Origin of the sequence: Cryobacterium glucosi, from assembly GCF_004402235.1 — a bacterium.
Taxonomy (GTDB): Bacteria; Actinomycetota; Actinomycetes; order Actinomycetales; family Microbacteriaceae; genus Cryobacterium; species Cryobacterium glucosi.
Map to the genome: position 1 here is coordinate 1 of NZ_SOFS01000039.1, position 55649 is coordinate 55649.

At 68.8% G+C, this 55649-nt stretch carries 57 protein-coding genes and 1 tRNA gene (1 of these 58 running past the window's edge); 32 read left to right on the forward strand and 26 right to left on the reverse strand.

The genetic code is table 11. The features are described from left to right. From E3O46_RS15630 to E3O46_RS15640, 3 genes are all read left to right on the forward strand, one after another. A partial coding sequence (locus E3O46_RS15630; RefSeq protein WP_134562031.1) for a response regulator occupies window positions 1-1389 on the forward strand: 1389 nt, incomplete at its 5' end. A 158-nt stretch (window positions 1390-1547) separates the two neighbouring features. Further along, on the forward strand, window positions 1548-3080 hold the full coding sequence (locus E3O46_RS15635) for an alkaline phosphatase (protein ID WP_134562032.1): 1533 nt from the start codon (window positions 1548-1550) through the stop codon (window positions 3078-3080). An 11-nt stretch (window positions 3081-3091) separates the two neighbouring features. Next, window positions 3092-3625 carry a hypothetical protein gene (locus tag E3O46_RS15640; protein WP_134562033.1) on the forward strand — a complete coding sequence of 178 codons (534 nt, stop codon included), beginning with the start codon at window positions 3092-3094 and terminating at the stop codon, window positions 3623-3625. A gap of 98 nt (window positions 3626-3723) precedes the next feature. Here E3O46_RS15640 and E3O46_RS15645 read toward each other — a convergent pair whose 3' ends face one another. The 5 genes from E3O46_RS15645 to E3O46_RS15670 all read right to left on the reverse strand — a co-directional run bounded on the left by E3O46_RS15645 (window position 3724) and on the right by E3O46_RS15670 (window position 9874). Next, window positions 3724-4149, reverse strand: coding sequence for an HNH endonuclease signature motif containing protein (locus E3O46_RS15645; RefSeq protein ID WP_134562034.1), 426 nt, complete (start codon window positions 4147-4149; stop codon window positions 3724-3726). A 229-nt stretch (window positions 4150-4378) separates the two neighbouring features. Continuing rightward, on the reverse strand, window positions 4379-5341 hold the full coding sequence (locus tag E3O46_RS19075; protein WP_134562036.1) for a DUF222 domain-containing protein: 963 nt from the start codon (window positions 5339-5341) through the stop codon (window positions 4379-4381). Window positions 5342-5451: 110 nt separating this feature from the next. Further along, entirely contained in the window at window positions 5452-7236 is a 1785-nt protein-coding gene (locus tag E3O46_RS15660) for an APC family permease (RefSeq protein ID WP_134562037.1), read from the reverse strand. A 174-nt stretch (window positions 7237-7410) separates the two neighbouring features. Then, window positions 7411-9030 carry a carboxylesterase/lipase family protein gene (locus E3O46_RS15665; RefSeq protein WP_134562038.1) on the reverse strand — a complete coding sequence of 540 codons (1620 nt, stop codon included), beginning with the start codon at window positions 9028-9030 and terminating at the stop codon, window positions 7411-7413. A 109-nt stretch (window positions 9031-9139) separates the two neighbouring features. Continuing rightward, complete coding sequence (locus E3O46_RS15670; RefSeq protein ID WP_134562039.1) at window positions 9140-9874, reverse strand: flavodoxin family protein; 735 nt, start codon at window positions 9872-9874, stop codon at window positions 9140-9142. Between the two features lie 84 nt (window positions 9875-9958). Here E3O46_RS15670 and E3O46_RS15675 point away from each other — a divergent pair, with 84 nt between their 5' ends. Both E3O46_RS15675 and E3O46_RS15680 read left to right on the forward strand, forming a co-directional pair. Continuing rightward, entirely contained in the window at window positions 9959-11344 is a 1386-nt protein-coding gene (locus tag E3O46_RS15675; RefSeq protein ID WP_134558641.1) for an MFS transporter, read from the forward strand. A gap of 101 nt (window positions 11345-11445) precedes the next feature. Then, window positions 11446-11518 (forward strand) — tRNA-Arg (locus E3O46_RS15680). Between the two features lie 85 nt (window positions 11519-11603). Here E3O46_RS15680 and E3O46_RS15685 read toward each other — a convergent pair. Then, window positions 11604-12209, reverse strand: a complete 606-nt coding sequence (locus tag E3O46_RS15685) for a helix-turn-helix domain-containing protein (protein ID WP_241985103.1) — start codon at window positions 12207-12209, stop codon at window positions 11604-11606. 78 nt (window positions 12210-12287) lie between these two features. Here E3O46_RS15685 and E3O46_RS15690 point away from each other — a divergent pair, with 78 nt between their 5' ends. Next, entirely contained in the window at window positions 12288-12947 is a 660-nt protein-coding gene (locus E3O46_RS15690) for a class I SAM-dependent methyltransferase (RefSeq protein ID WP_134562040.1), read from the forward strand. On the opposite strand, the gene E3O46_RS15695 is transcribed toward E3O46_RS15690, so the two are convergent. The 3 genes from E3O46_RS15695 to E3O46_RS15705 form a co-directional block, all read right to left on the reverse strand. Continuing rightward, window positions 12925-14031 (reverse strand): DNA alkylation repair protein, encoded by a 1107-nt coding sequence (locus E3O46_RS15695; RefSeq protein ID WP_134448768.1) that lies wholly within the window; start codon window positions 14029-14031, stop codon window positions 12925-12927. The genes E3O46_RS15690 and E3O46_RS15695 overlap by 23 nt on opposite strands. A gap of 160 nt (window positions 14032-14191) precedes the next feature. Continuing rightward, on the reverse strand, window positions 14192-16984 hold the full coding sequence (locus E3O46_RS15700; protein WP_134562041.1) for a cation-translocating P-type ATPase: 2793 nt from the start codon (window positions 16982-16984) through the stop codon (window positions 14192-14194). A 64-nt stretch (window positions 16985-17048) separates the two neighbouring features. Beyond that, window positions 17049-17447 carry a DUF7882 family protein gene (locus E3O46_RS15705; protein WP_241975293.1) on the reverse strand — a complete coding sequence of 133 codons (399 nt, stop codon included), beginning with the start codon at window positions 17445-17447 and terminating at the stop codon, window positions 17049-17051. A gap of 228 nt (window positions 17448-17675) precedes the next feature. Here E3O46_RS15705 and E3O46_RS15710 point away from each other — a divergent pair, with 228 nt between their 5' ends. After that, window positions 17676-18092, forward strand: a complete 417-nt coding sequence (locus E3O46_RS15710) for a PLD nuclease N-terminal domain-containing protein (RefSeq protein WP_134562042.1) — start codon at window positions 17676-17678, stop codon at window positions 18090-18092. Here E3O46_RS15710 and E3O46_RS15715 read toward each other — a convergent pair. The 6 genes from E3O46_RS15715 to upp all read right to left on the reverse strand — a co-directional run bounded on the left by E3O46_RS15715 (window position 18036) and on the right by upp (window position 22353). Then, window positions 18036-18986 carry a DNA-3-methyladenine glycosylase family protein gene (locus E3O46_RS15715; protein WP_134562043.1) on the reverse strand — a complete coding sequence of 317 codons (951 nt, stop codon included), beginning with the start codon at window positions 18984-18986 and terminating at the stop codon, window positions 18036-18038. The genes E3O46_RS15710 and E3O46_RS15715 overlap by 57 nt on opposite strands. 109 nt (window positions 18987-19095) lie before the next feature. Beyond that, window positions 19096-19266 (reverse strand): hypothetical protein, encoded by a 171-nt coding sequence (locus tag E3O46_RS18380; protein ID WP_166791094.1) that lies wholly within the window; start codon window positions 19264-19266, stop codon window positions 19096-19098. Between the two features lie 173 nt (window positions 19267-19439). After that, window positions 19440-19631 carry a DUF1918 domain-containing protein gene (locus tag E3O46_RS15720; RefSeq protein WP_134448813.1) on the reverse strand — a complete coding sequence of 64 codons (192 nt, stop codon included), beginning with the start codon at window positions 19629-19631 and terminating at the stop codon, window positions 19440-19442. 45 nt (window positions 19632-19676) lie between these two features. Then, the gene (locus E3O46_RS15725; RefSeq protein WP_241975294.1) at window positions 19677-20144 is read right to left on the reverse strand and encodes a MarR family winged helix-turn-helix transcriptional regulator; all 468 of its coding nucleotides are present in this window, start codon (window positions 20142-20144) and stop codon (window positions 19677-19679) included. Window positions 20145-20451: 307 nt separating this feature from the next. Beyond that, window positions 20452-21153, reverse strand: a complete 702-nt coding sequence (locus E3O46_RS15730; protein WP_134448772.1) for a winged helix-turn-helix domain-containing protein — start codon at window positions 21151-21153, stop codon at window positions 20452-20454. Window positions 21154-21720: 567 nt separating this feature from the next. Then, window positions 21721-22353 carry a uracil phosphoribosyltransferase gene (gene upp, locus E3O46_RS15735; protein ID WP_134448773.1) on the reverse strand — a complete coding sequence of 211 codons (633 nt, stop codon included), beginning with the start codon at window positions 22351-22353 and terminating at the stop codon, window positions 21721-21723. 33 nt (window positions 22354-22386) lie between these two features. Between upp and tadA the strand changes: the two genes are divergently transcribed. Continuing rightward, complete coding sequence (tadA, locus tag E3O46_RS15740) at window positions 22387-22866, forward strand: tRNA adenosine(34) deaminase TadA (RefSeq protein ID WP_206750881.1); 480 nt, start codon at window positions 22387-22389, stop codon at window positions 22864-22866. Here the strand turns inward: tadA and E3O46_RS15745 are convergent. After that, window positions 22835-23584 (reverse strand): glutamine amidotransferase, encoded by a 750-nt coding sequence (locus E3O46_RS15745; RefSeq protein ID WP_134562044.1) that lies wholly within the window; start codon window positions 23582-23584, stop codon window positions 22835-22837. The two genes, tadA and E3O46_RS15745, sit on opposite strands and share 32 nt — an antisense overlap. Then, entirely contained in the window at window positions 23581-24543 is a 963-nt protein-coding gene (locus tag E3O46_RS15750) for a cation diffusion facilitator family transporter (protein ID WP_134562045.1), read from the reverse strand. The genes E3O46_RS15745 and E3O46_RS15750 overlap by 4 nt, the downstream gene beginning before the upstream one ends. A 58-nt stretch (window positions 24544-24601) precedes the next feature. Between E3O46_RS15750 and proC the strand changes: the two genes are divergently transcribed. The 3 genes from proC (at window position 24602) to E3O46_RS15765 (ending at window position 26208) form a co-directional block, all read left to right on the forward strand. After that, window positions 24602-25471, forward strand: a complete 870-nt coding sequence (gene proC / locus E3O46_RS15755) for a pyrroline-5-carboxylate reductase (protein WP_134558650.1) — start codon at window positions 24602-24604, stop codon at window positions 25469-25471. Between the two features lie 68 nt (window positions 25472-25539). Beyond that, a complete protein-coding gene (locus E3O46_RS15760; protein WP_134448777.1) occupies window positions 25540-25986 on the forward strand; it encodes an ArsR/SmtB family transcription factor in 447 nt (148 codons plus the stop codon). 123 nt (window positions 25987-26109) lie between these two features. Then, on the forward strand, window positions 26110-26208 hold the full coding sequence (locus tag E3O46_RS15765) for a 30S ribosomal protein bS22 (protein WP_003792170.1): 99 nt from the start codon (window positions 26110-26112) through the stop codon (window positions 26206-26208). A gap of 46 nt (window positions 26209-26254) precedes the next feature. Here E3O46_RS15765 and E3O46_RS15770 read toward each other — a convergent pair whose 3' ends face one another. Continuing rightward, window positions 26255-26992: an HAD family hydrolase gene (locus E3O46_RS15770; protein ID WP_134448778.1), complete on the reverse strand. Its 738-nt coding sequence runs from the start codon at window positions 26990-26992 to the stop codon at window positions 26255-26257. Between the two features lie 53 nt (window positions 26993-27045). Between E3O46_RS15770 and E3O46_RS15775 the strand changes: the two genes are divergently transcribed. Together E3O46_RS15775 and E3O46_RS15780 are read left to right on the forward strand one after the other, a co-directional pair. Then, window positions 27046-27315: a glutaredoxin family protein gene (locus tag E3O46_RS15775; RefSeq protein ID WP_134448779.1), complete on the forward strand. Its 270-nt coding sequence runs from the start codon at window positions 27046-27048 to the stop codon at window positions 27313-27315. A gap of 8 nt (window positions 27316-27323) precedes the next feature. Then, on the forward strand, window positions 27324-27608 hold the full coding sequence (locus tag E3O46_RS15780; protein WP_241985104.1) for a Dabb family protein: 285 nt from the start codon (window positions 27324-27326) through the stop codon (window positions 27606-27608). Window positions 27609-27729: 121 nt separating this feature from the next. Here the strand turns inward: E3O46_RS15780 and aspS are convergent, their stop codons facing one another. Continuing rightward, entirely contained in the window at window positions 27730-29058 is a 1329-nt protein-coding gene (aspS, locus tag E3O46_RS15785) for an aspartate--tRNA(Asn) ligase (RefSeq protein WP_198413453.1), read from the reverse strand. Window positions 29059-29122: 64 nt separating this feature from the next. On the opposite strand from aspS, the gene E3O46_RS15790 reads away from it, so the two are divergent. The 5 genes from E3O46_RS15790 to ccsB are packed head-to-tail and all read left to right on the forward strand — an operon-like array spanning window position 29123 to window position 33921. Further along, entirely contained in the window at window positions 29123-29767 is a 645-nt protein-coding gene (locus tag E3O46_RS15790) for a histidine phosphatase family protein (RefSeq protein WP_134448781.1), read from the forward strand. Next, window positions 29764-30405, forward strand: a complete 642-nt coding sequence (locus E3O46_RS15795) for a TlpA family protein disulfide reductase (protein ID WP_241987443.1) — start codon at window positions 29764-29766, stop codon at window positions 30403-30405. Before E3O46_RS15790 ends, E3O46_RS15795 begins: the two co-directional genes overlap by 4 nt. Next, window positions 30402-31163, forward strand: coding sequence for a cytochrome c biogenesis CcdA family protein (locus E3O46_RS15800; protein ID WP_134448782.1), 762 nt, complete (start codon window positions 30402-30404; stop codon window positions 31161-31163). Before E3O46_RS15795 ends, E3O46_RS15800 begins: the two co-directional genes overlap by 4 nt. Continuing rightward, entirely contained in the window at window positions 31147-32838 is a 1692-nt protein-coding gene (gene resB / locus E3O46_RS15805) for a cytochrome c biogenesis protein ResB (RefSeq protein WP_134562046.1), read from the forward strand. Before E3O46_RS15800 ends, resB begins: the two co-directional genes overlap by 17 nt. Before the next feature lie 51 nt (window positions 32839-32889). After that, window positions 32890-33921: a c-type cytochrome biogenesis protein CcsB gene (gene ccsB, locus E3O46_RS15810; protein WP_134558675.1), complete on the forward strand. Its 1032-nt coding sequence runs from the start codon at window positions 32890-32892 to the stop codon at window positions 33919-33921. Between the two features lie 21 nt (window positions 33922-33942). Here ccsB and E3O46_RS15815 read toward each other — a convergent pair whose 3' ends face one another. From E3O46_RS15815 to E3O46_RS15830, 4 genes are all read right to left on the reverse strand, one after another. Further along, window positions 33943-34956: an o-succinylbenzoate synthase gene (locus E3O46_RS15815; RefSeq protein ID WP_134562047.1), complete on the reverse strand. Its 1014-nt coding sequence runs from the start codon at window positions 34954-34956 to the stop codon at window positions 33943-33945. 147 nt (window positions 34957-35103) lie between these two features. Next, entirely contained in the window at window positions 35104-35367 is a 264-nt protein-coding gene (locus E3O46_RS15820) for a hypothetical protein (protein ID WP_134448785.1), read from the reverse strand. Beyond that, window positions 35364-35696 carry a DUF7882 family protein gene (locus tag E3O46_RS15825; RefSeq protein ID WP_134448786.1) on the reverse strand — a complete coding sequence of 111 codons (333 nt, stop codon included), beginning with the start codon at window positions 35694-35696 and terminating at the stop codon, window positions 35364-35366. The genes E3O46_RS15820 and E3O46_RS15825 overlap by 4 nt, the downstream gene beginning before the upstream one ends. A 194-nt stretch (window positions 35697-35890) precedes the next feature. Beyond that, complete coding sequence (locus tag E3O46_RS15830) at window positions 35891-36928, reverse strand: sigma-70 family RNA polymerase sigma factor (RefSeq protein WP_241975296.1); 1038 nt, start codon at window positions 36926-36928, stop codon at window positions 35891-35893. 379 nt (window positions 36929-37307) lie between these two features. Here E3O46_RS15830 and E3O46_RS15835 point away from each other — a divergent pair, with 379 nt between their 5' ends. From E3O46_RS15835 to E3O46_RS15845, 3 genes are all read left to right on the forward strand, one after another. Next, the gene (locus E3O46_RS15835) at window positions 37308-38219 is read left to right on the forward strand and encodes a 1,4-dihydroxy-2-naphthoyl-CoA synthase (protein ID WP_134562048.1); all 912 of its coding nucleotides are present in this window, start codon (window positions 37308-37310) and stop codon (window positions 38217-38219) included. A gap of 16 nt (window positions 38220-38235) precedes the next feature. Continuing rightward, window positions 38236-39621, forward strand: a complete 1386-nt coding sequence (locus E3O46_RS15840; RefSeq protein WP_134562066.1) for an AMP-binding protein — start codon at window positions 38236-38238, stop codon at window positions 39619-39621. A 158-nt stretch (window positions 39622-39779) separates the two neighbouring features. After that, complete coding sequence (locus E3O46_RS15845; RefSeq protein WP_134562067.1) at window positions 39780-40829, forward strand: 1,4-dihydroxy-2-naphthoate polyprenyltransferase; 1050 nt, start codon at window positions 39780-39782, stop codon at window positions 40827-40829. On the opposite strand, the gene E3O46_RS15850 is transcribed toward E3O46_RS15845, so the two are convergent. Next, on the reverse strand, window positions 40803-41207 hold the full coding sequence (locus tag E3O46_RS15850; RefSeq protein WP_134562049.1) for a DUF4229 domain-containing protein: 405 nt from the start codon (window positions 41205-41207) through the stop codon (window positions 40803-40805). The genes E3O46_RS15845 and E3O46_RS15850 overlap by 27 nt on opposite strands. A 90-nt stretch (window positions 41208-41297) precedes the next feature. Here E3O46_RS15850 and E3O46_RS18505 point away from each other — a divergent pair, with 90 nt between their 5' ends. From E3O46_RS18505 to E3O46_RS15865, 3 genes are all read left to right on the forward strand, one after another. Continuing rightward, on the forward strand, window positions 41298-41816 hold the full coding sequence (locus E3O46_RS18505; protein ID WP_134448789.1) for a PLDc N-terminal domain-containing protein: 519 nt from the start codon (window positions 41298-41300) through the stop codon (window positions 41814-41816). Further along, a complete protein-coding gene (locus tag E3O46_RS15860; protein WP_134562050.1) occupies window positions 41809-43704 on the forward strand; it encodes a thiamine pyrophosphate-binding protein in 1896 nt (631 codons plus the stop codon). Before E3O46_RS18505 ends, E3O46_RS15860 begins: the two co-directional genes overlap by 8 nt. Before the next feature lie 77 nt (window positions 43705-43781). Then, window positions 43782-44657 carry a polyphosphate kinase 2 family protein gene (locus tag E3O46_RS15865; RefSeq protein WP_134448791.1) on the forward strand — a complete coding sequence of 292 codons (876 nt, stop codon included), beginning with the start codon at window positions 43782-43784 and terminating at the stop codon, window positions 44655-44657. Between the two features lie 138 nt (window positions 44658-44795). Here the strand turns inward: E3O46_RS15865 and E3O46_RS15870 are convergent, their stop codons facing one another. Then, on the reverse strand, window positions 44796-46022 hold the full coding sequence (locus E3O46_RS15870; protein WP_420897751.1) for an isochorismate synthase: 1227 nt from the start codon (window positions 46020-46022) through the stop codon (window positions 44796-44798). A 113-nt stretch (window positions 46023-46135) separates the two neighbouring features. Between E3O46_RS15870 and ubiE the strand changes: the two genes are divergently transcribed. From ubiE to E3O46_RS15885, 3 genes are read left to right on the forward strand one after another with little or no spacing between them, the layout of a single operon-like run. Further along, complete coding sequence (ubiE, locus tag E3O46_RS15875; protein WP_166787350.1) at window positions 46136-46861, forward strand: bifunctional demethylmenaquinone methyltransferase/2-methoxy-6-polyprenyl-1,4-benzoquinol methylase UbiE; 726 nt, start codon at window positions 46136-46138, stop codon at window positions 46859-46861. Window positions 46862-46891: 30 nt separating this feature from the next. Beyond that, entirely contained in the window at window positions 46892-47962 is a 1071-nt protein-coding gene (locus tag E3O46_RS15880) for a polyprenyl synthetase family protein (protein WP_134558656.1), read from the forward strand. 10 nt (window positions 47963-47972) lie between these two features. After that, the gene (locus E3O46_RS15885) at window positions 47973-49433 is read left to right on the forward strand and encodes an FAD-dependent oxidoreductase (protein ID WP_134562051.1); all 1461 of its coding nucleotides are present in this window, start codon (window positions 47973-47975) and stop codon (window positions 49431-49433) included. A gap of 123 nt (window positions 49434-49556) precedes the next feature. On the opposite strand, the gene E3O46_RS15890 is transcribed toward E3O46_RS15885, so the two are convergent. Continuing rightward, window positions 49557-50045, reverse strand: coding sequence for a YajQ family cyclic di-GMP-binding protein (locus tag E3O46_RS15890; RefSeq protein WP_134448794.1), 489 nt, complete (start codon window positions 50043-50045; stop codon window positions 49557-49559). Window positions 50046-50216: 171 nt separating this feature from the next. Here E3O46_RS15890 and E3O46_RS15895 point away from each other — a divergent pair, with 171 nt between their 5' ends. The 5 genes from E3O46_RS15895 to E3O46_RS15915 all read left to right on the forward strand — a co-directional run. Then, a complete protein-coding gene (locus E3O46_RS15895; protein ID WP_134448795.1) occupies window positions 50217-51431 on the forward strand; it encodes an efflux RND transporter periplasmic adaptor subunit in 1215 nt (404 codons plus the stop codon). Continuing rightward, the gene (locus E3O46_RS15900; protein WP_338145033.1) at window positions 51424-52218 is read left to right on the forward strand and encodes an ABC transporter ATP-binding protein; all 795 of its coding nucleotides are present in this window, start codon (window positions 51424-51426) and stop codon (window positions 52216-52218) included. Before E3O46_RS15895 ends, E3O46_RS15900 begins: the two co-directional genes overlap by 8 nt. Then, window positions 52215-53447: an ABC transporter permease gene (locus tag E3O46_RS15905; protein WP_134448796.1), complete on the forward strand. Its 1233-nt coding sequence runs from the start codon at window positions 52215-52217 to the stop codon at window positions 53445-53447. Before E3O46_RS15900 ends, E3O46_RS15905 begins: the two co-directional genes overlap by 4 nt. Window positions 53448-53550: 103 nt before the next feature. Continuing rightward, window positions 53551-54432, forward strand: a complete 882-nt coding sequence (locus E3O46_RS15910; RefSeq protein WP_134562052.1) for a hypothetical protein — start codon at window positions 53551-53553, stop codon at window positions 54430-54432. Continuing rightward, window positions 54425-55649: the 5' portion of an efflux RND transporter periplasmic adaptor subunit gene (locus tag E3O46_RS15915; RefSeq protein ID WP_134562053.1), read on the forward strand. The gene runs 911 nt beyond the window's last position; only the first 1225 of its 2136 coding nucleotides appear in the window; it begins with the start codon at window positions 54425-54427; the stop codon falls past the right edge of the window. The genes E3O46_RS15910 and E3O46_RS15915 overlap by 8 nt, the downstream gene beginning before the upstream one ends.

Consider the following 55649-nt stretch of genomic DNA (forward strand, 5'->3'; position numbering starts at 1 on the left):
GGTCTGGGGTTGGCGATCAGTCAGGCCCTGGTCGAGATCATGGGGGGGCGGATCGAGGTGACGAGTACCGTCGGGGTCGGCTCCACCTTCGCATTCACCATCGCCTGGCGGGAAAGCCCGTCGCCGGAGCGCCGCGTGACCGAAACGATCTCACTTGCGGGACTCCGCGCGCTGATGGTGGACGACAACGAGGCCAACCGTCGGATCCTGTCCGGTCAGCTCTCCCGGTGGGGGATGAAATGTACCGTGACCGCGACGTCCGATGAGATGATCGCGGACGCCAGGAACAGCCCTGTTCCCGATATCGCGATCCTCGACATGCAACTGCCGGGGATGGACGGCGCTGCAGTCGCCCGGGTGCTGCAGGACCTGCCGGGATGGCAGGACACCCCGATGATCCTGCTCACGAGCATGAGCGCGACACTGAGCAAAGCGCGCAAGGCGCCTTTCGCGGCGGTCCTGACGAAGCCGGTGCGCAGCGCCCAACTGCAGCGCGTCGTCATCGAAGTGCTTTCCGGCCAGGTCGCCGCGGGCTCCGAGGTGCCCGCGCGTGCGGACGCAGCTTCCGGATTGCGAATCCTCCTCGCGGAGGACAACCTCGTCAACCAGAAGGTCGCGCAATTGATGCTCGCCAAGGGCGGTCACCGCGTCGACACCGTCAGTAACGGTCTGGAAGCCGTTCAGGCAGTCCAACTCGGCGACTTCGACGTCGTCCTGATGGACGTGCACATGCCGATCGTGGACGGGCTCGAGGCCACGCGGTTGATCCGGGTACTGGGCGACAGTATCCGCCAGCCCATGATCATCGCGCTGACGGCGAGTGTCACGGCGGAAGCGCGCCGGGCCTGTGCCGACGCGGGCATGGACCAGTACCTCAGCAAACCGATCCGGGTCGAGGAACTCGCGGAGGCCCTTGCCCTCACCAGTAGGGTGCCAGTGCCGGTGCCAGTGCCAGTGCCAGTGCCAGTGCCGACTCCGGTGCCGAGTCCGGAGCCGGACCTCGCGGCAGGCCTCTCCACGACGCCGGTGGCCGAGAAAGCACCGGTGCTCGATCCCGAGTTGTTCGGCTACCTCGACGAGATGGGCGCCGAGACCAAGGCCGTTCTGCTGCAACACGTCCTCGACGAAAGCGGCGGCCACCTGGCGGCCCTTCGGGCGGAGCTCGACCGCGGCAACCTGGTGCAGGCCGCGTTCATCGCCCACCGGCTGCGCGGGAGCAGCGCCACGATCGGGGCAAGCGGGCTCGCCGCCGTATGCGGGGAGATCGAAGCATCCGCCAACCATGGTGGACCGGTCACGGAGGATCACCTGGCCAGGCTGGAGGCAGTCATCGCCGAGGTGACGGCGGTGCTCACTCCCCACCTCGCGGCCACGCTCGACGCGAGGTGACCCTGCTCGCCGGGCAGCATCAACCGTCGACCGGGCAACGGTCAGAGTCTGTTCACCGGGGGTACCCGTCACTGTTACCGGCACGCCATACCGTGTGAGCAGTGGCAATATGAGCTGCCGCTCCGAGTGCTCCATCGCACAGTTTTGGGAGAATCCTCATGAAGAGACAGACCTCCGTTTTCACCTCGACCACCCTTGTGACCGCACTGGTCGCGAGCGTCATCCTCACTGGATTCGGCGGTGCCGCTCTAGCGGCCTCAGCCGATGACGGAAACGACAGGGCCCGCGCCACCAACGTCATCTACCTCCTGGGCGATGGCATGGGTCGCACCCACGTCACCGCCGCCCGCGAACGCTACTACGGCGCCGCAGGCAAGCTCGCCATGGAAACGCTGCCTGCCCAGGGCTTTGTCAGTACGTACGCCGTCGAGAAGCTCTCCGGCCAGCCGGGTGCCACCGACTTCAAGCCCAATCCGGTGACCGATTCGGCCTCTGCGGCGACGGCATGGTCGTCCGGTGTCAAGACTTACAACGCGGCCCTCGGCGTCGATGCCAAGGGTATGGTCGTTCCCACGATGATGGAACTGGCCAAGAAGGCCGGCTACCGCACCGGAAACGTCTCGACCGCTGAGATCACGGATGCCACTCCCGCCGGCCAGATGAGCCACGCCCTCGCCAGGGGATGCCAGGGTCCGGTGTACTCCGATGCGGCCTGCCAGGACCTGTCCATCACGGGGGCAGCCCTCCCGACGAGCGACGTACGGGTCACCCCCATCGCCGACCAGATCGCCCGCAACGGCACGGCCGACGTCATCCTGGGTGGCGGGCTCAGCCGTTTCGATGCCGCTGACGAGACGGCGCTCAAGGGGCAGGGCTACTCGGTCCTCGGCTCCATCACCGGCCAGTCGATCGCCACGAAAGCCGACCTGGCCGCCGCCTCCGGTGCCAAGGTCTTCGGACTCTTCAACAAGGGCAACCTGACCGTTGAGAAGACCAAGCAGGACAACCCGTCTTCGGTCCAGGCGCAGGAACCGACCCTGTCGGAGATGACGAGCAAGGCGATTGACTTGCTGCAGAAGGGCAAGAACAATGCGGACAAGAACGACCGGAGCGGAAAGGGAGGCCAGGGGTTCTACCTTCAGATTGAAGGCGCCCTCATCGACAAGCGCTCACACGCCAACGATGCCGCGCAGACCCTCGGCGAAATGAAGGCATTTGATGACGCGGTCGCCATCGTCAAGGACTTTGCCAAGCGAGACGGAAACACCCTCGTCATCGTGACCGCGGACCACGAGTGCGCCGGATTCAACATCATCGAGAAGGGCACCTTCACGAACGCCGAGGCCGGGACTCCGCCGGCCAACGTCGACAGCGGGAACTCCGCGAACAACTCCACCCCGACCCGGCCCTCCAATTCCAAGGATGCCGCCCGCTCAACGGGCATCGTGAACGGTGCCGGCGCCGCAGACCCGAAGAACTTCGGGCCGGCGACCTTCCGGACCCCGACGGATGCGGCGGGTGTCGTCGACGGCTCCCCGGACGCCGGACTCTGGTTGACCTATCTCTCCGGCAATCACACCGGGGCGGATGTCCCGGTGTTCGCCACGGGGCCCGGGTCGGATCAGCTCCAGGGCACGATCGATAACACGGCGCTCTTCGGGATAGTCGGGCGCGCGCTCCGAGTGGTGTAGTCGGACCTCGCATGAAGACCAGATCCGGAATCGCCGCGGCGCTGAGTGTCGTCGCCATCTGTGCGGTCGTCGGCGTTGCCGTGTATGCGGCGGCAACCGGCGCCCACAGTGACGCGCAAACGGCCGCCGCGACGCAGTTCACTCCTCAGGCGACCTTTGCAGGACTGACACCGTCGACCGGGAACCCCGAGCTTGAGAGCCTGAATCTGGTGCACCCGAGCCCGGGGACGATCGTTGCGGCGGCCGGTCCCTTCGACGACCGGTTCGTGCTCGAGGACCTCGCCTTCGACGGGGGTGCGGTATCGGGTGCCGTACGTGTGACGAGCGACGTGAGCGACGTGCTCGACCTCGAGGTGCTGGCCGGGTTCTATGACGCCGATGGTGTCCTGGTCGGCAGTGGTCGTTTCGTCCACCACCTGAGCGAGGACACCACCCACACCGAGCCGCCGATAGAACGTCAGGAGTTCACAATCGCGGTACCCGGGGATGTGTCCGGCCGGGCCGTGGCCGTGTCGATCGGGGTCCCGGTCCTCGTCAACGAATGACCCGATGAGTCGCGGGCCGGCCTGTTCCCCGTCATGAAGCACCCGCGCTGCACCATTCCTGGTGCGAGCATCGCGACCTCACGCGAGCCCCATTGGGATCAGACCCGGCCATCGTCGCGGAGGATCGTGTTTTTGCTGGTGAACAGTACGGGTTTCTGGTCGGGGTCGAGTCCGGGTGGTGGGGTGAGCCAGTACTGGCCGGTGTCGTCGCGGGTGATGTGCCAGTGTTCGTTGTGGAGCCTGAGGTGGTCGGCCCGGCAGAGCAGGATGCCTTGGTCGAGGTTGGTCTGGCCGGTGTCGTCTTTCCAGTGTTGGATGTGGTGGGTTTCGGTCCAGGAGGGTGGCCGGTCGCAGCCGGGCCACATGCAGCCGCCGTCGCGGAGGGCGAGGGCCGCGCTTTGGGCGGGGCTGAACGTGCGCTGTTCGCGGCCGAGGTCGACGCCGTGGCCGTGGTCGTCGAAGGTGACGTCGAGGAGTCCGCTGTCGCACCGGTTCCGTTCCAAGGTCTCGGCCGCGACCGTCACCGCAGTCCCCTCGATGACGCCGGGCTGGAGCGCGGGTGCGCGGTTTCGGGGTTCGCCGCAGCGTCGGCTGTGGGTGACGGGGCCTCGGTTGGCGCGGCATCGGTGGTTGTGGTTCCCCTGGGCGCGAAACCGGCGGGTGTGGTGCTCCTGGGGCGGATGGTGATCATGCGGACGGCGGGGCTGCGGCTTCCGGCGATGCGCTTGGGGTCGGCTTTGACGCCGAGTTTGGTCAGGGCGAGGAATGCGTCCGCGGTGAGCTGTTCGNCCGCTTCGCCCACGCGGCCTGCTCCTTGTCCACGAAGCGCACCCCGCCCCGGCGGGGACTGGTGATGGCGTCGTAGGTACTCATCAGGTACTCGCCGTCTTCGGGGGCGAACAGGCCGACCATGCGCACCTGCCCCGTGTGGAGTCGCCAGAACCGCAGGGACCGGTCGTCGTAGACGGCTTTCTCCCGGGCGGCGATGCCGGCTTCATCGAGCACGTCCCGCACCCGGCGGGCCCGCTTGAACAGCTGGTCAGCGTTCAGGGTCCGAGCTTCGGTGAGGAGCCGGGCCAGGGCGGTCGCGAGTTTCTCCGGGGTGATCGCCCGGTCCAGGTCGCCCAGGCCCTTCCGGAGCGAGTCCGCCTTCTCAACACTGAGCCAGCCTTCTCGCAACGCCCGGCCGATCGGCGCGTGCCACGGCGGCACCGCGGCCGCAGGAACCGGCGGGTCGACTGGCGGCAGGTCTGGAGCGGCCTCGTTGAGGGGCGGAGTCCCGTCGAGTAACTTCTGCGCCTCGGCGGCTTCGCGGGCGGCCTTCTCGGCGGCGTCGGCCTCGGCCAGCAGCCGGCCCACCCCGAGGAGCTTGACAGCATCGCCCTTGCTTGACCCAGACACGCTCTGCAGCAGGTCTTCCGGAGTCCGGAAGCCTTGCCGGGCCGCGAGGCCCTTCCCGCCGAGTTCCGGACGGGACCGCCGGGCGAGTGTCGCGGCGAACCAGGCAGCCTGGGTGTCCAAGGCCCGCCGGGCTCCCGCGATCAACACGTGCCCCTCGAGCACCGCCTCGTCACTGAGAGTGTCGACAGCGGCGGACGAACCACCCAGCCCGGTGACGACATCCGCCATCGACCGCAACCCGCCGAGAACACCGCCCTGCACCCGTTCGCCATGCGGCTGATCGGGTGAAGCGGGTGACTCGGGAAGGTTGATCATGCCCCCACGCTACGACCAACCACCGACACTCTCTGAGCATGGCTCAGGTCTGTGGAAACTAACTCTGATCAGGTATCTGGTGAGGACAGGGTCGCTCGATCACCCGCCGGCTACTCGTCGTCGGCCTCGGCGCGCGGATGCCGTTTCGCGTCGGCAGGGGGGAGGTCGCCGGGCGTGCTGACTTCCTCGCCGGTCTCGGCGTTGACGGCGGTCTGGCCGGGCGGAAGGTTCGACAGGTCCGGCGCGATCATCGTCGGCATCAGCTTGGAGTCCGGCAGTCCGAATCGAGGAATCGACTCCGCTTCGGTTGTGGCGAGCACGAGGTCGTCGGACTGGCGCGGCAGGGTGCGGCCGCGGAAGAAATTCGGGTTGACCGCCCACCAGACCAGCATCACGACCACACCGAGCACCAGTGCGCCGATCCCGACGACGGCGACGGCGCCGATGCCGAAGATCGTGACGTTGTCCCCGTTATCGTCGGTGAGCCAGTCGACCGTGGCGTACTGCTGCAGCCCGTAGACGAAGGCCGCGGTCAGCATCAGGCCGCCGAGCAGTGGGAAGAGGCCCCGCATGATCACGTTCCGGAACGACGACCACATCGACCTGCGGTAATACCAGACGCACGCGAAACCGGTGAGCCCGTAGTAGAAGGCGATCATCAGGCCGACGGAACCGATCAGCGCCCCGAGCAGCTGGACACTGATCAGGGTGAAGAGCAGGTAGAACCCGATCGAAATGCCGCCCATGGCGAGGGTGGCCCAGGTCGGGGTGAGGTACCGCGGGTGGATCTTTGCGAAGCGTGCGGGCAGGGCGCGATAGACACCCATCGACAGGGCCGTGCGGGCGGTGGGCAGGATCGTGGTCTGCGTCGACGCGGAGGCCGAGGTGAGGATCGAGGCCGAGAGGAGGAGCATCGCGAGGTTGCCGAGGGTGCTGTCACCGAACAGCGCCGGCCCGATCGCGGCGAAGACGTCCGCCGAGTTCGCGTCGTTGCCGAGTCCCACACCGTCGGTGCCGACGCCCGCGAAGGCGACCGCCGCGATGGTCACGAGGGCATAGGTGCCGAGCAGGAGCAGGGTGCTGATGATGGCGGCCCGGCCAGGGGTCTTGCTCGGGTCGGCCGTCTCCTCGTTGACGGAGACGGCTGTGTCCCAGCCCCAATAGATGAACACGGCGGTCAGCACGGCGGGGGCGATCACACTGCCGAAGTCGAGCGTGAACGGGTTGAACCAGTCGAGCGTCGGGGTCAGCGAGTAGCTTTCCGCGCTCCCCGTGTACACGCGGATGAGCGCGAAGACGGCGAACATGATCAGCACGACAACCTCGATGCCCAGGAGCACGTACTGGATGCGGGCGGAGAGTTCGATACCGCGGTAGCAGATCCAGGTCATGATCACGATCCAGAGCACACCGGCGACCGTCGACCAGAACTGGTCGTTCGCGAGGTCGGCGACACCCGTCAGTCCGAGGTCGCCCATGAAGGTGAATGAGTAGGAACCGGCCACCTGTGCGAGGTTGGCCATCACGATGACGTCTGCGGCGATGATGCCCCAGCCACCGAGCCAGCCGGTGATCGGGCCGAACGCACGGGTGGCCCAGGTGAAGGTCGTTCCGCAGTCCGGCTCCGCCTTGTTGAGTTCCTGGTATGCGACCGCGATGAGGTACATCGGGATGAAGGCGAGCAGCACGATACCCGGCGCCTTGACGCCGGCGAGAAGGGCTCCGCCGCTCGCGACGATGAAGCCGAGGCTCGCGGCGAGGCTGTACGCGGGGGCCGTTGACGCCATTCCGACGACGACGCTCGACAGCAGGCCGAGCGCCCCGCCTTTCAGCCCCTTGCTGTCGACCTGGTCGGAACGTTTCTCGCCGGCTTGGGACGAAGCGCTATCGGTCATCGGTACTCCCCACGTGAGGGCCGACCGGGGTCGGCAACAGGGCGGAACAGGACGAACGCGGTCCCTCAGCGGTGAGCGATCGTGATTGACACCGTTCTACCCCTGTTTCCCGCGGCCCGCACCTGCCCAATGTTCCGGTTTCGCATGTTTCTGGGCCGAGGGAGGGACCCGCGATCACCAGTCGGGCAGGAATTCCTGCCACACCGCCCGACGGTCCCCGCGGGGATCCGACTCGACGCGGTCCTCCGCATCGATGATCAGGGTCAGGCGGTCCTCCGCGGTGAAGCGGGGCCAGTCGGCGTCGGGACGGCCGGTGAGCGCGAAGTGCAGCCAGTTCCGGCGCATCCGCTCGCCCGCGTTGATGAAGAGCTCGCGACCGCCGAGCACGCTCATGATCCGGGCGACCGGCAGGTCGGTCTGGTCGAACAGGGCGAAAAGCTCGATTCCGTGGGTCGCGCCGAATCCGAGCATGTGCATCAGGCGCGGCGCGAGGTCGAAGCGGTAGACGTACACCGGCGCGACCCTGGAGTGCAGCTCCCCGAGCTGCAGGCTCGGGTACCAGAACACGAAGTCGCTGCCGAAATCGACCGAGCCGCGCAGCGGTGACAACCCCGCGTACACCGCGCGCATCGCCTCGTGTGAGCTCTCCGGTGCCTGGTCGAAGATGGCGCTGATCCGGGGAGCCGAATGCGGCAGGATGTCGACCCTGCCGCGGAAGAGGGTGCCTTCCCGCTCGTTGGAGCCGATGATGAGCGGGACCCGGTGTTCGCGGCCGGCGCGGAAGGCATCGACCGGGCGTTCCGGCAGGAAGTCGCCGTCGACGACGGGCACGAGGCAGAAGGTGCCCGGGTTCGAGTCCGGGGTCCGGGTCTGCACCGCGATGACAGCCTGGGAGATCACGTCGGCGGGTGCCATGGCGAGCAGCTCGTCCGGGGCCAGGCCGACCGCTCCGGCGTCGGCTTCCGTGAGCGTCCGCAACTCCTCGACGACCTCCCCGGCCCAGGCATCCGTGAGTTCCCGCGAGAACGCGGCGTTGGACGGCGAGCTCTGGGCGATCGCGCGCGCGAAGAGCCCCTCGGCCGCCGGCGTCGCCATCAGTGTGATGACGGCGTTCCCTCCCGCCGATTCCCCGAACACGGTGACGTTGTTCGGGTTCCCGCCGAAGGCGCGGATGTTGTCCCGCACCCAGCGCAGGGCGGCGACCTGGTCGCGCAACCCGAGGTTGCTCTCAAAGGGGTGGTCCGGCGTCGAGAATCTGGTGAAGTCGATGTAGCCGAGCGCCCCCAGGCGGTAGTTGAAGCTCACGTAGACGACGCGGCCGCTGCGCACGAAGCGCTCGCCGCGGCCGGTGAAGTCCTGGGAGGACCCCACGCTGTACCCTCCGCCGTGGATGAACACCATCACCGGCAGGCCGAGCCGGCGCGGGTGCCCCGCGGCCGGGCGCATGACATTGATCGTCAGGCAATCTTCCCCTGAGGCGCTGCGCGGCCCGTGGGCCCGAAACTGCCCGCGGTGCGGTTGTGAGGCGATCTTCCCGAACCTCGAGGCGTCACGGATGCCTGCCCACGATTCCACAGGACGCGGCGCCCGGAAACGCCCGTCGCCGACCGGTGGCGCCGCATACGGGATGCCGCGCCAGGCCAGTATCCCGTCCTCGTGCACTCCGCGCACGATCCCGCCGCTGACGCGGACGTCGAGCCGGCCCCGGGGGAGCGAGACGGAGCGAAGGGGGGCTCCCAAACCGGGGCCGGGGCCTGGATGCGGTTCATCGTCGAGGGTCACTGCTGTGGACATGCGCTCCTCCTCGTGGGAATCTTCTGGAGTTGTCTTGGTCCTTCGTGTGGGTGGTGGGTCTGGGTCTGGGTCGGGGTTCTGGTGGGTACTGGTGGGTACCGGGTTCGGTTCAGCGGTACTCGGGGTTGGGCTCGAAGCCGAAGCGCTCGCCGGAGTCCCAGTCCTTGCGGAGGTTCCCGTAGGCGGGGAAGCCGCCGTTGGCCTTCAGGATCGCCGCGAGGTGCATCAGGTTCCAGGTCATGAAGGTCGTGTTGCGGTTGGTGAAGTCGTTCAGGGGGCCGCCGGACCCGGCGTCCAGGTAGCTCGGACCCGGCCCGATCTCGCCGATCCAACCGGCGTCCGCGGCCGGCGGGATCGAGTAGCCGATGTGCTGCAGGCTGTAGAGGATGTTCGACGAGCAGTGCTTCACGCCATCCTCGTTGCCGGTGATGATGGCGCCGCCGACCTTGCCGTAATAGACGTACTGGCCCTTGTCGTTGAACTCTCCACTCATCGCGTAGAGCCGCTCGATCACGCGTTTCGTCACCGAACTGTTGTCGCCGAGCCAGATCGGGCCGCCGATCACGAGGATGTCCGCCGTCTGCACCTTGTCGAAGAGCGCCGGCCAGGCATCCGTCTTCCAGCCGTGCTCCGTCATGTCGGGATAGACGCCGGTCGCGATGTCGTGGTCGATCGCCCGGATCGTTTCGGCGTAGACGCCCTGCTCGTGCATCAGGTTCATGCTCAGGTCGATGATCGCCTGGGTATTGCTGGCTTCGGGGCTGCGCTTGAGCGTGCAATTGATGAACAGGGCACGCAGCCCGGAATAGTCGTAGGAGGCCTGGGTATTACGGCTCGGGGTCATGGCGCCAGTGTTGCACCCGCTCCGCGCACCGGCTACCCCGGGGCGCGGGTTCACTTCGTCCGGGATCCGGGGTTAGATTGCCGGGTGACTCCTCGCGAACGCCGCATCCTGATCGTCGCCGTCCTCTCCTCCTTCGTCGCGTTCCTCGACGGGTCCATCGTCAACGTCGCACTCCCCGCGATCTCCCGCGAACTCGGCGGCGGCCTCACCCTGCAGCAGTGGGTCGTCGACGGCTACCTGCTCTCCCTCGGCGCCCTGATCCTCGTGGCCGGCTCGCTCTCGGATACCTTCGGCCGGGTGCGCGTTCTGCGGGTCGGCCTGATCTGGTTCGGGATCACTTCTCTCGCGTGCGCCGTCGCACCGTGGGGCGCCGCCCTCGTCGTCGCGCGGATCCTGCAGGGCGCTGCTGCCGCCCTTCTCGTTCCGAGCTCCCTCGCGCTCATCACCTCGACGTTCACCGGTCCTGCCCAGGGCCGGGCGATCGGCGTCTGGACAGGCTGGACCGGCATCGCGGGCATCGCCGGGCCCATCCTCGGCGGCGTCCTGGTCGACACGAGCAGCTGGCGGCTCGTGTTCGCGATCAACGTGCTCCCGATCGTGGCGACCCTCATCGTGCTCGCCGGAGTGCGGGAACCGGCGCGCACCGCTCCGGCCGCCCGGATCGACGTCGCCGGGGCCTGCCTCGCCGTCGTCGGCCTCGGCGGTCCCGTTTTCGCGCTCATCGAGCAGGGTCGGCTCGGCTGGGGCAGTCCCATCGTGTACCTGCCGCTCGTCTTCGGGCTGCTCTCCCTCGCCGCGTTCCTCTGGTGGGAGGCGCGCGCTCCGCACCCGATGATGCCCCTCGGCCTCTTCCGGGTGCGCAATTTCTGGGCAGGCAACCTCGCGACCGTCGGCATCTACGGTGCGCTGAGCCTCGGTTTCTTCATCTTCGCCGTCTACCTGCAACAGGTCGGCGGCCTCTCGGCGACGAGCGCGGGACTCGCGGGCATCCCGGCGACCCTGATGATGCTGTTCTTCTCGACATTGTTCGGCGGGCTCGCCGGCCGGTTCGGCCCGCGACTCTTCATGACCCTGGGTCCGATCGTGGCGGGCATCGGCTTCCTGATCCTGACCCTGGCCGTTCCCCCGGTGGATGTCTGGCGCACCGTGATCCCCGGCATCGCCGTCGTGGGCCTCGGGCTCTCGATCACGGTGGCACCCCTGACGGGCGCCGTGCTCGGCTCCATCCATCCTGAGCAGGCCGGAATCGGCTCGGCGATCAACAACGCCGTCTCCCGGGTCGCCGGACTCATCATGATCGCCTTCGCCGGCACGATCGCCGGCGAACAGCTCGGCGTCGCCGGGTTCCAGCGGGTCCTGCTGGTCACCGCCACGCTCATGTTCGCCGGCGCACTCGTGTCGTGGCTCGGCATCCGCACCCCGAAGAGCGGGGCGGATGCCGCAGCGCCTGCGGCAGGGGAACCCGCCTGAGCGCGGCATCCGCGCCTCTCCCACCTGCCCTCGAACGGGAGGGGCCGGGAAATCTGTTATAGTTTCTAAGTTGTCTTCGCGAAGGATTTCGCCTGACACATGCGCTCGTAGCTCAACGGATAGAGCATCTGACTACGGATCAGAAGGTTGGGGGTTCGAATCCCTTCGGGCGCACAAGACAAAAGCCCCGCACTCACTGAGATGCGGGGCTTTTTTGTGGCTGTCCGCGGGATCCGCGGCCGAGCCCCCCAGCCGCGTCTCACTCGCCCAGGCGCCCGGGTGGAGCTGCGCGCACGTGCATCCGCTCGCCCTGGCGGCCGAAGAGGGTGAGGAACTCGACGTCGCCCGGACCGACCCGGCCGAACCAGTGCGGCGTGCGGGTGTCGAACTCGGCGGCCTCCCCGGCCGGGAGCACCAGGTCGTGCGTGCCGAGCACGAGCCGGAGGCGGCCCCGGAGCACGTAGATCCACTCGTATCCCTCGTGCACCCTCGGATCCGGCTCACGCTCCGCTACCGTTGCGGGGATCAGGTGTTTGAACGCCTGCGGCCCGCCGCTCGCGCCGCGGGACAGCGGCACGATCGTCTGGTCGCGGTGCCGCGTCGGCCGGAGGTGGATGCGCGGGTCACCCGTCTCCGGCGCCCCGACCAGTTCGTCCAGCGGAACGCCATAGGCCCGCGCCAGTGGCAGCAGCAGCTCGAGTGCGGGACGCCGTTGCCCGGATTCGAGCCGGGACAGCGTGCTGACCGAGATGCCCGTGGCGCGCGACAGTTCGGCGAGTGTCATACCGTGCTCGCTGCGCCGCGCCCGAAGGAGCGGGCCGACGGCGGCGAGCATCGTCTCCGTCGTGGCGGAAGTGTCGTCCATGGGTCGATCTTGCCACTTCGGCAAACGGGCTTGGCGATTCCGTCGATCCTGTCCGAGCATCGAAGCAGGAGGTCTGCCATGACACACGAGGAACACCCGTTCGGCCGCGACTACTGGGAGGAGCGTTACGCCGCCCCAGGGCTGGCGTGGAGCGGCGACCCGAACCCCGTGCTCGTCGCCGAAGTGACACCGCTCGCGCCGGGCCGCGCCCTCGACATCGGCAGCGGGGAAGGCGGCGACGCACTCTGGCTGGCGATGAGCGGGTGGCACGTCACCGGTGTCGACATCTCCACGAACGCGCTCGACAAGGCACGTGCCCGGGCGGAGTCCGTCGACGGACCCGCCGCGGCGCGCATCCGCTGGGAGCAGCACGACCTGACGTCCTGGTCGCCAGAGCCCCGCTCATTCGACCTCGTCACTTCGCAGTTCATGCACCTGCCCGAGAGCGCCCGAAGCGTGCTCTTCCGGGCCCTCGCGGCGGCCGTCGCGCCGGGCGGCACGCTGCTCATCGTCGGTCACGACGTCTCCGACGCTGATGCAGGCGAGCACCGGGCGCACTTCCGCGAGCTGATGTTCGGGGTCGACGACGTGCTCGCCGCGATCGACGGCGCGGAACTCGAGGTCGAGGTCGCCGAATCGCGTGAGCGGGAGGCGCCCGCCGCCCACGACGGCGCGACCCCCGTGCGCGACGTGGTGGTCAGGGCGACCCGGCCGGTCAGGCCTCCGGCAGCAGGATGAACGGCGTCCGGCCGTGGGTCACACCGTTCACCTGCAACTCGACGGCGTGCTCTCCGGGGTAGTAGCGACGGGTGGTGATCGCCCGGAGCGAGTGCCCCTTGGTCAGCAGCACGACCTCGCCTGGCTCCAGGGTCAGGGTCGTGAGCTTGAACGTCTTGCCGGTGAGGGTGCCGTTCGCCTTCTGGTGGTGCAGGACATAGTCGACGGCCAGCCGGGTGGCCACACGGGCGTTGTTGCGGATGCTTGCGGTGAAGTCGACCGTTCCGCCGAACGCCACCTTCGTCTCGGCCAGCACCGGGCCGGCCACCGTCACATCGGCCGCATGGAAGCCGAGCTGGGCGAGGGCGGCAGGATTGCCTCGCTTCACGAGGGTGCGCAGCGCGTGCCGCACGAGCCGGGCGGTGTGCCCGTCCGGCTCGGCGAGCCACTCGGCCGTCGTGGCGACCGCGAGCTCCGGCTGCTGCCTGCTCAGGTCGTTGAGATGGTTGGCGACCGACCGGCGCACGGCCTCGTCATCGTCGCGGTAGAGCGCGTGCAGGATCGGCAGGGTCGCGGTCGGCTCGGCGAGGATCCCCGGGACCCGCCGAGCCCAGGGCAGGAACGGCCGGGTGCCCTCGGTCGCGAGCCTGCGCACGTCGACGTCGGTCGAGGCGGTCCAGCCCAGCACGACCGGGAGCGCCCGCTCGAGGTCGTGGTCGAGGAGTAGCCGGATCGCGAACTCGGAACTGAGCCGGCCGGTGAGCTCGGCGAGCATGCCCAGGGCGTCGTCGAAGGCGGCATCCGTGCCCGCCTCGATGCCCTTGACCGCGATCGCGGTCGACACCGGCCAGATCAGCCAGCCGGTGAACGGCGCGGTTCCCGACGCGGCTGCGCGGATGGTCGCGGCGAATGAGTCGTAGCCGCCCGGCAGGTCTGCCAGCAGGGCGTCACGCAACAGGTCGCTCCGCTCCCGCAGTGAGAGCGGGTCGAGCGCTTCCGTGGCTGCGCGCAGCGCGGTGAGCGGCGCGTGCGGTGTGACGGCCTGGATCGCCGCGGTGAGGGCGACCGCGGTCGGCACTCCGATGAGTTGGTCGGCGAAGGGCATGGGGCTCCTGGTGCTGGTGTAGCGGTGTACCCCTCCAGCGTGCCAGATTGCGGTCGCGCCGAACACCCCGCCGGTTTCTTCCGTCCGCGCCCGAAACGGCGGGCGCGGTGTGCCGAAACCAGCGCGGGCGCGGTGCCGGTCGCGGTGAGAAGCGGATGTCTCAGGCGCGGCCGGCGTCCGCGCTCGCACCGCGGCGCCGAAGGGCAGCAGCCCCCTCCCGGATCCCGAGGAACACGATCGCGGCACCGAGCACGAACGCCCAGTCCAGGACGCCGAGCCCGCTCGTGCCGAAGAAGCCCGCGACCACCGGCACGTAGACGATGACGAGCATGATCGTGATAGCGAGGGCGACTGCATACCAGAACGAGGGGTTGCTGAACTGGTACCTCGTGAAGAACCCGTGCACGCTGCGGCGCTGGATGATGCTGACGAGCTGGCAGATCATGATCGTGACGTAGGTGATCGACATCGCCTGGGCGAGCGGCAGAGCGGGCACGGTCTGGCTGAACGGGTCGATGCCGTTCCGGTCGTAGAACAGCAGGTAGTTCGTGATGGCGAAGATGCCCATCAGGGCACCGCACGAGAGCACGTCGACGATCGACCGTCCGTTCAGGATCCGGGCGCGGGAATCCCGGGGCGGGTCCTTCATCGTCTCCCCTTCGGCGGGGTCCTTGCCGAGCGCCGCGATCGGGAAGATCTCCCCGAGCAGGTCGATCGCGAGGATCTGCAACACGTTCAGGGCGAGGGGCACGCCGAACAGGGAGGCCAGGGCCAGGCTCGCGGTGTTGACCACGAACTCGGCGATGTTCGAGGTCAGGCAGCTGAGAACGCCCTTGGTGATGTTGCGGTAGATCGTCCGTCCCTCGGCGATCGCGTTCACGAGGGTTGCGAAGCTGTCGTCGAGCAGCACGATCTCGGCGGCCTGCTTGGCCACATCCGTCCCGGAGGCGCCCATCGCGACCCCGATGTTCGCATGCCGCAATGCTGGCGCATCGTTGATGCCGTCGCCGGTGACGGCGACGATGTGCCCGGAGGCCTTGACGAGGTCGACGATACGCACCTTGTCCTCCGGCGCGACCCTGCTGAACACCGTGCCGCCGCCGAGTGCGTGACGGAGAACCTCGGCGTCGGGCATCACCGCAAGCTCCGCGCCGGTGACGATGCTGAGCCCGTCGTCGCCAGAGAGCCCGGCCTGGTGTGCGATGGCCTCGGCCGTGAGGGAGAAGTCGCCTGTCACGATGTTGACCTTCACCCCGGCTGCGAGCACGGTCGTCATGGCGGCGGGGACGGCAGCGCGGATCGGGTCCTGCATCGAGACGAGTCCCAGGATGGTCAGGTCGCGTTCGATGACATGGATGTCCCCGCTGGCGGCATCCGCTTCGGTGAGCACCCGCGTCGCGAAGACGAGGTTGCGGAGTGCGCGGCCCGCCTTCTCGGTGTGCCGGGCGAGCAGGGCCGCCCGGTCGGCGTCCGTGAGCGAACGCACGGCGGTGCCGTCGTCGATCAGGGTGGCCCGGGCGAGCAGGCTTTCCGGGGCGCCCTTCGAGTATGCGGTGAGCACTCCGTCCGGGTCCCGGCGGATGCTGGTCATCAGTTTCCGGGTGGAATCGAACGGCAGTTCGTCGATCTCGGGGCAGCGGGCGCGCAGGGCCTCGAGGTCGACTCCGGCCTTGCCGGCCACGACGAGGAGCGCGCCTTCCGTCGGGTCGCCGAGGATGCGCCAGTCGTCGTCCCCGGCAGGGGCGACGAGGCGGGCGTTGTTCGCGAACACCCCGACGGTGAGGAACGCGCGCAGCCGGGCCGTTGCCGTGTCGCTCCGGGATTCCGGCTCGAAGACGCCGACGGGCGCGTAGCCGATCCCGGTGACCCGGTAGTCGGCGCCGCAGACGACGAGTTCGCTGACCGTCATCTCGTTCTTGGTGAGCGTGCCGGTCTTGTCGGTGCAGATCACGTGCGTCGCCCCGAGCGTCTCGACGGAGCTGAGCTTCTTGACCAGGGCGTTCTGCCGGGCGAGGGTGCCGGCCGCGGCGGCGAGCGCAGTGTTGACTTCGGCGGGCAGCCCCTGCGGGATGAGGGCGCAGGCGAATCCGACGGCGAAGAGCATCGCCTCGCGGAGCGGAAGCTCGGACTGCACGGCGATGACAAGCACGACGAGAGACACCACGGCGACGCCATAGCTGACGTACTTCGCGATCTTGCCCGTCTCCACCTGAAGTGGGCTGCGGGTCTGCGGAGCCGACTGGCTGAGCCGGGCGATTCGGCCGAGCTCGGTGTGCATCCCGGTCGCGGTGACGAGTCCGAGCGCCTCACCGGTGGCGACGCTCGTGCCCGCGAAAGCCAGGTTGTGCCGGTCCGCGAGCGGCACCTCGTGCGGGATCGGCCGCGCGTACTTCCGGGTCGGGTCGCTCTCCCCGGTCAGGGCGAAGTCGTTGGTGGAGAAGGCGGTGGTGTCGACCAGTCTCACGTCGGCGGGTACTGAGGCGCCTTCGGTCAGGCGCACCACGTCCCCGGGCACGAGCGCCCGGGATTCGATCTCGGTCAGGGCGCCGTCCCGATAGACCTGGGTGGTCGGGTCGACGAGCCTTTCGAGCGCCTCCATGGTCTTCTCCGCGCGGTTCTCCTGCACGAAACCGATCAGGGTGTTGAATCCGACGAGTGCGACGAGGACGCCGGCGGTGCCCAGGTCGCCGAGAAACCCCGTGATGGCGGCGCTCGCGAGGAGCAACACGATCATCCAGTCGGCGAACTGGCGCAGGTAGCGCCTCAGCGTGGATTCCTTCTTGAGGGTGACGATCGCATTGCTGCCCGCGCGGATCCGCCGCTCGTCCGCGGCGCCGGTCGTGAGGCCGGAGCGGGAGCTCCCGAATGCGCTGAGCACCTCATCAGCTGTTTCCCGATAGATCGACGCGGCGGGGTCAGCAGAATCGGCAGGGTGGAGCTGCGGCAAGCTCATGGACCAAGGCTACGCTTCGGCCCGGGCGGCGGATGCCGGCGCCCACCGGCCGGGGCGTCCGCGCTCAGTCTCCGCGGGCGGTGGTCTCCTGCACCAGCGGGGCCGCGTGCACGAGGTATCCCTCCCCGCGTCGGCGGGGAAGGGAAGCCTGCCGCGGATCTGCGGCGACAAGGGAGTCCTCCTCCCCGGTCACGACCAGACCGGCAGAACTGTTCGCCGATTCGCTCAGGCAGTGCAGCCATCTCTCGTTGATGCTCGGGGCGTGGCCGCCGGAGAACCGGAAGTAGAGCGGAATCGACGGGTTCAACCACGCCGAACTGTGACCGCCGGATTTCCCGACATCGGGCCAGGAGAGCAGGAAGCTCTCGCCCCTGCGGAGCTTCTGCACGATCACGATCTGCAGGTGAGCGAGAATCCGATCGTCGAAATCGACGATCATCCCCTTGTACATCAGATATCCCATGGCGCGCCATTCCGGATCGGCCTGAGGCCCAGCGCCATCGATGTCGCCTCGAAGCATATTGCCCAGTTATACGCGTGAGAATTCGTCACTACAACCAATTAAGCGAGCTTCTAGGCAACCTTCGGATCAGGGGAAAGACGGCGTGGCAGCGCGTGAGGGCGGGGCCGGTGGACCGGGCGTACGCTGTGCTCGTCGGCTGCCGCAGAGGGTGCCAACGGGGAGAATCTCATGACACAGGCCAGGAAGAACATCGCGAAGCGATCGGCACGGAAACGGGCCTGGAGCGACCTCAGCCCCCGGGAGCAGACCGGGGTCCTCGTCGCCGGGTCGGTGCAGCTGGCGCTCGCCGCGACAGCATGGGCAGACCTTGTGAAGCGGCCCGCCGCACTCGTCAACGGACCCAAGCTCCTGTGGGCCGCCATCATCGGACTGAACTTCGTCGGGCCGATCGCCTACTTCGTCTGCGGCAGGCGGAAAGCACCCTCGGCAGGACCAGTGCCGGCAGCGGTCACCGTGCCCGCGGAGCCTTTGGCGCCCGCGGAGCCCGACGCGAGTCCAACGCCCGCACCGACACAGTCCGAGTCCGCCTCAGTGACCCCTGTGGTCGACGAAGGCGAGCCGGGGCCCGTGCCGGGGCTTGCCTAGGCTCCCCGAGGCCTCCAGCAGGCGGACGACCCGGTAGCGATGCGGCTGCCAGATGCGCATCGCGGAGACCATGAGCGCGTCGTCGAAGTCCGCGTCGAACAGGGTGTGGCCGATCGCCCCGGCGAGGTGGTAGTCGCCGACCGAGAGCGCATCGGCGTCGCCGAACGCCCGCTGGGCGACTTCCGCCGCCGTCCACTCGCCGATCCCCGGCACCGCCCGCAGCCGCGCGCTCGCCTCGGCCGCCGACAGGTCGCTCGCCGCTTCCAGCTGCCGCGTCACGGCGAGGCAGACCATCACCGTGCGGGACCGCATCGGGTCGACACCGGCCCGATGCCACTCCCACGAGGGAATGAGCTGCCAGGCCCGTGCCGAAGGCGGCACGCGCATTCCGGCAGGTGCCGGGCCGGGAGCAGGTGTCCCGTGCGCGCGGACGAGGGTGCGGAACGAGGCCGTCGCCTGCAGGCTGATGACCTTCTGTTCGAGGATCGCGGGAATGAGCGATTCGATGACCCGCCCGGTGCGGGGGATCCGCAGGCCGGGCCAGCGCCGGTGCGCATCCCGCACGAGCGGATGCTGCGCCTCGAACCCCGAGGGATCGTCGCGCTCCCCGAGAAGTTCCGGTGCGTCCTCGACGGCCTCCCTCGCGCCCTCGCCCCACGCCTCGCAGCGAAGCTCGGTCAGGCCGGACTGGGTCAGGCGCAGGGTCGCGGGTCCCGATCGGGTGAGCGTCGTGCGCCACACGGCACCGTCCAGGCTCACCTGGAAGGTGGGGTCTGTCCGGCCCCGGCGCAAGCGGGAGAGAGTGAGCCCGACATCCGTCGGATGGGCGGGCTTCCACCGGCTCGAGCAGTCCGCCGCCCCCGGTGCGTTGTCAGGTCCCGTCGCTGTGCCCACCCTGACAGCCTAGGGACTGCGTACGACACAGGCGCGTTCCCGGAGGCTCACTGCGCTTCGGGTGCGCTCCGAACCCCGGACCCTGAACCTTCGAACACCGGGTGCCGGGTCAGTGCGCCCCGACCGTGAGGTGCTGCTTGCGAATCGGCTCGATCCGCACGCTCGTGCGTTCGCAGCCCGAGCACTTGAGCACGTAGAGCGGCAGGGTGACCTGCTTCGCGTGCGCGGCGTTCGGCGTGAGCTGTGCCGGCGAATGACAGAACGGACACTTGATCAGCATGGTTGGGTCCCCTAATCCTCTTACCCGCCACGGTTTGTAACGTGTACTTCAACGGTAGCTCTCGAAACCGGCCGTGGTACCCCCTAGACGGATGTGACGAAGTATGTATCCAAACCGAAACGAAACGTATGCCGCATGGGTGCAGGCGCGCCGGCCGACGGTTCTCAGCGGTCTCAGTCCGTGTCGGAGCGCTCGACGACGAAGTCCGTGCCCGGGTAGACGACGCTCTGGTGGCCCTCGCCGAAGCGGACGAGGTACGGCGGTTCGCCGTCTGGCCCGCGGACCTCGATGATCTCCCCGTGCTTGTCCGGTGTCTCGACCGTCCGGCCGCGAATGATGATCCTGTCGCCGATGATTGCGTGCATGGTCACGAACCTCCTGCGGCTCACGCTACGCCGGGGCGGCGGTTCTCAACAGGGCAGGTCCTCCGGCGGCGGGCAACCCGCCGGCCCGATCCGGAGCCGGTCGCACAGGGATGTGAGCTGCTCGAGCTCTTCGTTGGAGAGGGCATCGCCGAAGCGGGCCGAGATCGACCCCATGTGGTCGACTGCGACACTGCGGAACAACGCGTACCCGGCATCCGTCAGCTCGACGATCGCGCCGCGCCCGTCGTTCGGGTCGGTGAGTTTGCGGATATACCCGCGCGAGGCCAGGCGATCGATCAGGCGACTCACGCTCGGCTGGGTGAGCAGCACGTGCTGGTTCAGGTCACGCAAGCGGATGCGCCGGTCCGGCTCCCTCGAGAGGTTGAAGAGCACGTCGTACTCGTTGAAGGAGATCTCGCGGGACGGGAAATCGCTCGCGAGGCTGCGCATGATCGCCACCTGCGCGCGGAAGAGCGACTCCCAGGCGGATACTGCGGCCGCTCGATCCGTCACCGGTCCTCCTCAGTCGTGTCTTCCCAGACTAGAGAATCTACGCCGACCCTCGCTGCACGCCTCTTGGCGAATTCGCAGAAAGAATACAGCCGCACAGCTAGCTTTCCGTTACCGGTTCGTTATATATTCGTTGTGCGTCAACCGTTTGCTGTGGCGGAAGACGCGAAATGTGATTGCAGGACACTCTTGGTGCAAGGGAAGAGGGTCGGTCGTTAAGCCTCTACGACCGGCCCTCAATCACGTTAACGGCCCGTCCGCGTCATGAACCCGCCGCTCGTCGCGCATCGCGCACGGCCGGGGAGAAGGCTTAGAAGATGTCGGGGCTCGGCGTCGTCGACTGGCGGATGGAGACATCCGCGTGACGGTCGAAGCGGTAGCCGACGCCACGCACCGTGCGCACGATGTCTTCGTAACGGCCGAGCTTGGCGCGCAGGCGGCGGACGTGCACGTCGATGGTGCGCTCGTTGGGTGCGTCGTCCTCATCCGCGGCGTCCCAGAGCTTTTCGATGAGTTCGGCACGCTCGATGGTGCGGCCCTCACGCAGCACGAGGTACTGCAGGAGTTCGAATTCCTTGTAGGTCAGCGCCGCGGTCTCGTTGTCGAGCACCACGCGCTTGCGGGAGATGTCCACGACGACGCCGCCGGCGGCGCGGTCCGGGTCGGCCACCGTGCGGTGGCGGGCCAGGGCGGCGGGGTCCTGGAGGGCGAGGCGCACGACGTCCACGTCGCGACCGCCGGCACCTGCCGGCGCGAGCGCCACGGCGGCGTGGGTTTCCGCGTTCGGGGCGAGTTCCTCGGTGAGGGCCTTGAGCGCCTCGACGATGCGGTGCAGCGAGGTGCCGGCCGCGGCGGCCTTGGCCTCGTCGATGCCGACGTAGAGGACGAAGCCGCGGGCCTCTGTGCCCTCCGGCACGGCGCGGATGCGGGGAGCAGCGGGGGCAGGCGCAAGGGCGAGTGCCGGGCGGGCGTTGTGGATGGAGCGGGCGGTGTCAATGTGTGCGAGCGACATGGCAGGAGTCCTTGGGAATGATGATGCTGGGGTGAACCCGGCGCTCTGCGCGGTTGTGGGTTCGACAATGGCCGTTGCGACCGGGTGCGGAGCGTACGAAAGGCTCCGGGAGTTCAACCGACTGACTCAGAACCGCTCAGTGCAGAGGCACGGGGTGCTACTGCGCGGGGTTCGGAGGCGAGAGGGGAACTCGGCGATGATGTCGCGATTCAGCGGCACATTCGGCAACACTCGGCGCGCATGCCGGGCATCATCATGCCGGCATTCCCAAGGGCCTCGAGGGAGGTCAGGGGGCGGTGAGGGGTTGTCATAACTGTGAGTAAAGCCCACTGTTACGGCGTGTGTCAACTTTGTGACGCAGGAAGCCAGGAAACCTGCTGCATCACGTTCGCCCCGGTCGGGTCGAACGGGAGGATCCGTGCTCGATGGGCACTTCATCACATGTTCCTCGATGGAAAGGCACTTCATCAAAGATTCGTGAAAGTACTGCGCTGCGACGCCCGTGTGTCGCAGGACCTGCGTGTTCCGCCGGCGTGGTCGCAACCGGCGGAACGGGTGGACTGTGCCCTAGACGAGTCCGTACAGACGGTCGCCGGCGTCGCCGAGTCCGGGAACGATGTAGCCGAGCTCGTTGAGGCGTTCGTCGACGGCGCCGAGAATGATCGACACCTCACGACCGGGGAACGCCGCCTCGACGGCGGCGAGACCCTCTGGCGCCGCCAGGATGCAGATGGCGGTGACGTCGACGGCGCCGCGGTCGAAGAGGAACTTGATGGCCGCGATCAGCGAGCCTCCGGTGGCGAGCATCGGGTCGAGCACGAAGCACTGGCGGTCGGAGAGGTCGTCGGGCAGGCGCTCGGCGTACGTGGTCGGCTGGAGGGTTTCCTCGTTGCGGGCCATTCCGAGGAAGCCGACCTCTGCGGTCGGCAGCAGCTTGACCATGCCCTCGAGCATGCCGAGGCCGGCGCGCAGGATCGGCACGACGAGCGGCTTCGGGTCGCTGATCTGCACCCCGTGGGCCAGCCCGACCGGGGTTTCGACGGTAATGTCTTCGACCCGCACCCCGCGGGTTCCCTCGTAGGCGAGGAGCGTCATCAGCTCCTCCACGAGGGAGCGGAAGAGCGGTGAGGAGGTGCGTTTGTCCCGCAGAACCGTCAGTTTATGGGTGATGAGCGGATGGTCGGCTACATGGACTCGCATAGGCTCAATCTACTAGCTGGGGGAGGTATCCGGATGGGCGAGCAGGCTCGCGAGCACCGCGAATGGATGCGGCTTGCCCTCCGGGAGGCCCGCGCGGCCCTCGAGACGGGTGACGTCCCGGTCGGCGCGGTCGTGATCGATGCCTCCGGTGTCGTCGTCGGCCACGGCCGCAACGACAGGGAGGCACGGCAGGACCCGACCGGTCACGCCGAGATCGTCGCCATCCGGGCCGCGGCCGCCGCTCTCGGCGACTGGCACCTCACCGGCTGCACTCTGGTGGTCACGCTCGAGCCCTGCGTGATGTGCGCCGGCGCGATCCTGGCCGCGCGGATCCCGGTCGTCGTCTTCGGCGCCTGGGACGAGAAGGCGGGAGCAGCGGGCTCCGTGTACGACGTGCTGCGCGACCGCAGGCTCAACCATCGTGCCGAGGTCTACGCGGAGGTCGACGCCGAAGAGTGCGGCGCCCTCCTCCGGGAGTTCTTCAGCGATCCAGCCCGTCGAGCCATTCGCTGAACAGCGCGCGGGACGCATCCTGCATCGTCCCGGCGTAGAGGTCGCGCTCGGCGCGCAGCGTTTCCGGGTCGAGGCCGGCCGCGGTGACCTCCGCGGCCGAAGCGCGCAGCCAGACCTCGTGCATGGCCGGTGTCACTTCGGGGTGGAACTGCACCGCGAGCGCCCAGTCGCCGATACCGAACGCCTCGTTGCCGTACTGCGGCGAACCGGCCAGGCGTGTCACGCCCTCCGGAAGGTCGAAGGTGTCGCTGTGCCACTGCAACACCGGGACGCCGGCCACGTGGCGGAGCGGCCCTGTGGCGCCGAGGCTCGTCGGTTCGACCGTGCGGAAGCCGATTTCGTTGGTCGGCCCGGGGTAGACCCTGGCGCCGAGCGCGTTGGCCATCAGCTGCGCGCCGAGGCACACGCCGAACACCGGGCGCTCGGCGGCGAGCCGGTCCTGCAGGATCGTGATCTCCCGGGCGAGCGCCGGGAACCGGTCGATCTCATACGCGCCCATCTCCCCGCCGAGCACGACGACGAGGTCGGCGGAGGTGGGGTCGATCGTGCTGAGGTCGTCGCTGAGGATCTCGACGTAGGTCACGGAATAACCGTGGTCGTGGAGCACGGGCTCGAGGTTGCCGAGATGGATGGTGGCGTCGTGGCGCAGCACGAGTGCCGTCCGCGTCCCAGCGACCGGTGCGGCATCCGTCGCCGGCGCGGCAGGCACTGCGCTCATTCCCGGCCCCGGATGATGATGGTGTCGGTGAGCGGGCCGTGCTGGCTCGGGTCGTGGAACACGTCGGGCTCGAGATAGATCGCGCGGGCGCTCGGCATCGCCGCCCGCACGCGTTCCTCGATCACGTCGATCGACGCCGCGACATCCGAGAAGCGCAGCTCGGCGTCGAACGCGAGCTTCGCGGCCACGAGCAGTTCGTCCGGCCCGAGGTAGAGCGTCTTCATGTGGATGATGCGCTGTGTCTCCGGGCCGTTCAGGATCGCGCGCTGGATCGTCGCCGTGTCGGTGGGTCGGGCGCCCTCGCCGACGAGGAGGCTCTTCGTCTCGATGCCGAGCACGATCGCGACGAGCACGAGGAGCACACCGATGCAGATGGTCCCGATCGCATCCCAGATCGGGTCGCCGGTGACGATGGTCAGGCCGACGCCGAGGAATGCGAGCACGAGGCCGCTGAGCGCCGCGACGTCTTCGAGCAGTACGACGGGCAGCTCGGGGGCCTTGGCGTGGCGGATGAACTGCACCCAGGTCTCCCCGCCCCTGGTGTGGTTCGACTCCTTGATCGCGGTGCGCAGGGAGAACGACTCGAGGCCCATCGCCACGAGCAGCACGAGGATCGGCAGCCACGGCACGTCGAGGTGGTGCGGGTCCTGCAGCTTCTGCACCCCTTCATAGAGCGAGAAGACGCCGCCGATGGAGAACAGGATGATCGAGACGACGAAGGCGTAGACGTAGCGTTCGCGCCCGTAGCCGAACGGATGCTCCGTGTCGGCGTCCTTCCGCGACTTGCGGGCTCCGAGCAACAACAGGAGCTGGTTGCCGGAGTCGGCGAGGGAGTGCACGCCCTCCGCGAGCATCGACGACGAACCGGAGAACGCCCAGGCGATGAGTTTTGTCGCGGCGATGCCCAGGTTCGCACCGAGTGCAGCGATGATGGCCTTGTTCCCCGAAGATGCGCTCATGCAGCAATTCTAGGAGGCCCCCGAGGCTGCGAAACGCCCCGAAAAGTAGACTGGCTGCATGACCGAGACTGCCGCCACCGCGGTGCCCCCCACCGTCCTGCCCACCATCGCATTCCTCGGAGCCGGATCGATGGCGCGCGCCGTCCTGACCGGACTGCTGACCCCCGCCGTGACGGTCGAGGGCGGCATCCGGGCCACCAACCGCACCGCGGAGAAGGCGGCAGAGCTGCACGACCTGCCCGGGGTCACCGCCTGGGCGACCGCGCTCGATCCGGACGCCAACCGCACAGCGGTCACCGGGGCGCGCATCGTCGTCGTCGCCGTGAAGCCGGCGATGGTGCCAGACCTGCTCCGCGAGATCGCGTCCTCCCTCGCGCCGGGCACCCTCGTGGTGAGCGTCGCGGCCGGCGTGACGATCGCCACGTTCGAGGCGCTGCTGCCGGCATCCGTCGCCGTGATCCGATCAATGCCCAACACCCCTGCCCTCGTCGGCAAGGCCGTGACCGGCCTGAGCGCAGGCAGCCGTTCCACGGCGGCCGACCTCGACCTGGCCAGGGCCCTGTTCGGCACCGTCGGTTCGGTGCTCGTCGTCCCGGAGGACAAGCTCGACGCCCTGAGCACGATCAGCGGCTCCGGCCCGGCATACGTGTTCTACCTGATCGAGGAGTTCACCCGCACCGCCATCGACAAGGGGTTCACGGCGGAGGAGGCCGCGATCCTCGTCAACGGCACCTTCCTCGGTGCGAGCACCCTCCTCGCAGCAAGCCCGCTGTCGCCGGGCGAACTGCGCCGCCAGGTCACGAGCCCGCACGGCACCACCGAGCGCGCGGTCTGGGAACTCGAGAAGGGCGGCCTCAAGGAGCTCTTCGACCGGGCGACGGATGCCGCACTCGCCCGGGCGCGCGAACTCGCCGCCCCCACCGACTGACCCTGTCCCGGACAGCCGTTGCGGGCCCTTCCGTAGTATCCCTTCGTGGGAATGACTAGCCTAAAGGTATGGCAGACATCTTCGGCGTGGTGGCGGACTCGACTCGACGCGAAATATTACGCATTCTCCTCGAGCGATACAACCAGTCCGGGGCGGTCGGCGGCGAGCTCAGCGTGTCTGACATCGTCGTGCAACTCGGCCTCAGCCAGCCGACGGTCTCCAAGCACCTCAAGGTGTTGCGCGAGGCGGGACTCGTCGGCGTACGTGAAGCAGGGCAGCACCGTTATTACCATCTCGACTATGCCCCCCTGGAGGAGATCGAAGACTGGCTGATCCCATTCCTGAGCGTCGATTTCGATGCCGCAACGGAGGGGGAAGCCGAAGAGGCCGAGGGCCTCAAGGAAGAGCAGCGGGCGTTCGCGACCGCGATCGGCAAGGTCTTCGCCGATACCTCATTCCAGGTCGCGCATGCGGTCAAAGACGTTAAACCGCGCAAATGGCGGAAGAACGAATAGAACAACCAGCAGTACTCGACCGGCAACCGCCGACCGAGCGTCGAGCGTCGCGCTTATCCGCTAGACTGGCACTTTCGTGTCTGTCGCGAATCTCGCGGCGAAATCAAATCTTGTGAGGTCCGTGTGGGTTCTGTAATTAAGAAGCGACGCAAGCGTATGGCGAAGAAGAAGCACCGCAAGCTGCTTCGTAAGACCCGCCATCAGCGTCGCAATAAGAAGTAGGACGGCTTAGCCCGTCCCCAAGCGTGAGCGTTAGGCCCTTCCGGGCCTAGCGCTTTTTGCTTGTGCGGACCCGGTTCGCGCGCGCCGCCCGGCGGATGCTCGCGCGCTTCATCCGCATCACGGGCCAGTCGCGCGCCGCCGCATACCGCGCGAGCGCAGCGTCCGGGTTGACCACCACCGGGTGGCCGACGAGGTCGAGCAGCGGAATGTCGTTGTGGGAGTCTGAGTACGCCCAGCAGTCGGCGAGGTCGACGCCGCTCGCCGCGGCGCGTGCCCGTGCCGCCTCGGACTTCAGGGCGCCGTGACAGACCCCGGCGGTCAGCCGACCCGTAAAGATGCCGTCGTCCGCCTCGAGCACGGTTCCGAGCGCGCCCGTGAAGCCGAGGCGCTCGGCGATGACGTCGGCGACCTCCTGAACGCTCGCGGTGAGCAGCCAGACCTCGTGGCTGTTCTCGAGGTGCCGTCTGGCCACCGCGACCGTCTCCGGCCAGAGCCGGCGGGTGAGCTTCGTGTCGAAGATCTCCTCGCTCAAGCGGATGAGCTCGGCCTGTTCGAATCCCACGGCGACCTCGAGGGCACGCAGCAGCACCGTGGAGAGGTGATCGCGGTTCTCGCCGACCGCGAGGAACCGGGCCTGCTTCCAGCCGAAGGAGGTGATGTCCCTGCGGGTGATGATCCCGCCCCGCCACGCGGCGACGCCCAGATGATAGAGGCTGGCCCCTCGCATCAGGGTGTTGTCGACATCGAAGAACGCGATGGCGCGCGGGGGAGTGGCTTGGAACATCTCCCTTGGAGTCTAGTTGGGTCACCATGCCGTCCCCGGCTTAGGCTGGGTGCATGGCTACTGCACTGCTCACCCTGATCGGGAAACCCGGATGTCACCTGTGCGACGATGCGCGTGAGCTCGTCACGGGTGTCGTCAGGACCCTGGACGGCACGCCGGGAGCGCCCGAGATGGCCATCGAAGAGCGTTCGATCCTCGACGACGCGGCCCTGAGCGACCTGTATCTGGAGGACATCCCCGTGCTGATGATCAACGGCACGGTGCACAACTACTGGCGGATCGATCCCGACCGCCTCCGCACCGCCCTTCTGGCCGTGAAATGATCCGGCACGTGGTGTCGTGGCGGCTCGCCGCGACCGAGCCCGCCGCACGTGCGGCCGATGCGGCCGCCATCGTCGAGCGCCTCGAGGCCCTCGTCGGCGTCGTCCCAGAGATCCGCACCCTGCAGGTCGGCACGGATGTCGTCGGGAACCCCAACTGGGACGTCGTGCTGATCGCGGACTACGAGGACCTCGACGCGCTCGCCCGCTACCAGGTGCACCCGGCCCACGAGGCCGCCGCGGCGTTCATCCGCTCCGTCGCCGCCGAGAAGGCAGCCGTCGACGTCCAGTTCTGACCCGTGCGGTTCTGAGCCGGCCGGAAACGCCGAAACGCAGGAGCTCCGGGCTGCTGAGGCGGTGTGAGCCTCAGGGCGCCGGAGCTCCTGCGTTTCGTTGTGCCGCTTGGACCCTGGCGGCCTACGGCTCGAGACGGGTCGGGCCGCGGAACAGGTAGGTGACCTCGCGGATGCTGGCCTGGTGCAGCATCAGCATCAGTACCCGGGCGAGGCCCATGCCGAAGCCGCCGTGGCTGGGAACGCCGTAACGGAAGAAGTCGAGGTAACCGCCGAGCTCTTCCGGGTCGAGGCCCTTCTCGATCGCCTGGGCGGTGAGCACGTCGATGCGGTGCTCACGCTGCGCGCCGGTCGAGATCTCGGTGCCGTTGAAGATCAGGTCGTAGCTGTTGGTGATGGTCTGGTCGTTCTCCGGACGCATGTGGTAGAACGGGCGGATGCTCGCGGCGTAGTCGGTCAGGAACACGAACTCGTGGCCGTAGGTCTCCAGCACGTACGCGGCGATCTGGCGCTCGCCCTCCGGGTCCATGTCGTCGTCGTCGCGCGGCACCTCGTAGCCGCGACCCTTGACGATCTCCTTGGCCTCGGCGAGGGGGATGCGCGGGAAGGGCTGGGTGGGAACCGTCACCTCGACGCCGAACAAAGCCAGGACTTCTTCGCCGTGCTTGGCCTTGACGGCCGTGAAGCCGGCGACGAGGAGCTCCTCGTGCAGCTGCATGACGTCTTCGTGGCTGTCGATCCAGCTGATCTCCGCGTCGACGCTCGTGAACTCCGTCGCGTGACGGCTCGTGAACGACGGGTCGGCGCGGAACGCCGGTCCGACCTCGAAGACCTTGCCGAAGCCGGCCGACTGGGCCATCTGCTTGAAGAACTGCGGGCTCTGCGCGAGGTAGGCCTTGGTGTCGAAGTACTCGACCTCGAAGAGTTCGGCGCGGGACTCGCTCGCGCTCGCCATCAGCTTCGGGGTGTGCAACTCGATGAAGTCGTGTTCGATCCAGTACGTGCGGAGTGCGTGCTCGAACGTGGTCTGGATGCGGAAGATCAGGTTCTGCTTCGGCTGGCGCAGGTCGAGGAAGCGCCAGTCGAGGCGCTTGTCCAGGCTTGAGTCTGCGGCGATCGGCGTCTCGGGGATGGCGGCGGTGACGACCGTAAGCGTCGCGAGCTTGATCTCGATCCCGCCGAGCTTGACCCGTTCGTCGTGCTTGAGCTCACCGGTCACGGTGATGAAGCTGCCCTGGGCGAGCGTGGAGATCGTGGAGGCCGGCTCGTCGGCGACGACGGCACCGTCGGCATCCGTCGTGCGGGGGTTCACGAGCTGCACGGCACCCGACTCGTCGCGCAGCACGACGAACTGCACCTTCTTCTGGTCGCGGACCGTGTCGACCCACCCCGAGACCGTCACGGTTCCGTTAGAGAGGGCGGCCAGGTTCTTGATCAATACGCGCGAAGTCACCGGATAAGTTTAGCGGCACCGGCTCTCGGCTAATTCATGGGCACCTCCTCCGTAGAATGAGCGGGTGGTAGCCAGCCAGATCCATCTCGTCCGTCACGGTGAAGTGTTCAATCCTGAGCGCGTGCTGTACGGCAGGCTGCCCGAATTCCGGCTTTCCGACCTCGGCGCCGCCATGGCGACCGCCGCTGCCGTCGACCTCGTCGAACGCGGCCGGCCGGTGCGCCGCGTCATCGCCTCCCCCCTGCAGCGCACCCGCGAGTCCGCGGCGCCCATCGCCGCGGCCTTCGGCCTGCCCGTCGAGATCGACGAGCGCATCATCGAGCCGACCAACAGATTCGAGGGTAAGCGGATGTCGGGCGAGCACGGCGCCCTGCGCGACCCGCGCAACTGGCCGGCCATGCTCAACCCGCTGCGACCGAGCTGGGGCGAACCGTACCGGGTGATCTCGGCACGGATGCTCGCGGCCATCGACGAGGCATACAACTCCGTGACCGACGGCGACGTCGTGCTTGTCAGCCACCAGCTGCCGATCTGGATGGTGCACCGCGCCCTCGCCGGCGAGCGGCTCCCGCACGACCCGCGCGGCCGACGCTGCGCCCTGTCGAGCATCACCACGCTGTCGTGGCGGGGCGAGGGACTCGTGGAGATCAGCTACGCGAACCCGGCGGCCGCGCTGCAGGCCGGGGCCACGGATGTAGGAGCGGTGTGAAGGCCGGTCCCGCGAACGGAACGCACCCGCGTCGGCGCCGTGCCGCCGGCCTGGCCGGCCTGACGGGGCTGCTCGCGCTCGCGCTCGTCCTCACCGGCTGTTCGACAGACCCCCTCGCCGACCAGTACCGCGCCGGAAGCAACAAGGGTTTCATCGCCGGCGACGGCAGCGTCACGGAGATCCCGGCCGCCGACCGCGGGGCCGCCGTGACCTGGAGCGGCGTCGACGAGACCGGCGCCACCGTGTCGAACACCGACTACGCCGGAAAAGTGCTCGTGGTCAACTTCTGGTACGCGAGTTGTGCGCCGTGCCGGGTCGAGGCCCCCGCCCTCCAGAAGCTCAACGCCGAGTTCTCCGGCAAAGGAGCCGAGTGGCTCGGCGTGAACGTGCGCGACCAGGCCGCGAACGCGATCGCGTTCAACCAGAGCTACGGCATCACCTATCCCTCGATCATGGATGTCGACGGCGGGGCCATGCAGCTCGCCTTCAGCGGCAGCATCCCGCCGAACGCGGTGCCGACCACCCTCGTGCTCGACAAGAGCGGCCGGGTCGCCGCGCGCATCCTCGGCGCCCTGTCGACGCCCTCGATCCTCGAGACCATTGTGCGCGACGCGATCGCCGAGGTCCCCGCGGCGTGAACAATCCCTTCGGCGAAATCGTCTTCAGCGGCCAGCTCCTGTTTGCGATTCCCATCGCGGTGCTCGCGGGGCTCGTCTCGTTCGCGTCCCCGTGCATCCTGCCGCTCGTGCCCGGCTACCTCGCATACATCGGCGGATTCACCGACGGCCGGTCGACCGCCGGTCGCGGTGACCGGCGCGGCCGGAACCGGCTCCTGGCCGGCGTCGGGCTCTTCGTGCTCGGCTTCACGCTCGTCTTCGTGCTGACCGGGGTCGTCTTCGGCGCGGCAGGCTTCTGGCTCAACCAGTACCGCGACCTCGTCACCCGGATCGCCGGCGTTGTCGTGATCCTGCTGGGGCTCGTCTTCGTCGGCCAGTTCGCGGCCCTGCAACGCACGGTCAAGACGAGCTGGCGCCCGCGCGCGGGACTTGCGGGCGCCCCCGTGCTCGGCGCGGTCTTCGCCGTCGGCTGGACCCCGTGCACCGGTCCGACGCTCACGGCGATCAACTCGCTCAGCCTCACCACGGGCTCCCCGTGGCAGGGCGGCCTGCTCGCGCTGTTCTATGCGCTCGGACTCGGCATCCCGTTCCTTCTCATCGCGCTCGGCCTCAACTGGGCGACAGGGGCAGTGTCGTTCCTGAAACGGCACGTCCGCGCGATCAATCTGTTCGGGGGCGTGCTCCTCGTCGTCATCGGCGTCCTCATGGTGACCGGCGTCTGGAATGCCTGGCTCCTCGACCTGCAAGGAGTGATCGGCAGTTATGTCCCGGCCATCTGACCACTACGATTCCCCAGCGCCGGCCCCGGCGTCCGACGATGTCATCCAGCCCAGGCTCGGCCTCGTCGGCTGGCTGCGCTGGTTCTGGCGCCAGCTCACCAACATGCGCACCGCCCTGTTCCTGCTGCTCCTGCTGGCGATCGCCGCCGTGCCCGGTTCGCTCGTTCCGCAGCGCAGCTCAGACCCGAACGGTGTCACCCAGTACTTCGCGGACAACCCCGACCTGGCTCCCGTGCTCGACAAGATCCAGGCCTTCGACGTCTACTCCTCCGCCTGGTTCTCGGCGATCTACCTCCTCCTGTTCATCTCGCTGATCGGCTGCGTTATCCCGCGCACGAAGCACCACTTCCAGGCGCTCCGGGCCCAGCCGCCGCGCACGCCAGCGCGGCTCATGCGGCTCGCCGGCTTCACCGAACGCACGGCTCCTGCCGGCACGGATGCCGCGGCGGCGGTCGACTCCGCCCGCTCGCTCCTGAAGAAGAGCGGCTACCGCGTCGCCCTGTTCGACAGCGCGCCGGCACGCGGCGGGCGGGAATTCTCGGCGTCGGCCGAGCGCGGCTACCTGCGCGAGACCGGAAACCTCGTGTTCCACTTCGCGCTCGTCGGCATCCTGATCACTGTCGGCTTCGGCAGTGGCTTCGGGTTCAGCGGCCAACGGGTGCTCGTCGAGGGCCAGACCTTCGTGAACACCCTGCTCGCCTACGACTCGTTCAGCCCGGGGCGGTTCTTCAGTGACTCGAGCCTCGAGCCGTACAAGCTCACCCTCGACGACTTCAGCGTCACCTACGAGACCCAGAACCTCGAGGCGTACGGCCAGGCGATCGACTACTCCGCTGCCGTCAGCGTCACCCGCCGCGGCGAGGCCCTCCAGACCGGCGTCGTCAAGGTGAACGCCCCGATGCGCACCGGCGGCACCGATGTGTACCTGCTCGGCAACGGCTACGCGCCCTCGATCACCGTCAAGGACCCCAACGGGGTCGTCGTCTTCACCGACGCGGTGCCGTTCCTGCCGCAGGACGCGAACCTCACCTCGCTCGGCGTGATCAAGGTGCCGGACGGCCTCAGCGAACAGCTCGGCATGATCGGCTTCTTCTACCCGACGCAGGCCGCCAGTTCGACGGGCGCCTTCTACTCGTCGTACCCGGACCTCGAATACCCGATGCTCACCCTGAACATCTACTCTGGCGACCTCGGGTTGAACGCGGGAGTGCCGACATCCGTCTACTCGCTCAACACCGACAAGATGACGCGGCTCACCGGTGGCAAGACCGGCGTGGAGTCGCTCGAACTCAAGCCGGGGGAGACCCAGCAGCTGCCGAACGGACTCGGCTCCGTCACGTTCAACGACGCGCACCCCGGCGCCGCCGCGAACGATTTCTCCGGCTCGGTGCTGCGGTTCGCGTCCTTCGACATCCACCACGACCCGACGCAGGTCTGGGTGCTGTCCTTCGCGATCCTCGCCCTGCTCGGGCTGCTCACGAGCCTGTTCGTGCCGCGGCGGCGAGTCTGGGTCAAGGCGATCGAGAGCGAAGACGGATCGCTGACCCTCGAGTACGCGGGACTCGCCCGCGGCGAGGACCCGGCCCTCGAAGCGGCCGTGACCGACATCGCAGACCGCCACGGGCGACTGCTGGTATCCTCCACATCAGCCGTCCCGGCAACCGAACAGAATTAGGCTGACCACGTGAATCTCAACGAGCTCTCGATCCTGAGCCTGTACTCGGCGATGGCCGTCTATGCGCTCGCCTTCATTTCCTTCGCCTTCGACCTCGCCAAGCGCTCCGCGGCCGTCAAGACGGCGGACGAGGCGACGGGCCTCGCGGCGCTCGCCTCCGTACCGGTCGGCGTCGGCGCGGCTAATGGGGCGCAACCGGCGGGCAGGGACGCGACCCTCGATCCGGGGAAGCCTGCGGGCAAGGCCGGTGCCGCGGCATCCGCCGGAACGATCGTGAACCGGATCAGCGCCCGCATCGCCAACGACGCCGCCACCCCGTACGGCCGCTCGAAGAGCCTGCGGATCGGCGTCTCGCTCACCGTGCTGGCCTGGGCGATCCACTTGATGGCCGACGTGCTGCGCGGCTTCGCCGCCGGGCGGGTGCCGTGGGCCAACATGTACGAGTTCGCGATGACGGGCACCCTGCTCATCGTGACCGTGTTCCTGATCGTGCTCACCCGCGCGGACCTGCGCTTCCTCGGCACCTTCGTGACCGGCATGGTGCTCGTGCTGCTCGGCATCGCGGCGCTGCGCTTCTATGTCGAGGTCGCCCCGCTGCCGCCGGCGCTCCAGTCGGCATGGCTCGTGATCCACGTCTTCGTCGCCTCGCTCGGAACCGGGTTCTTCGCGCTCGGCTTCGCGCTCTCCGTGGTGCAACTGCTGCAGTTCCGGCGGGAGGCGCTCGTCACGACCGCCGGCCGGGTGCGCCTCCGCTTCCTCGCGACGCTGCCCTCGGCAGCGACGCTCGAGAACCTGGCGTACCGGGTTCACATCATCGGCTTCATCCTCTGGACGTTCACCCTGATGGCCGGTTCGATCTGGGCGGAGAAGGCCTGGGGCCGTTATTGGGGCTGGGACACCAAGGAGGTCTGGACCTTCATCATCTGGACCATCTACGCCGGCTACATCCACGCCCGTGCAACCAGGGGCTGGCGCGGTTCCCGCTCCGCGTGGCTCGCGATCGTCGGTTTCAGCGCCGTGATGTTCAACTTCGGCGTCGTGAACGTCTTCTTCAAGGGACTGCACGCATACTCGGGCCTCTAACCCGGCATCCGCCCGGGCGGGTCAGTCCGTGATGGCGTCCATGATGGCGGGTTCGGCGGCGAGCAGGGCGTAGCAGCGGCTGAGGCGGGCGAGCCACCAGGCGCTGCGCTCGGCGGATGCCGCGTAGCGGTCGAGCAGGTCGGCGTCGGGCACGACGCGGCGAACCGGGATCCGGCCGTCGACCGGCAGCAGCGGGTCGTGGGTGACATCGGCGGCGAGCAGCGAGGCGGTGCCGAGGCCGCAGTCGAACTCGAGGCCGGGGATCGCGGCGGCGAGGTGCGCGCCCATCGCGATGCCGACCGAGGTGTCGAGGGCACTCGAGACCACGACGGGCAGGCCGGCCAGCGCAACGAGGTCGAGTGCGACGTGAATCCCGCCGAGCGGTGCCGCCTTGATCACGAGGATGTCGGCCGAGCCCGTGGTCGCCACGAGCAGCGGGTCATCGGCGCGGCGCACGCTCTCGTCGGCGGCGACGGGGATGCCGAGGTAGTCGGCGGAGCGACGGCGGATCTCGGCGAGTTCCTCGATGCTCGCGCACGGCTGTTCGACGTACTCGAGGTCGAACTCGCCGAGGGCGTTCAGGGCGTGTTCGGCTTCGTCGAGGTTCCAGAGGCCGTTCGCGTCCACACGGATGCGCCCCTCCGGTCCCAGCACCCGGCGCACGGCGCGCACGCGGGCGACGTCTTCTGCGAGGGTCTGCCCGGGGGCGGCCACCTTCACCTTGGCCGTGCGGCACCCCGGAAAGCGGGCGAGGACATCCGCCACGAGTTCCGCGTCGATTGCAGGGACGGTCGCGTTGACCGGGATGCTCTCGCGCAGGAGGGCGGGCGTCGGGGTCCAGCCGAAGTCGATCGCGGCGCGCAGCCAGGCGACGGACTCTGCGTCGTCGTACTCGGCGAACGGCGCGAACTCCGTCCAGCCCTCCGGTCCTTCGAGGAGGAGTGCCTCGCGGGTGTCGATTCCGCGGAATCGGGTGATGAGCGGCAACGCGACAATGCGGGCCGTTCCGAGCAACTCTGCGAGTGGGGGAAGCATGCTTCCAGTCTGCCAGCCGGGCGCGGGTGCGGGCGACCGTGCCGCCGCACGCGTCGGGGCGTGCGCGCCAGAAGCGCCGTTCCGCGCCAGGCCTGCCGGGCGCGGAACGGCGCAGTGGGCGCGCGGCGGAGCGGACCGTGCGGGCGGCTAGAGGGAGTCGTGGTTGAAGGCGCCGTCGACCTCGAGGTCGAGGTCGTCCCCGTTGGTGGGTTTGACGTCGATAACCGCGAACGCGATGCCGGGCGCGATCAGGAGATAGGCGTCCTCGAAGCGGCCGCCGCCGCTGTTGACCGGAAGCCAGTACGGCTGCCCGGACGTGACGGCCGCGTTGATCTCATTCCGGAGCGACTCTGCGGACCGGCCGCCCAGGGAGTACTGCTGACCGCCATAGACGATGTCGATGCGAATCATGGTTCATCCTTCGTCGCGAGCACGGATGCCGGCCGGTGCGGTTCGGGGACGAGCTGCAAACCGCCAGAGGAGTTGGCGGTCAGCATGAGCGCCTCCACCCAGTCGCGATTGAGGCTCGGCGAGCGACCGCCGAAGTATTTGAAGGCGAGCGGGATGGCCGGATGCAGCCAGATCGTGCTGCGACCGTCGCCTCCGGACGGGTCGTCCCTCCACGTGAAGTAGAAGCACTCTCCCCGGCGCAGCTTGGCTCCGATGACCACCTGGATGTGCGCCAGGATGCGATCATCAAAGTCGGCCGTCACCGTCGAGTTATAGGTGAGCTTTCCCATGATTCCCTCGTTGGCGCGTCATAAGGAATTATTGCTACAAAATCGAGACGTTGCCAATGCTCAGTTCGGGGGGTCCCCCGGAGAGCCGTGGAAAAGTTCAGTGCCGTGGAAAAGTTGGGTCACGCCGGAACCGGGTTGTGCGGGTGCTCACGCACCCGCACAACCGGTCATCGACGGACCAGGCCTGCGGGCATCTAATCGCGCAGGTACCGTTCGAGCCGGGGCACGTGCAGGAGGGCCAGCGCGCGCTTCTCGATCTGGCGGACCCGCTCCCGCGTGACGCCCTGGATGACGGCGATCTGGTCGAGGGTGCGCGGTTCGTCGCCGTCGAGCCCGAATCGGGCCTTCAGGATCGACCGCTCCCGCGGCGGCAGCGCGTCGAGGTAGAAGCAGATGTCCGCGGCACGCAGCGTGACCGTCGCATACTCGTCCGGCTGCGGCAGGTCGTCGTCGATGATGAGCTCCGAGATGTCTCCGACGCCGTCACCGACCGGGGAATGCAGGGAAATCGGCTCATTGTCGTACTGCAGCAGCCGCGAGACGTCGCGGATGGGGATCTGCGCCGCCTCGGAGAGCTCCTTGAGCGAGGGGTCGCGGTCGAGGGTGCTCGTGAGGTCGCGGCGGATGCGCTTGATCTTGTTGAGCTTCTCCGCGGTGTGCACGGGGATGCGGATCATCCGGGACTTGTCGGCCATTCCGCGGTGAATCGCCTGGCGGATCCACCAGGTCGCGTAGGTAGAGAACTTGTATCCGGTCATGAAGTCGTACTTCTCGACCGCTCGGACGAGGCCGATGTTGCCGTCCTGGACGAGGTCCATGATCGGCACCCCGCGGCCGGAGTAGTGCTTGGCGATGCTGACGACGAGGCGGAGGTTGGCTTCGATGAAGTGGTTCTTCGCCCGGCCGCCGTCGTGGGCGAGCCAGGCGAGTTCCCGGGAAAGCTCGTGGTCGTCGACCCCGTGCGCGAGCTTCTCTGCGGCGAACAGGCCGACCTCGATCCGCCGGGCGAGGTTGACCTCGTCCTCGGCGCTCAGGAGGGGGCCCTTGCCGATGCGGCGCAGGTAGTCGCCGAAGGCATCCGTGGATGCCCTGCTGTAGCGGGACGCTGCCGTACTGCCGGCCGAACGCTGGGATGAGCCGGCCGGGTTGATCGAGGGGAGCGGGGCGCGGTAGGAGTCGGGAGAATCGAAGTGGTCGTGGGCCGGTGCCGACGTGTTCATCGTGACGGTCACGGTCGCACCGCCGTTCCGATGGCGTTCTGGTGTTTTCTGGTGTTTTCTGCCGGGGTCATGCGGATGCTGACGGCGCTGATGGTGCTGTGGGTTCGGGTTGCCACGTCGTTGTGGAGTGGCAGGTCGATCGGGGCTTTTGACTGTGTGTCTAGGTCGTTCATGACTACCTCCGGGTCTCACTGAGACCACAAGTACACATGGTGAAAATGAGGCGCTCAAGGGGGTTGACTTTGCCACCACAAAAGGGGTATTTCTCATTTTCACCGGCGTGTCGTTTGGTTTTTCAGGCCTGAGTATGTGTGAGAGCGCGCCCATCCGCGCGCTGTCCAGCCGGCACCCCTCGGGTCCGCGCGCGGGGTCCGCCGCGTAGGCTTGCAGCATGATCGAACAGGTGTCTGAAATCTTCGACCCGAGCCAGTGGAAACTCGTCCCGGGCTTCGAGTCCCTCGCCGACGTGACGTACCACCACGACCTCACCGGGCAGATCGCGCGCGTCGCGTTCAACCGCCCGGAGGTGCGCAACGCGTTCCGGCCGCACACCGTCGACGAGCTGCAGGCCACCCTCGAAGACGCCCGGATGAACCCGCGCATCGGCGTCGTCCTCCTCACCGGAAACGGCCCGAGCCCGAGGGACGGCGGCTGGGCGTTCTGCTCGGGCGGGGACCAGCGCATCCGTGGCCGCGACGGCTACAAGTACGCGGAAGGCGAGACTGCCAGCGGCATCGACAAGGCCCGCAGCGGCCGACTGCACATCCTCGAGATCCAGCGCCTGATCCGCTTCATGCCCAAGGTCGTCATCGCCGTCATCCCCGGCTGGGCGGCCGGGGGCGGGCACTCCCTGCACGTGGTCTGCGACCTCAGTATCGCGAGCGCAGAGCACGCCAAGTTCAAGCAGACGGATGCCAACGTCGGCTCCTTCGACGCCGGTTACGGCAGCGCATACTTCGCCCGCCAGGTCGGGCAGAAAGCCGCGCGCGAGGTCTTCTTCCTCGCCCGCGAGTACTCCGCCCAGCGCGCCCTCGAGATGGGCGCGATCAACGCGGTCGTCCCGCACGCCGATCTCGAAAACGAAGCCATCGACTGGGCTCGCACGATCCTGACCAAGTCGCCCACCGCCATCCGCATGCTCAAGTTCGCCTTCAACGCCGTCGATGACGGACTCGTCGGCCAGCAGGTCTTCGCGGGCGAAGCGACGCGGCTCGCCTACGGCACGGACGAGGCCGTCGAGGGCCGCGACGCGTTCCTCGAGAAACGCGACCCCGACTGGGGTCCGTACGACTGGCAGTTCTAGTCCCGCCGTGACACGGATGCTCCGGGTCGTCTCCGTCGACCGGCCGCTCGACCTTCTCGACCTGCTCCGCGAGGCCCTCTCCGGGCGCGGGGACGCCCTGCTGCCCGTGCCCGGCCCCGCGCCCGACCCTGCCGTCTCCCGCGCCAGTTCCGCCGTTACGCGCCAGGCACGCCTGGCGCGTAACGGCGCGCCTGGCGCGCATGTCCCCGTTCCGGTATCCGTGTCGCCCGTGCCCGTGCCCGTGCCCGTGCCCGTGCCCGTGCCCGTGCCCGTGCCCGTTCCGGACGGCACGGCCGTCGTCATCGAGACGAGCGGTTCGACCGGCGTGCCCAAGCGGGTGCTGCTCGGCGCGCCAGCCCTCCTGGCGAGCGCCGCGGCGTCGAGTGCGGCGCTCGGCGGGCCCGGCCAGTGGCTGCTCGCCCTGCCCGCCCACTACGTCGCGGGCGTCCAGGTGCTCGTCCGCTCGCTCGAGGCGGGGACCACGCCGATCGCGCTGGCACCCGGTCACTTCGACCCGGCCGCCTTCTTCGAAGCGGCGGCCCGGCTGACCGCGCCGCTGCGCTACACCTCCCTTGTGCCGGTGCAGCTCGCCCGCCTCCTCGACGCGGTCGACGCTGACGACCAGGGCGGGGCCGCGGAAATGCTCGCACTCCTGCGCCGCTTCACGGCGATCCTGGTCGGCGGCCAGGCCATGCCCCCTGCCCTGATCGAGCGCGCCGCCTCGCTCGGCATCACGGTCGTGCGCACATACGGCTCCTCTGAAACGGCTGGCGGATGCTGTTACAACGGCCGCCCGATCGGCGACACGGTTGTGCGCGTCGTCGACGGCGAGCTCGAGATGTCCGGCTCCGTGCTCGCCGACGGGTACCTCGACGACCCGCTCCGCACCCACGACCGCTTCACCGAAGACCATGGCGTGCGCTGGTACCGCACCGGCGACCTCGGCGAGGTCGACGCCGTGACCGGCCTCGTGCGCGTGCTCGGCCGCGCGGACAACGTGATCATCTCGGGCGGAGAGAAGGTCTCCCTCGACGCCGTCGAACGCGTGGTGCGCGCCCTGCCCGGTTTCGCCGACGCGGTGATCGTGGGGGTGGCGGATGCCCGGTGGGGCCAGGTGCCCGTCGTCGCGGTCCCGGGGTCGCACTCCGCGGTGCCGGCCCGGTCGCGGGGCGAGGCCTCGCGCACGTCGCCGACCGCAACGCCGTTCAGCTCGCCGGAGACGGAGGCAGACACGGCGACGGCCCGACTCGCAGTCGTGAAGGACGCCGTCGCATCCGCCCTGGGCAAGGCGGCCCGGCCCGATCGCCTGCTTGTGGTCGCCGAGATCCCCCTGCTCGTCTCAGGCAAGCCCGACCGGCTCGCCCTGCAGCGCATCGCCGACGCCGGCCCCGTGCGGGCCTAGCCGCGGTCACTGGCCGTGGGCTGAGCCGCGGGCGCATGCGCTGGCCACGGGCGTTGATCTGCGCGCGTCGCGCGAGGGTGCCGACTCGCGGCATCCTCTTATCAAGTGCCCGGTAACATGAAAACGTGGCACAGGGAGCGCGGCCGGTCAGGCCCAAAATGCAGCGATTGAATCCTTCGGAGACCCTCGGGGCACCGGCGTCCGCCGGACAGTCGTCCGGAAAACAGGCGGGTAAGCCAGCCGGGAAGGCAGCGGGCAAGCCCGCCAACTCCGGTCGATCCGGAAACCCGGCGAAGCGGAACGGCGCAGAGGCGCACGGCCGCTCCGGCCCGGCGACGGCCGGCGACTGGATCTCCGGCGCGCGCCTTCGCACCCTTCCCCTCGCGATCGCCCCGGTCGCCCTCGGCACCGGCGCGGCCATCGTCGCGAGCGACCCGGGCGTCTTCCACCCGGTCCGCGCCCTGCTCGCGCTCATCGTGGCACTCTGCCTGCAGATCGGCGTGAACTACGCGAACGACTACTCCGACGGCATCCGCGGCACCGACGCCTACCGCGTCGGCCCGGCCAGGCTGACCGGCGGAGGAGCGGCGAGGCCGCGGTCCGTGCTCACCGTCGCGCTCGCGTTCTTCGGGCTCGCCGCGTTCGCGGGTCTCGTGCTCGTGATCCTGAGCGGCCAGTGGTGGCTGCTGCTCGTCGGCGCCGCCGCGATCGTCGCAGCCTGGTTCTACACCGGCGGCAAGCGTCCCTACGGCTACTTCGGCCTCGGCGAGCTGTTCGTGTTCGTGTTCTTCGGACTCGTCGCAACCGCGGGCACGACCTTCGTGCAGGTCGGAACGGTGAACCTTGAGAGCTGGCTCGGCGGGGTCGCGATCGGGCTCATCGCCTGTGCCGTGCTGATGGTCAACAACCTGCGTGACATCGTCCCGGACAAGGCGTCCGGCAAGCGCACCCTCGCGGTGCTGATCGGCAACCTGCCCGGCCGCATCGTCTTCTGCGTGCTGCTGCTCGTGCCGTTCGCGATCGCGGCCTTCTTCGCGCTCTTCTACCCGCTCGCCTGGTTCGTGCTCTTCGTGCTCCTGCTCGCCCTTCCGGCGTGCCTGATCACCGTCACAGCGAAGACCGCGGCCGAGCTCATCCTGGCGCTCAAGCTCACGAGCTTCAGCGCGCTCCTGTACGGCCTGCTACTGGGCGCTGCCTTCGCGTTCTGACGCCGCTGACCCAGCGGTCGTGACGGGCGCAGCGGATGCCGCGGCCCGCGTCGTCGCCCGGCCGGCGGCATCCGCTACCTCGGCAGAGGCGACCGCGGCAGAAGCAGCGGCGTCGGCGGCACGGTCGATCGCCGCGTCTTCCGACTCCGCGTCGGGATGTACGACCTCAGCGGTGGGGTGCCGGGCAGTGTACAGGTCGAGGGCGACCTGCTCCCTGGGCTTCCGCAGGAAGATGTACGACAGGCAGAGCCCGATCAGGGCCGCGACGATGGCGGAGACCCACCAGACGATCGAGAGCATCAGCAGTACCGCGAGGGGTACTGCGAACATGAGGATGCGGTAGACCGAGTAGCTCAGCCAAGACGGGACAGCTTTCATACTTTCAGCATAGATTGTGGTTCCGATCGTTAGATTTGCGGACCTCTGCGTACTCACCGATCTCTCGGGTGATATACGTAGAATGAGCGGATGGTAAAGGTGTGGCTTGTCGTAGGAATTGCGGTCATTCTCGTGACCGTCTATGCGCTCGTCGAGTGTGTCACCTTCGACCGCGGTCGGATCCGCGGATTGCCGCGCTGGGTCTGGGTCTTTGTGATCGTCCTGGTCCCCGTCGTCGGCGCCCTCCTCTGGCTGTTCATCGGCCGTGGCAGCAACCAGAGTTCCGCGCCCGGTCGCGGCCCATCGCGGCAGCTGGCCCCCGATGACGATCCCGATTTTCTGAAGAGCCTCGGCCGTGACCGGCTCCAGGAGGAGCGCATCCGCCAGATGGAGCAGGAGCTCGCCGACCTCGACAAGCCGGACGCGACCGACAAGCCAGACCGACCGGGCAAGGGCCAGAACTCCGGCCCCGGCAAGGGGCAGGCCGCCGGCAACGCCGGGCCATCGACGGGCCAGTCCACCGGCCCGGCGAAGGGTCCCGCCGCGGCCGAACCCAAGAAGACGACCGACCCTGGCGAGGGCGAACTGCCTGGCCGCCGGGATGCCTGACCCGATCCTGACCGACACCGCGGCCGTGGGTGAAGGCCTGCCCTTCACCAGTCCGGCGGCCACCGGCAGCCCCGCGACCGATTTCAGCGTCGCCCTCCTCGGCGCGTTCGTGAGCCGCGGCATCCGCGACATCGTCGTGAGCCCCGGTTCCCGCTCGCAGGCGCTCGCCCTGGTCGCCGCGGAACTCGAACGCCTCGGCCTGGTCCGCCTGCACGTGCGCATCGACGAACGCGGCGCCGGTTTCCTCGCGCTCGGCCTCGCGGTCGAGACCGGCGTGCCCGCCCTCGTGATCTGCACGTCCGGCACCGCCGTCGCCAACCTGCACCCCGCGGTGCTCGAGGCCCATCACTCCGGGGTGCCCCTCATCGTGCTGACGGCCGATCGCCCCGTCGAACTCCGCGGCATCCGCTCGAACCAGACGACCGTGCAGACCGGGCTCTTCGGCGTCGCGACCCGGCTCTGCCTCGACGTACCGGCCCCCGGTGCTGCTGCGATTGCTGCTGCCGGTGCCCCGGCCGGCCATGCCGGCGATGCCACCGAGTCCCGTGCCGACGGTGCGGGCCGTTCTTCCGACGCTGTCCGCGCTGCCGAACTCGCCGCCCGGTCGATGGATGCCGCCACCGGAGGCCGCTCGCTCGACCCCGGTCCCGTGCAGCTCAACCTCGCCTTCCGGGAGCCCCTCTCCGCCCCCGTGACCCTTGAGCGCTCCGCCGACCCGGCCGCGACGACGACTGAGCCGCCGCTGAGCCACGGCCAGACCGACGGCTCACCCGCTTTCGCGGTGAGCGGTGACGTGGTGACGGGTGACCAGGCCGCACTCGTCGTCGACGGGGGGCTGCGCACCGTCGTGGTCGCCGGCACAGGCGCGGGGAGTGCTGCAGAGGAGTTCGCCCGGGCCGGAGGCTGGCCACTGCTCGCGGAGGTGTCGAGCAACGCCCGCTTCGGGCCGAATCTCGTGGCCGCATACCGTGAGCTGCTGCAGGCCGAGGACTTCGGCGGCAGGGTCGAGCGCGTGATCGTGTTCGGACATCCGTCGCTGAGCCGGGAAGTCCCGGCCCTCATCCAGCGGGACGACGTCGAGACGATCGTCGTGGCCCCGACCGGCGCCGAGTGGTACAACCCTGGGCACCGGGTGCGCACGTTCGCCCGCACGGCGCGTGTCGGCGCATCCGCTTCGTCCGAGGCGGAAACCCGCGACGGCCGGGCCTGGCTCGGCAGCTGGGTGATGTCGAGCCGGCGCGTTCTCGACGCGGCGACCGAAGACGCGGATGTCCCCTTAGGCGCCCACGGGATGACGCGCGCCGAATTCGCAGCCCTCCGCGCTCCCGTCACCCGGAGCATGCTCGTCGACGCCGTCTGGCGGGCCTCCTGGCCGCACGACCGGCTGGTGCTCGGCGCGTCCCGGTTGATCCGCGAGGCGGACCGGCGGGTGCCGGGCAAGAAGATCTCCGTGCACTCGAACCGGGGCCTCGCGGGCATCGACGGCACGATCGCGACCGCGACGGGTATCGCGCTCGCGAGCCAGGCGTTCCAGCACGGCAGCGAACCGCGCTCGACCGGCACGACCCGGCTGCTCCTCGGCGACCTCGCCCTGTTGCACGACGCGGGATCGATGCTCCTGGTCCCGGGCGAGGCGCGGGCGCGGCTGCAGGTCATCGTCGGCAACGACGGTGGCGGAACCATTTTCGACGGGCTCGAGGTCGCGGCATCCGCCCCCGACGACTTGATCAGCAGGGTGCTCTACACACCGCAGGGCGTCGACCTCTCCGCGCTCGCCGCAGCATACGGCTGGGAATACGACCGGGCGGCGACCCGCAGCGAGCTCGAGCGGGCGCTCACCGCGCCGCCGCTCGGACCGAGCCTGCTCGAGGTGCCGCTTACGCGCTAGGTTTTCTCCATAGCCTTACGCGGGCCCGGCTGCACAGTCTCAGTCTTCCTGCGGTTTTCGACGAAGGGTGCATCATCATGAGCGGACTCAACCAAAAGTTTTGGGATTCAGACCCGATCGAGACGCTCCGCGTCGGCCCCGGATTCCGGCTCGCCTCCGTCGACCCCGACGCGACGCCCGGCTTCGACGGGGTCGTGAAGAAGAACGCCGACAAGGCGCTCGCCTCGGGCGTGGGTCTGCTCGATTCGCTTCAGGAGAAGCTCTACGCCAATAGCCGGGCTTCCGCAGACGACGGCGGTGGCCGCAAGGTGCTCCTCGTGCTGCAGGCCATGGACACCGCAGGGAAGGGCGGCATCGTGCGGCACGTCGTCGGGTCCGTCGACCCGCAGGGTGTGCGCCTCACCGCGTTCAAGGCACCGACAGCGGAAGAACGCGCGCACGACTTCCTCTGGCGGGTGCGGAGCCGCGTGCCTGGGCCCGGCCTGATCGGGGTCTTCGACCGCTCGCACTACGAGGATGTGCTGATCGCCCGCGTGCACGAGCTCGCCCCCGCCGAAGAGATCGAGGCCAGGTACGGGCAGATCCGCCAGTTCGAGCAGGATCTCGTCGACGACGGAACCACGATCGTCAAGGTCATGCTGCAGATCAGCTCGGCAGACCAGAAAGAGCGGCTGCTCGAGCGCCTCGAACGCCCGGACAAGCACTGGAAGTACAACCCGGGCGACGTCGACGAGCGGATGCGCTGGGCCGACTACCAGACGGCATACCAGCTCGCCCTCGAACGCACCTCGACCCCCGACGCGCCGTGGTTCGTCGTTCCCGCGGGCAAGAAGTGGTACGCGCGCCTCGCCGTGCAGCACCTGCTGATCGATGCCCTCGAGCGTCTGGACCTCGACTGGCCGCCCGCCGCCTTCGACGTCGACGCCGAAAAGGCGCGCCTCGCAGCCACCTGACCCGCCCCATCCGCCCACTCCTCCCGTTCATCCCGCGAGAGTACGAAATCGGCCCTTATGGGGCCGTCTTTAGGGCCATAAGTGTGCTCTCGCGGTTCACGGCGCTGAGCGCTGAGCGCAGCGGAGGAGGAGGGGGAGTTAGCCGAAGGCCTCGACGATGGGGCGAAACTTCATCCGGGTCTCGGCGAGCTCGCGGTCGGGCTCTGAACCGAGGACGATGCCGCAGCCGGCGTATGCCGTGACGTCGCCGCCGGGAGTGACCTGGGCGCAGCGCAGCGCGATCGCCCATTCGCCGTCGCCGTCCGCGCCGACCCAGCCGACCGGCCCGGCGTACCGGCCGCGGTCGAAGGGCTCGAGTTCGCGGATGAGCGCAAGCGCTGCCTGCGTCGGCGTTCCCGCGACCGCCGCCGTCGGGTGCATGGCGGCGATGAGGTCGAGGGAGGTCGATCCGTCGGAGAGGGTTCCCTCGACATCCGTCGCGAGGTGCCAGAGGTTCGGGAGCTTGACCGTGAACGGCAGCTCGCTCGTGAGCAGGTGCGAGGTATGCGGGCGCAGCGAGACGAGCACGCTCTGCACCGCGAAGGCGTGTTCGTCGCCGTCCTTCGCGCTCGTCGCGAGCGCGGCGGCGGCCTCGAGGTCCGCTGCGGCGTCGGCGCCGCGCGAGACGGTCCCGGCGAGCACCCGGGCGTTGACCTCGCCGTGGTCGGCGCGGATCAGGGTTTCGGGGCTCGACCCGACGAGTCCGTCGACGGCGTAGGTCCAGCAGTCCGGGTAGCCGAGGGCGAGTTCGCTGATCGTGCGGCGGAGGTCCGACTTCGCCGGAAGGTGGCCGCGGAGGTCGCGGGCGAGCACGACCTTGTTGACCTCGCCGGCCGAGAGACGCACGACCGCCTCATCGACGGCTGCCTTGTATGCCTCGGGCCGCAGCGTGCCCGAGAGCAGCGAGATCCGGTACTCCGTGCCCAGCGGATGCAGCGCCACCGGAATTTCCGGAGGAGTGCCGCCGGTCGGCCAGATCCGGGTGACCCAGCAGAGACCGTCCTCACGTCCGACGATGACCTCCGGAACGAGCAGCACGCTCGTCTCGGCGGATTCGTCGTCGAAGGCGAAGGTTCCGAACGCCAGCAGGCCGGTGCCCGTTCGCGCGAGGGGATCGGTCACCGTCGCAGCGGCGACGACGTCCCGCCACGCACTCGCGGCATCCGTCATGCGGGTCGGGCCCGAGAATTCGAGCCGCAGCGCCGAGCCGAGGCCGGCGAGGCCCTGGTTGCGGCGCATCCAGAGCAGCGGCTTCTGGGCGTCGAGGAGAAGGACCAGTTGTCGAATGTCGGCAATGGGAGTGGTTTCAACCGTTAGGGCCTGCACATTCACTTGCCCAGCCTATGCCAGCCGCCACGACGACCGGCTTCCCGGACTCCAGACTGCCCCTATCACCGGCTTCGCAGGATCACCGGGGAACGGCAACCTAGACTGTTGGAGTGAACAGAGCAGACCTCAGTAAGCAGCCGGAGCAGGTCGCTGCCATGTTCGATCAGGTGTCGACGCATTACGACCGCACGAACGCGGTGCTCTCGGTCGGAAACGCCGCCCTGTGGCGGCTCCAAGCGACCCGCGCCGTCAACCCCCAGGCCGGCGAGCGCATCCTCGACATCGCCGCGGGCACCGGCACCTCGAGCGTCGCGCTGACCCACACCGGCGCCCACGTCGTCGCCGCCGATTTCTCCGCCGGCATGATCGCGGTCGGCCGCGAACGCCAAGCGGGCAACCCGCTCGTCGAGTTCGTCCAGGCCGACGCCACGGCGCTTCCCTTCGCCGACAACGAATTCGACGCCGTCACGATCTCCTTCGGCCTCCGCAACGTCGTGGAACCGCGCAAGGCGCTCGCCGAGTTCTTCCGCGTCACCAAGCCCGGCGGCAGGGTCGTCATCTGCGAGTTCTCCACCCCGCCGAACCCGGTCATCCGCAGCGCCTATTTCGCCTACCTCAACCAGGTGATGCCCCGGGTCGTCAAGCTCGCCTCCTCGAACGCCGAGGCGTACGACTATCTCGGCGAATCGATCGCCGCCTGGCCGACCCAGCCCGTGCTGAGCGGATGGCTCCGCGAAGCCGGGTACGAGTCCGTCGCCTACAAGAACCTCACCCTCGGAATCGTGGCGCTGCACCGCGGCGTCAAGGCCGCCCCCGCGGCAGTCCCCGCCGACTGAAACTCCCCACCCAATGGATAGGCTGTCAGAGTGAAACCGAGTCTTCCCCTGTTCCGGCGCGGCTCCTCCGTGACGAGCCAGATCGGCCTCAGCGATCGAATCTTCTCGACAGCGGATGACCGGGGCCTTGCCGCCGGAATCGACGCCGGTCTCGAGCGGGTCGAGGCGAGCCTCTTCGCCGAGATCGTCTTCGCAGACGAGATCGCAAGCGTCACCACCCGGTACCTCCTCGAAGCCGGCGGCAAGCGGGTTCGCCCGATGCTTGCCCTCCTCACCGCCCACCTCGGCAGCGGTGGGATCACCGACGTCGTGACCGCGTCGACGGCGATCGAGATCACCCACCTCGCCTCGCTCTACCACGACGACGTCATGGACGACTCCGGCCAGCGCCGCGGCGTCCCGAGCGCCCAGACGGTCTGGGGAAACTCGGTCGCGATCCTCACCGGCGACCTGCTGTTCGCCAGGGCGAGCCAGCTGATGGCCAAGCTCGGCGAGCGGGCCATCCGCCTGCAGGCCGACACCTTCGAACGCCTCGTCATGGGGCAGCTGCACGAGACCGTCGGCCCGCACGCGGGCGACGACCCGATCGAGCACTACATCTCGGTGCTCGCGGACAAGACCGGTTCGCTCATCGCGGCAGCGGCCCAGGCCGGCATCATCTTCTCGGATGCGCCCGACGAATTCGAACAGCCTCTCGTGAGCTTCGGCGAGAAGATCGGCGTCGCGTTCCAGCTCATCGACGACGTGCTCGACCTGTCCCCGCAGCCCGAGGCGACCGGGAAGGTGCCAGGCACCGACCTGCGTGCCGGGGTCGCCACCCTGCCCCTGCTCAGGCTCCGCGAGCGCGCCGCCGACGAGCCGGCATCCGCGGCCCTGCTCGAGCGGCTCGAGCGGGACGTCATGAGCAGCCAGGGCACCCGCTCAGAGGCGGCCGACTCCGCGATTGCCGCGCTGCGCGACCACGAGGTGACCGCACAGACCCTCTCAGAGGCCCACGGCTGGGCACACGACGCCGTTGCTTCCCTCGCTCCCCTGCCCGACGGGTCCGTCAAGAAGGCGCTGACCCGATTCGCCGACACGATCGTCGAGCGTTCAAGTTAGAAAGGTCGTCATGACCGAGAAGCGCCCCACCGACCAGCAACCCGCGAAGCTGCGCCTGGCGATCGTCGGGGCAGGGCCGGCCGGCATCTACGCCGCGGATATCCTGCTCAAGGCGGAACGCAACTTCGAGGTCTCGATCGACCTGTTCGACCACCTCCCCGCGCCGTACGGGCTCGTACGCTACGGGGTCGCGCCGGACCACCCCCGCATCAAGGGCATCATCACCGCCCTGCGCGACGTGCTCGACCGCGGCGACATCCGCATCTTCGGAAACGTGCGCTTCGGGGTCGACATCACGCTCGACGACCTCAGGAAGCACTACAACGCGGTCATCTTCGCGACCGGCGCCGTGCGCGACGCCGACCTCAGGATCCCCGGCATCGACCTCGTCGGCTCCTACGGCGCCGCCAAGTTCGTGAGCTGGTTCGACGGCCACCCCGACTACCCGCGCACCTGGCCGCTCGAAGCGAAGCAGGTCGCCGTGATCGGCAACGGAAACGTGGCCCTCGACGTGGCTCGGATCCTCGCGAAGCACGCGGACGACCTGCTGCCCACCGAGATCCCGGCGAACGTCTACGACGGGCTCAAGGCCTCACCCGTGACCGACGTGCACATCTTCGGGCGTCGCGGACCGACATCCGTGAAGTTCACGCCCCTCGAACTGCGTGAGCTCGGCGAACTGCCCGACGTCGACATCGTCGTCTACGACGAGGACTTCGACTACGACGACGCCGCGCGCGCCGCCGTTGCGAGCAACAAGCAGGTCTTCGTGATCGACAAGGTGCTCGGCAAATGGCGCGAACGCGCCCACAAGCTCGCCGAGGACCCGCAGGCGGGCGCGAGCCGCCGGCTGCACCTGCACTTCTTCGCCAAGCCCCTCGAACTGGTCGACGACGGCACCGGCCGGGTCGGCGGCATCCGCTACGAACGCACAGCGCCGGACGGCCAGGGCGGCGTCGTGGGCACGGGGGAGATCCGCGAGCTGCCGGTGCAGGCCGTGTACCGCGCGGTCGGGTATTTCGGCTCGCCGCTGCCCGGGGTGCCGTTCGACAAGAAGCACGGCGTGATCCCGAACCGCGAGGGGCAGGTGCTCTCCAAGGGCGACCCGTCGTCTGGTGCGGGCAGCGCCAACCAGCAGCTCTACGGCGTGTACGCGACCGGGTGGATCAAGCGTGGGCCTGTCGGCCTGATCGGGCACACCAAGTCCGACGCGATGGAGACCGTGCGGCACCTGATCAACGATCTCGGCAACTGGTGGCGGCCCGAATCCCCGTCGGAGGAGAGCGTCGTCGCGCTCCTCGAGGAACGCGGCGTCGAGTACACGAACCTCGACGGCTGGCACCGCCTCGACCAGCACGAGCAGGCGCTCGGCGCGGCCGAGGGCCGGGTGCGGATCAAGGTCGTGCCCCGCGACGAGATGGTCGCCATCTCCCGCGCCGTCGCGCCAGTAGCAGTGACCGCCTCGGCCTAGAACCCGAGCAGTTCGCTGACCACCTCGCCGAACACGGCGAGGTGGGCGTCGACGTCCGCTGCGGTGGTGTCCGGGCTCATCAGCGCCATATCGTGGAACGGCGTCACAAGGATGCCCCGATGCCTACCGGAAGTTGACGAACTGCAGGGCGACGTCGAGGTCCTTGCCCTTGAGCAGCGCCATCGTGGCCTGCAGGTCGTCGCGGCTCTTCGAGCTCACGCGCAGCTCATCGCCCTGGATCTGGCTCTTGACGCCCTTGGGGCCCTCGTCGCGAATGATCTTGCCGATCTTCTTCGCGTTCTCCTGGTCGATGCCGGCCTTCATCGAGGCCTCGATCCGGAATTCCTTGCCGGAGGCGTACGGGTCGCCCGCGTCGAGGCTGCGCAGCGAGATGCCGCGCTTGATGAGCTTGGACTCGAAGACCTCGAGGATCGCCTTGACACGCTCCTCCGAGTTCGCCTTCATGAGCACCTTCTCGCCGCTCATCTCGATCGAGGCGCCGACGTTCTTGAAGTCGTAGCGCTGCGCGACTTCCTTGTGGGCCTGGTTGAGGGCGTTGTCGACCTCCATCGGGTCGACCTTGCTGACGATGTCGAACGTTGAGTCTGCCATGACAGCAATGTTATCGGCGGATGCTTCGCCCGGCATCCGCACACCGGCTCACGCACCGGGCATGCCGGGCTCATCGGGAACTGATAGCCGCTGGAGGCCGCGGCCATAGCCCTGCTGCGTACCGTTGCCGACGCGGCAGTCAGAAGCCGCGCACGAGCTATCGAGGAGACCATGAAACGGCCACAGTTTCTCACGCACATCCGCCCACGAACCTGGGTGGTTGCCGGCGTCATCGTGCTCGCCCTCGCGGGCGGCAGCATCTACTGGTTCGGATTCGCCGTTCCGGCGAACACCAAGTCCACGGTCGCCGCTCCCATCACCACCGCAGCGAGCCTGACGACCATGCAGAAGACCGTCGACAGCGACGGCACCGCGACCCCGACCGTGAACGACTCGGTCAGCTTCGCCGTGTCCGGTACCGTCACGGCCGTGCCGGTCGTCGCGGGGACCACCGTGACCGCTGGCCAGGTGCTCGCAACCGTCGACACGCTCAGCCTCGACGCCGCCGTGCTCGAAGCGCAGGCGACGCTCGCGACCGCGAAGGCGAAACTCGCCACGAGCGTGAGCGACAGCGATGGAACCGCCGCTGCCGTCGCTCAGATCGCGGCCCAGACGGCATCCGTCGCCGTCGACGAGGCCGCCGTCGTGACCGCGCAGGCCGCAGTCGCCGGTGCGACCCTCACCGCCCCCGCCGCCGGCCTCGTCACCGCGGTCAACGTCGCCGTCGGCGACGTGATCTCCTCGGGCAGCTCGGGCAGTTCTGGGGCCGGGGGAGCCACGACCGCCTCGACCGCCTCGACCTCGACGAGCACGGCCGACTTCAGCATCGTCGGAACAGACTCGTGGTCGCTCTCCCTCGCCATCGGCGAGTCGGACATCGCCAACGTCGCGGTCAACGACCAGGTCGAACTCTCCCTCGACGACGGCACCGCGTTCTTCGGAACCGTGCAGTCCGTCGGCATCCTGCCGTCGACGACCTCCGGAGCGGTCACCTACCCCGTCGTCGTCGCCGTCACCGGCGACCCCGACGGCCTCTACGACGGCGTCGCCGTCACGGCCAAAATCGTCTACGAGCGTCGCACCAACGTGCTCACCGTCCCGAGCGCCGCGGTCACGACCGCGGACGGCGTCTCCACGGTGAAGACCCTCGACGCCTCCGGCACTGCGGTTGCGACGACTGTCACCGTCGGCGAGACCGTCGGCAATGTCACCGAGATCCTCACCGGGATCGCAGAGGGCGACGAAGTCGTGGTCGTGACATTCACCCCTGGCTCCGGCAACAGCGGCTCGACGACCGACCGGCAGAGCGGCGGCAGCGGCGGATTCCCGTCCGGCGGCCCGCCCTCCGGTGGAATGACCCAGGGAAACGGGTCGAACGGTGGTTGAGCCGCTCGCGAACCCGTTCGCCCCCCTGCCCGCGCCCCAGGCGGCGGTACTGTCCGCAGCCCTGCCCGCCCACCCGTGGGTGCTCGAAGCGGATGCCGCAGGCCCCGTCATCGAGCTCATCGACGCCGGAAAGACCTACAGGTCCGGCACCATCGAATTCGAAGCACTGAAAGGGATCAACCTCGCCATCCACGAGGGCGAGTACGTCGCCATCATGGGGCCGTCCGGCTCCGGGAAATCCACCATCATGAACATCCTCGGCTGCCTCGACACCCTCACCCGCGGCCAGTACCGCCTCGGCGGCACCGACGTCGAGGAGCTCGACGAGATCGAACTCGCGAGCGTGCGCAACCAGCAGATCGGCTTCGTCTTCCAGGGCTTCAACCTGCTGTCCTCGCTCCCGGCCTGGCGCAACGTCGAACTTCCGCTCGTCTACGGGCACGTCCCGCGCGAGGAACGCAGGAAGCGCGCGAGCCGCGCCCTCGAACGCGTCGGCCTCGGCGACCGCCTCGACAACAAGCCTGGAGAGATGAGCGGCGGCCAGCAGCAGCGCGTCGCCGTCGCCAGGGCCCTCGTCGGGGAACCGACCATGATCCTCGCCGACGAACCGACCGGAAACCTCGACTCGGTGTCGACCCGCGACGTGCTCACCTTGTTCGACGAACTCAACGCCCTCGGCCGCACGATCGTCCTGATCACCCATGAACTCGAGGTCGCCCAGCGCGCCCGCCGCATCGTTTGGGTCAAGGACGGCGCCATCATCAGGGACGAGGTGAATGCGGCATGACCTGGATGGAGAGTTTCCGCACCAGCTGGAGCGCCGTCTACTCCCACGCCCTGCGTTCGATGCTCACGATCCTCGGGATCCTGATCGGCATCGCCGCGGTCATCCTGACCGTCGGCCTCGGCCTCGGCACCCAGCTCGACGTCAGCGCCCAGATCAGCTCCCTCGGCAGCAACCTGCTCATCGTCGCCCCCGGCAGCAGCACGAGCACAACGGGAACCCGCGGCGGCTTCGGCACGAGCGCGACACTCACGATCAAGGACGCCGAGGCCCTCAGCTCCACCGTGAACGCCCCCGACATCTCCGGGGTCGCCCCGGAGAGCACCACCTCGCTCTCGCTGACGGCCAATGACACCAACTGGACGACGACGGTCACGGGAACCACGACCGCGTGGACCTCGGTGCGGCAGCGCACCCTCGCCCGCGGCTCCTTCTTCACCCAGGCCCAGGCGGATGCCTCCGCAGCGGTCGTCGTGCTCGGCTCGGAGACCGCCGACGAACTCTTCGGCACCCAGAACGTGGTCGGCCAGTCCGTCGTGATCAGCGACAAGACCTTCCAGGTGGTCGGCGTGCTCGCCACGGCGGGCTCGGATTCCTCGAGCAACCTCGACGACGTGGCCATCGTGCCGTTCAGCACGGCGGCCACCGCCCTCGTCGGCGGCACCTCGAGCAATGCGGTGTCGACGATCTACCTGCAGGCCGCCTCGGACACGCAACTGTCCGCCGCGTACCAGGAGGCCGACGCGCTCCTGCTCAACCTGCACTCGATCTCCTCGACGGACGACGCCGACTTCACCATCAGCAGTCAGGACGCCCTGGTCAGCACCGCGACAGCGGTCTACCAGACCCTGACGATCCTCCTCACCGGCGTCGCCGGGCTGTCGCTCCTCGTCGGCGGCATCGGCGTGATGAACATCATGCTCGTCTCGGTTTCCGAGCGCACCAGGGAGATCGGCCTCCGCAAGGCGCTCGGCGCCCCACCGTGGGCGATCCGGCGCCAGTTCCTGATCGAGGCCGCCATCCTCGGGCTGTCCGGCGGAATCCTCGGTGCCGTGATCGGCGTCGTTGCCGCCCTGACCCTGCCCGCGGTGATCGGAAGCTCGATCGTGGTGTCCCCGCTCGCGGTCGGGCTGTCCATCGGCGTGGCGATCGCCATCGGCATCGTCTTCGGGGTCTACCCCGCCACCCGGGCGGCCAAGCTCGCGCCGATCGATGCGCTCAGGAGCGAGTAGCCATGCGCGTCAACCGAACCCACGCCCCGCACGACTCGCCCGGCAGGCAGAACCGGCCCCGGGCATCCGCTTCAGCCACCGTTCCACGTCCATTGGAGACCTCATGACCCGCACTCGACCGACCACCCGTTTCGCCACCAACTTCGGAGTTCTTCTCGCCCTCGGCGGAGTGCTCCTCCTGACCGGCTGCGCCGCGGGGGCGAGCACGGCCGCGGTCCCGGCCGCCTCGTCAGCCCCGGCGGCCTCGGCTGGGGGGCAGGGAGACGGGGGCATCACCGGCACCATCGCCTCCGTTGCCGCCGGCATCCTGCAGGTTCAGGATTCCAGCACCCAGACCGCCGTGTCGTACACGGCCGCGACGACGATCACTGCGACCGTGACGGGCGCCCTGACGGATGTCTCCGTCGGCCGTTGCGTCTCCGTCTCCGGCTTCACCGCGGCGAGCGGTACGACGGTGGCCACCGCCGCGACGAGCGTGACCGTGACCGACGCGGTGGATGGAGCCTGCACGACGGGCAACCGCGGTGGCGGCGCGGGCGGAACGGGCGGGGCCGACGGCACCATGCCGAGCGGTGCCCCCGATGGGACCGCACCGACCGATATGCCGACTGACATGCCGACGGACATGCCGACCGACGGCGCCACCGGCGCCCCGGGCGGGATGACAGGAGGTTTCCCGGTCAGCGGACTCGTGACCGCGGTCACCGCCGACTCGATCACCATCGACGCCGTTGGCATGGGAGGCACGGACACGACCTCGACCGCGGTCACCGTCGCGTCCACGACCACGTACCTCAACACGGTCGCCTCCGACTCGAGCGCCCTCGTCGTCGGCGCGTGCGCCGTGGCGACCGGCGCCTCGGACACGAGCGGCGGCTTCGCCGCGACCGCCCTGAAGATCTCGACCGCCACCGCGGACGGCTGCGTCTCGCGGTCGGGCTTCGGCGGCGGAACCCGTCCGAGCGGGAGCACCTCCAATGAGTAGGACTCCCTTCGGCGCCTCCCGCAAGGCGGCCCGCGCGGAGGCTGCGGCAGCCGCAGCCGCAGCGGCCGCAGCCGGGGCTTCGCCTGCGACCGCGAAATCCGTCAGGACGGCCCGATCGGCGAAGGCCGTCGTGAAGCGCCGCCGGCGCCTGATTGCCCTCGGCGCGGTCACCGCCGTGCTCTGCGCCTCGGGCGGCGGGGTCGTCTACGCGATGAACCGCACGGACAGCGGCAACTTCCGCACCGTCGTCGCCGCAACGGGAACGGTGAGCCAGTCGCTCGCCGTCACCGGGACCGTCGCACCGACCACCAGGAAGGATGCCGCCTTCTCCGTCGGCGGGACCGTCGCGACGGTCGACGTCGCGGTCGGGGCCATCGTGACCGCCGGTCAGACCCTCGCGACCCTCGACGCCACGGATCTGGCCGCCGCGGTCACGAAGGCGGAGGAGACCGTCACCGCAGCCGAGCAGACCCTCACCGACGACCTCGACTCCCAGACCGCCACCGCGACAACCGCGACCACCGCGACGTCGTCGACGTCGTCTACGGCCGTCGCGACCGGGTCCTCGTCGGCGGCTTCAGTGTCCGGGGGCACCACGGACACGAGCTCGGGAACGACGGGAGCGTCGACCGGCTCGACCCCGACCGTTTCGAACGCGGCCGTGACGGCGGCCGTGACCGCGGTCACCGCAGCCCAGGCGGCGCTCCTCGCGAAATACACCGATGCCCAGACCGCGGTCGCCGCGAGCGACGCGACCATGGCCTCGACCGACGAGACCTGCAAGCCGTTCATCGACGCGGCACTCGACGACGCCGCGACGACCGACACGAGCGCGACCGACACGATCACCGCCACGACGGATGCCTCGCCCACCGCCACCGCCACGCCGACCCCGACCCCGACCCCGACCCCGACAGCGACCCCGACGGCGACCCCGACGGCGACCGCTGACCCTGCGACCGCCGCCGAGCGACTCGCCGCCGCGAAGGCCGACCTGGCCGCCTGCCAGACCGCCATCACCGCGGTCCTCGCCGGCCAGAAGACCGTCGACACGGCCCAGCAGGACGTGCTGACCCTCGTGACCGCGCTGAACTCCGCCGTCACCGGCCTCACCGACGCCGTCACGGCGGCGAATGCCGCCACGACGACCGCGACGACCGGAAGCTCAACCGGGACCACGGGAGCCACCGGCACCGGCACGACAACGGGTGCGACCG

Bases quoted from the DNA above. Each gene is read 5' to 3' on its own strand.
- E3O46_RS15635 (WP_134562032.1), top strand. From the start codon at position 1,548: ATGAAGAGACAGACCTCCGTTTTCACCTCGACCACCCTTGTGACCGCA.
- E3O46_RS15640 (WP_134562033.1), top strand. From the start codon at position 3,092: ATGAAGACCAGATCCGGAATCGCCGCGGCGCTGAGTGTCGTCGCCATC.
- E3O46_RS15660 (WP_134562037.1), bottom strand. From the start codon at position 7,236: ATGACCGATAGCGCTTCGTCCCAAGCCGGCGAGAAACGTTCCGACCAG.
- E3O46_RS15665 (WP_134562038.1), bottom strand. From the start codon at position 9,030: ATGTCCACAGCAGTGACCCTCGACGATGAACCGCATCCAGGCCCCGGC.
- E3O46_RS15670 (WP_134562039.1), bottom strand. From the start codon at position 9,874: ATGACCCCGAGCCGTAATACCCAGGCCTCCTACGACTATTCCGGGCTG.
- E3O46_RS15685 (WP_241985103.1), bottom strand. From the start codon at position 12,209: ATGGACGACACTTCCGCCACGACGGAGACGATGCTCGCCGCCGTCGGC.
- E3O46_RS15690 (WP_134562040.1), top strand. From the start codon at position 12,288: ATGACACACGAGGAACACCCGTTCGGCCGCGACTACTGGGAGGAGCGT.
- E3O46_RS15695 (WP_134448768.1), bottom strand. From the start codon at position 14,031: ATGCCCTTCGCCGACCAACTCATCGGAGTGCCGACCGCGGTCGCCCTC.
- E3O46_RS15700 (WP_134562041.1), bottom strand. From the start codon at position 16,984: ATGAGCTTGCCGCAGCTCCACCCTGCCGATTCTGCTGACCCCGCCGCG.
- E3O46_RS15705 (WP_241975293.1), bottom strand. From the start codon at position 17,447: ATGGGATATCTGATGTACAAGGGGATGATCGTCGATTTCGACGATCGG.
- E3O46_RS15710 (WP_134562042.1), top strand. From the start codon at position 17,676: ATGACACAGGCCAGGAAGAACATCGCGAAGCGATCGGCACGGAAACGG.
- E3O46_RS18380 (WP_166791094.1), bottom strand. From the start codon at position 19,266: ATGCTGATCAAGTGTCCGTTCTGTCATTCGCCGGCACAGCTCACGCCG.
- E3O46_RS15720 (WP_134448813.1), bottom strand. From the start codon at position 19,631: ATGCACGCAATCATCGGCGACAGGATCATCATTCGCGGCCGGACGGTC.
- E3O46_RS15730 (WP_134448772.1), bottom strand. From the start codon at position 21,153: ATGTCGCTCGCACACATTGACACCGCCCGCTCCATCCACAACGCCCGC.
- upp (WP_134448773.1), bottom strand. From the start codon at position 22,353: ATGCGAGTCCATGTAGCCGACCATCCGCTCATCACCCATAAACTGACG.
- tadA (WP_206750881.1), top strand. From the start codon at position 22,387: ATGGGCGAGCAGGCTCGCGAGCACCGCGAATGGATGCGGCTTGCCCTC.
- E3O46_RS15745 (WP_134562044.1), bottom strand. From the start codon at position 23,584: ATGAGCGCAGTGCCTGCCGCGCCGGCGACGGATGCCGCACCGGTCGCT.
- E3O46_RS15750 (WP_134562045.1), bottom strand. From the start codon at position 24,543: ATGAGCGCATCTTCGGGGAACAAGGCCATCATCGCTGCACTCGGTGCG.
- proC (WP_134558650.1), top strand. From the start codon at position 24,602: ATGACCGAGACTGCCGCCACCGCGGTGCCCCCCACCGTCCTGCCCACC.
- E3O46_RS15760 (WP_134448777.1), top strand. From the start codon at position 25,540: ATGGCAGACATCTTCGGCGTGGTGGCGGACTCGACTCGACGCGAAATA.
- E3O46_RS15770 (WP_134448778.1), bottom strand. From the start codon at position 26,992: ATGTTCCAAGCCACTCCCCCGCGCGCCATCGCGTTCTTCGATGTCGAC.
- E3O46_RS15775 (WP_134448779.1), top strand. From the start codon at position 27,046: ATGGCTACTGCACTGCTCACCCTGATCGGGAAACCCGGATGTCACCTG.
- resB (WP_134562046.1), top strand. From the start codon at position 31,147: ATGTCCCGGCCATCTGACCACTACGATTCCCCAGCGCCGGCCCCGGCG.
- ccsB (WP_134558675.1), top strand. From the start codon at position 32,890: ATGGCCGTCTATGCGCTCGCCTTCATTTCCTTCGCCTTCGACCTCGCC.
- E3O46_RS15815 (WP_134562047.1), bottom strand. From the start codon at position 34,956: ATGCTTCCCCCACTCGCAGAGTTGCTCGGAACGGCCCGCATTGTCGCG.
- E3O46_RS15820 (WP_134448785.1), bottom strand. From the start codon at position 35,367: ATGATTCGCATCGACATCGTCTATGGCGGTCAGCAGTACTCCCTGGGC.
- E3O46_RS15825 (WP_134448786.1), bottom strand. From the start codon at position 35,696: ATGGGAAAGCTCACCTATAACTCGACGGTGACGGCCGACTTTGATGAT.
- E3O46_RS15835 (WP_134562048.1), top strand. From the start codon at position 37,308: ATGATCGAACAGGTGTCTGAAATCTTCGACCCGAGCCAGTGGAAACTC.
- E3O46_RS15840 (WP_134562066.1), top strand. From the start codon at position 38,236: ATGCTCCGGGTCGTCTCCGTCGACCGGCCGCTCGACCTTCTCGACCTG.
- E3O46_RS15845 (WP_134562067.1), top strand. From the start codon at position 39,780: ATGCAGCGATTGAATCCTTCGGAGACCCTCGGGGCACCGGCGTCCGCC.
- E3O46_RS15850 (WP_134562049.1), bottom strand. From the start codon at position 41,207: ATGAAAGCTGTCCCGTCTTGGCTGAGCTACTCGGTCTACCGCATCCTC.
- E3O46_RS18505 (WP_134448789.1), top strand. From the start codon at position 41,298: ATGGTAAAGGTGTGGCTTGTCGTAGGAATTGCGGTCATTCTCGTGACC.
- E3O46_RS15860 (WP_134562050.1), top strand. From the start codon at position 41,809: ATGCCTGACCCGATCCTGACCGACACCGCGGCCGTGGGTGAAGGCCTG.
- E3O46_RS15865 (WP_134448791.1), top strand. From the start codon at position 43,782: ATGAGCGGACTCAACCAAAAGTTTTGGGATTCAGACCCGATCGAGACG.
- E3O46_RS15885 (WP_134562051.1), top strand. From the start codon at position 47,973: ATGACCGAGAAGCGCCCCACCGACCAGCAACCCGCGAAGCTGCGCCTG.
- E3O46_RS15890 (WP_134448794.1), bottom strand. From the start codon at position 50,045: ATGGCAGACTCAACGTTCGACATCGTCAGCAAGGTCGACCCGATGGAG.
- E3O46_RS15895 (WP_134448795.1), top strand. From the start codon at position 50,217: ATGAAACGGCCACAGTTTCTCACGCACATCCGCCCACGAACCTGGGTG.
- E3O46_RS15905 (WP_134448796.1), top strand. From the start codon at position 52,215: ATGACCTGGATGGAGAGTTTCCGCACCAGCTGGAGCGCCGTCTACTCC.
- E3O46_RS15910 (WP_134562052.1), top strand. From the start codon at position 53,551: ATGACCCGCACTCGACCGACCACCCGTTTCGCCACCAACTTCGGAGTT.